Source organism: Hyphomonas oceanitis SCH89 (assembly GCF_000685295.1).
GTDB classification, from domain to species: Bacteria; Pseudomonadota; Alphaproteobacteria; order Caulobacterales; family Hyphomonadaceae; genus Hyphomonas; species Hyphomonas oceanitis.
The window spans coordinates 1-57671 of record NZ_ARYL01000004.1; the positions used below are offsets into that span (position 1 = coordinate 1).

General features: G+C 60.7%; 54 protein-coding genes (1 of these 54 running past the window's edge). 17 read left to right on the forward strand and 37 right to left on the reverse strand.

Annotated elements, in window-relative coordinates:
- Positions 1-80: 80 nt before the first annotated feature.
- Positions 81-458 (forward strand): hypothetical protein, encoded by a 378-nt coding sequence (locus tag HOC_RS03805; RefSeq protein WP_035535979.1) that lies wholly within the window; start codon positions 81-83, stop codon positions 456-458.
- Positions 459-528: 70 nt separating this feature from the next.
- On the opposite strand, the gene mnmA is transcribed toward HOC_RS03805, so the two are convergent.
- The 11 genes from mnmA to HOC_RS03860 form a co-directional block, all read right to left on the reverse strand.
- Positions 529-1713 (reverse strand): tRNA 2-thiouridine(34) synthase MnmA, encoded by a 1185-nt coding sequence (gene mnmA / locus HOC_RS03810; protein ID WP_035535980.1) that lies wholly within the window; start codon positions 1711-1713, stop codon positions 529-531.
- Between the two features lie 86 nt (positions 1714-1799).
- A complete protein-coding gene (locus tag HOC_RS03815; RefSeq protein ID WP_035535981.1) occupies positions 1800-2585 on the reverse strand; it encodes a copper resistance protein B in 786 nt (261 codons plus the stop codon).
- A complete protein-coding gene (locus HOC_RS03820; protein WP_035535982.1) occupies positions 2582-4525 on the reverse strand; it encodes a copper resistance system multicopper oxidase in 1944 nt (647 codons plus the stop codon). The genes HOC_RS03815 and HOC_RS03820 overlap by 4 nt, the downstream gene beginning before the upstream one ends.
- Before the next feature lie 103 nt (positions 4526-4628).
- Positions 4629-6281 carry a SulP family inorganic anion transporter gene (locus HOC_RS03825; RefSeq protein ID WP_035535983.1) on the reverse strand — a complete coding sequence of 551 codons (1653 nt, stop codon included), beginning with the start codon at positions 6279-6281 and terminating at the stop codon, positions 4629-4631.
- A gap of 91 nt (positions 6282-6372) precedes the next feature.
- Positions 6373-7215, reverse strand: coding sequence for a CheR family methyltransferase (locus HOC_RS03830; protein ID WP_035535984.1), 843 nt, complete (start codon positions 7213-7215; stop codon positions 6373-6375).
- Positions 7216-7286: 71 nt separating this feature from the next.
- Positions 7287-7652, reverse strand: coding sequence for a response regulator (locus HOC_RS03835; RefSeq protein WP_034738230.1), 366 nt, complete (start codon positions 7650-7652; stop codon positions 7287-7289).
- Positions 7653-7751: 99 nt separating this feature from the next.
- The gene (locus HOC_RS03840; protein WP_035535985.1) at positions 7752-8393 is read right to left on the reverse strand and encodes a histidine phosphotransferase family protein; all 642 of its coding nucleotides are present in this window, start codon (positions 8391-8393) and stop codon (positions 7752-7754) included.
- 100 nt (positions 8394-8493) lie between these two features.
- Positions 8494-8733: a hypothetical protein gene (locus HOC_RS03845; RefSeq protein WP_035535986.1), complete on the reverse strand. Its 240-nt coding sequence runs from the start codon at positions 8731-8733 to the stop codon at positions 8494-8496.
- 38 nt (positions 8734-8771) lie between these two features.
- A complete protein-coding gene (locus HOC_RS03850; protein ID WP_035535987.1) occupies positions 8772-9119 on the reverse strand; it encodes a YdbL family probable chaperone protein in 348 nt (115 codons plus the stop codon).
- 18 nt (positions 9120-9137) lie between these two features.
- On the reverse strand, positions 9138-9335 hold the full coding sequence (locus HOC_RS03855; protein WP_035535988.1) for a YnbE family lipoprotein: 198 nt from the start codon (positions 9333-9335) through the stop codon (positions 9138-9140).
- A 77-nt stretch (positions 9336-9412) separates the two neighbouring features.
- Positions 9413-12757, reverse strand: a complete 3345-nt coding sequence (locus HOC_RS03860; RefSeq protein WP_035535989.1) for an intermembrane phospholipid transport protein YdbH family protein — start codon at positions 12755-12757, stop codon at positions 9413-9415.
- Between the two features lie 264 nt (positions 12758-13021).
- Between HOC_RS03860 and HOC_RS03865 the strand changes: the two genes are divergently transcribed.
- Together HOC_RS03865 and HOC_RS03870 are read left to right on the forward strand one after the other, a co-directional pair.
- On the forward strand, positions 13022-14305 hold the full coding sequence (locus HOC_RS03865; protein ID WP_241766888.1) for a M23 family metallopeptidase: 1284 nt from the start codon (positions 13022-13024) through the stop codon (positions 14303-14305).
- Positions 14306-14420: 115 nt separating this feature from the next.
- Positions 14421-15791, forward strand: a complete 1371-nt coding sequence (locus HOC_RS03870) for a M23 family metallopeptidase (protein WP_084146122.1) — start codon at positions 14421-14423, stop codon at positions 15789-15791.
- Between the two features lie 57 nt (positions 15792-15848).
- On the opposite strand, the gene clpB is transcribed toward HOC_RS03870, so the two are convergent.
- From clpB to HOC_RS21015, 7 genes are all read right to left on the reverse strand, one after another.
- Positions 15849-18464, reverse strand: coding sequence for an ATP-dependent chaperone ClpB (gene clpB, locus HOC_RS03875; RefSeq protein WP_035535990.1), 2616 nt, complete (start codon positions 18462-18464; stop codon positions 15849-15851).
- 122 nt (positions 18465-18586) lie between these two features.
- Complete coding sequence (locus HOC_RS03880) at positions 18587-19093, reverse strand: GNAT family N-acetyltransferase (RefSeq protein ID WP_035535991.1); 507 nt, start codon at positions 19091-19093, stop codon at positions 18587-18589.
- Between the two features lie 35 nt (positions 19094-19128).
- Positions 19129-19860 (reverse strand): DUF4167 domain-containing protein, encoded by a 732-nt coding sequence (locus HOC_RS21010; protein WP_084146134.1) that lies wholly within the window; start codon positions 19858-19860, stop codon positions 19129-19131.
- 199 nt (positions 19861-20059) lie between these two features.
- Positions 20060-20893, reverse strand: a complete 834-nt coding sequence (prmC, locus tag HOC_RS03890) for a peptide chain release factor N(5)-glutamine methyltransferase (RefSeq protein ID WP_035535992.1) — start codon at positions 20891-20893, stop codon at positions 20060-20062.
- A gap of 23 nt (positions 20894-20916) precedes the next feature.
- On the reverse strand, positions 20917-21993 hold the full coding sequence (gene prfA / locus HOC_RS03895) for a peptide chain release factor 1 (RefSeq protein WP_035535993.1): 1077 nt from the start codon (positions 21991-21993) through the stop codon (positions 20917-20919).
- A 60-nt stretch (positions 21994-22053) separates the two neighbouring features.
- Positions 22054-22482, reverse strand: a complete 429-nt coding sequence (locus tag HOC_RS03900) for an MAPEG family protein (protein ID WP_035535994.1) — start codon at positions 22480-22482, stop codon at positions 22054-22056.
- A gap of 40 nt (positions 22483-22522) precedes the next feature.
- A complete protein-coding gene (locus tag HOC_RS21015; protein WP_051624504.1) occupies positions 22523-23803 on the reverse strand; it encodes an alpha/beta hydrolase family protein in 1281 nt (426 codons plus the stop codon).
- Positions 23804-23986: 183 nt separating this feature from the next.
- Here HOC_RS21015 and HOC_RS03910 point away from each other — a divergent pair, with 183 nt between their 5' ends.
- Positions 23987-24589 carry a DUF1214 domain-containing protein gene (locus HOC_RS03910; protein ID WP_035535996.1) on the forward strand — a complete coding sequence of 201 codons (603 nt, stop codon included), beginning with the start codon at positions 23987-23989 and terminating at the stop codon, positions 24587-24589.
- Positions 24589-25122 (forward strand): DUF1254 domain-containing protein, encoded by a 534-nt coding sequence (locus HOC_RS03915; RefSeq protein ID WP_035535999.1) that lies wholly within the window; start codon positions 24589-24591, stop codon positions 25120-25122. The genes HOC_RS03910 and HOC_RS03915 overlap by 1 nt, the downstream gene beginning before the upstream one ends.
- 3 nt (positions 25123-25125) lie before the next feature.
- On the opposite strand, the gene ispG is transcribed toward HOC_RS03915, so the two are convergent.
- The 4 genes from ispG to HOC_RS03935 form a co-directional block, all read right to left on the reverse strand.
- Positions 25126-26259 carry a flavodoxin-dependent (E)-4-hydroxy-3-methylbut-2-enyl-diphosphate synthase gene (gene ispG / locus HOC_RS03920; protein WP_035536000.1) on the reverse strand — a complete coding sequence of 378 codons (1134 nt, stop codon included), beginning with the start codon at positions 26257-26259 and terminating at the stop codon, positions 25126-25128.
- Between the two features lie 87 nt (positions 26260-26346).
- Positions 26347-27321, reverse strand: coding sequence for a helix-turn-helix domain-containing protein (locus HOC_RS03925; RefSeq protein ID WP_035536002.1), 975 nt, complete (start codon positions 27319-27321; stop codon positions 26347-26349).
- Positions 27322-27410: 89 nt separating this feature from the next.
- Positions 27411-29675: a phosphoenolpyruvate--protein phosphotransferase gene (ptsP, locus tag HOC_RS03930; RefSeq protein WP_035536004.1), complete on the reverse strand. Its 2265-nt coding sequence runs from the start codon at positions 29673-29675 to the stop codon at positions 27411-27413.
- Between the two features lie 26 nt (positions 29676-29701).
- The gene (locus tag HOC_RS03935; RefSeq protein WP_035536006.1) at positions 29702-30949 is read right to left on the reverse strand and encodes an aspartate kinase; all 1248 of its coding nucleotides are present in this window, start codon (positions 30947-30949) and stop codon (positions 29702-29704) included.
- 92 nt (positions 30950-31041) lie between these two features.
- On the opposite strand from HOC_RS03935, the gene ubiG reads away from it, so the two are divergent.
- Together ubiG and HOC_RS03945 are read left to right on the forward strand one after the other, a co-directional pair.
- A complete protein-coding gene (gene ubiG, locus HOC_RS03940) occupies positions 31042-31818 on the forward strand; it encodes a bifunctional 2-polyprenyl-6-hydroxyphenol methylase/3-demethylubiquinol 3-O-methyltransferase UbiG (RefSeq protein ID WP_035536007.1) in 777 nt (258 codons plus the stop codon).
- Positions 31815-32429: a DUF924 family protein gene (locus HOC_RS03945; RefSeq protein ID WP_035536008.1), complete on the forward strand. Its 615-nt coding sequence runs from the start codon at positions 31815-31817 to the stop codon at positions 32427-32429. The genes ubiG and HOC_RS03945 overlap by 4 nt, the downstream gene beginning before the upstream one ends.
- Here the strand turns inward: HOC_RS03945 and HOC_RS03950 are convergent.
- The gene (locus tag HOC_RS03950) at positions 32426-33796 is read right to left on the reverse strand and encodes an MFS transporter (protein ID WP_084146123.1); all 1371 of its coding nucleotides are present in this window, start codon (positions 33794-33796) and stop codon (positions 32426-32428) included. The genes HOC_RS03945 and HOC_RS03950 overlap by 4 nt on opposite strands.
- A 120-nt stretch (positions 33797-33916) precedes the next feature.
- On the opposite strand from HOC_RS03950, the gene HOC_RS03955 reads away from it, so the two are divergent.
- Entirely contained in the window at positions 33917-35410 is a 1494-nt protein-coding gene (locus tag HOC_RS03955; protein WP_035536011.1) for a M20 family peptidase, read from the forward strand.
- A 73-nt stretch (positions 35411-35483) separates the two neighbouring features.
- Here HOC_RS03955 and HOC_RS03960 read toward each other — a convergent pair whose 3' ends face one another.
- Entirely contained in the window at positions 35484-36416 is a 933-nt protein-coding gene (locus tag HOC_RS03960; RefSeq protein ID WP_035536012.1) for an Hsp33 family molecular chaperone HslO, read from the reverse strand.
- A 76-nt stretch (positions 36417-36492) separates the two neighbouring features.
- Positions 36493-37440, reverse strand: coding sequence for a radical SAM protein (locus HOC_RS03965; protein WP_035536013.1), 948 nt, complete (start codon positions 37438-37440; stop codon positions 36493-36495).
- Positions 37441-37556: 116 nt separating this feature from the next.
- Between HOC_RS03965 and HOC_RS03970 the strand changes: the two genes are divergently transcribed.
- The gene (locus tag HOC_RS03970; RefSeq protein ID WP_035536015.1) at positions 37557-38873 is read left to right on the forward strand and encodes an MFS transporter; all 1317 of its coding nucleotides are present in this window, start codon (positions 37557-37559) and stop codon (positions 38871-38873) included.
- A 3-nt stretch (positions 38874-38876) separates the two neighbouring features.
- On the opposite strand, the gene argF is transcribed toward HOC_RS03970, so the two are convergent.
- Complete coding sequence (argF, locus tag HOC_RS03975; protein ID WP_035536017.1) at positions 38877-39815, reverse strand: ornithine carbamoyltransferase; 939 nt, start codon at positions 39813-39815, stop codon at positions 38877-38879.
- Between the two features lie 283 nt (positions 39816-40098).
- On the opposite strand from argF, the gene HOC_RS03980 reads away from it, so the two are divergent.
- Positions 40099-40278 carry a hypothetical protein gene (locus HOC_RS03980; protein WP_035536019.1) on the forward strand — a complete coding sequence of 60 codons (180 nt, stop codon included), beginning with the start codon at positions 40099-40101 and terminating at the stop codon, positions 40276-40278.
- A gap of 87 nt (positions 40279-40365) precedes the next feature.
- On the opposite strand, the gene HOC_RS03985 is transcribed toward HOC_RS03980, so the two are convergent.
- Positions 40366-40620, reverse strand: a complete 255-nt coding sequence (locus tag HOC_RS03985) for a GlsB/YeaQ/YmgE family stress response membrane protein (RefSeq protein WP_035536021.1) — start codon at positions 40618-40620, stop codon at positions 40366-40368.
- A 225-nt stretch (positions 40621-40845) separates the two neighbouring features.
- On the opposite strand from HOC_RS03985, the gene HOC_RS03990 reads away from it, so the two are divergent.
- The gene (locus HOC_RS03990; RefSeq protein WP_035536022.1) at positions 40846-42060 is read left to right on the forward strand and encodes a saccharopine dehydrogenase family protein; all 1215 of its coding nucleotides are present in this window, start codon (positions 40846-40848) and stop codon (positions 42058-42060) included.
- A gap of 129 nt (positions 42061-42189) precedes the next feature.
- On the forward strand, positions 42190-43335 hold the full coding sequence (gene nspC, locus HOC_RS03995; RefSeq protein ID WP_035536225.1) for a carboxynorspermidine decarboxylase: 1146 nt from the start codon (positions 42190-42192) through the stop codon (positions 43333-43335).
- Here nspC and HOC_RS04000 read toward each other — a convergent pair.
- Positions 43332-44171, reverse strand: a complete 840-nt coding sequence (locus HOC_RS04000) for a thioesterase family protein (RefSeq protein WP_035536024.1) — start codon at positions 44169-44171, stop codon at positions 43332-43334. The two genes, nspC and HOC_RS04000, sit on opposite strands and share 4 nt — an antisense overlap.
- 254 nt (positions 44172-44425) lie before the next feature.
- Here HOC_RS04000 and HOC_RS04005 point away from each other — a divergent pair, with 254 nt between their 5' ends.
- A complete protein-coding gene (locus HOC_RS04005) occupies positions 44426-45208 on the forward strand; it encodes an SDR family oxidoreductase (protein WP_035536025.1) in 783 nt (260 codons plus the stop codon).
- 12 nt (positions 45209-45220) lie between these two features.
- Here the strand turns inward: HOC_RS04005 and HOC_RS04010 are convergent, their stop codons facing one another.
- Together HOC_RS04010 and HOC_RS04015 are read right to left on the reverse strand one after the other, a co-directional pair.
- Positions 45221-46039, reverse strand: coding sequence for a carbon-nitrogen hydrolase family protein (locus tag HOC_RS04010; protein WP_035536026.1), 819 nt, complete (start codon positions 46037-46039; stop codon positions 45221-45223).
- Between the two features lie 4 nt (positions 46040-46043).
- Positions 46044-47234, reverse strand: coding sequence for an aspartate aminotransferase family protein (locus tag HOC_RS04015; RefSeq protein WP_035536027.1), 1191 nt, complete (start codon positions 47232-47234; stop codon positions 46044-46046).
- Between the two features lie 164 nt (positions 47235-47398).
- Here HOC_RS04015 and HOC_RS04020 point away from each other — a divergent pair, with 164 nt between their 5' ends.
- On the forward strand, positions 47399-47818 hold the full coding sequence (locus tag HOC_RS04020) for a hypothetical protein (protein ID WP_156950371.1): 420 nt from the start codon (positions 47399-47401) through the stop codon (positions 47816-47818).
- Between the two features lie 290 nt (positions 47819-48108).
- On the opposite strand, the gene hisG is transcribed toward HOC_RS04020, so the two are convergent.
- The 7 genes from hisG to HOC_RS22375 all read right to left on the reverse strand — a co-directional run bounded on the left by hisG (position 48109) and on the right by HOC_RS22375 (position 54189).
- Positions 48109-48855, reverse strand: coding sequence for an ATP phosphoribosyltransferase (gene hisG / locus HOC_RS04030; RefSeq protein ID WP_051624505.1), 747 nt, complete (start codon positions 48853-48855; stop codon positions 48109-48111).
- Positions 48852-49982, reverse strand: coding sequence for an ATP phosphoribosyltransferase regulatory subunit (locus HOC_RS04035; RefSeq protein ID WP_035536030.1), 1131 nt, complete (start codon positions 49980-49982; stop codon positions 48852-48854). Before HOC_RS04035 ends, hisG begins: the two co-directional genes overlap by 4 nt.
- Positions 49979-51460 carry a histidine--tRNA ligase gene (gene hisS / locus HOC_RS04040; protein ID WP_035536031.1) on the reverse strand — a complete coding sequence of 494 codons (1482 nt, stop codon included), beginning with the start codon at positions 51458-51460 and terminating at the stop codon, positions 49979-49981. Before hisS ends, HOC_RS04035 begins: the two co-directional genes overlap by 4 nt.
- 249 nt (positions 51461-51709) lie before the next feature.
- Entirely contained in the window at positions 51710-52162 is a 453-nt protein-coding gene (locus HOC_RS04045) for a PaaI family thioesterase (RefSeq protein WP_035536032.1), read from the reverse strand.
- A 41-nt stretch (positions 52163-52203) separates the two neighbouring features.
- On the reverse strand, positions 52204-53562 hold the full coding sequence (locus HOC_RS04050) for an ABC1 kinase family protein (protein ID WP_035536033.1): 1359 nt from the start codon (positions 53560-53562) through the stop codon (positions 52204-52206).
- A 53-nt stretch (positions 53563-53615) separates the two neighbouring features.
- Positions 53616-53936 (reverse strand): BrnA antitoxin family protein, encoded by a 321-nt coding sequence (locus HOC_RS04055; protein WP_241766889.1) that lies wholly within the window; start codon positions 53934-53936, stop codon positions 53616-53618.
- Positions 53890-54189 carry a BrnT family toxin gene (locus HOC_RS22375; protein ID WP_162174800.1) on the reverse strand — a complete coding sequence of 100 codons (300 nt, stop codon included), beginning with the start codon at positions 54187-54189 and terminating at the stop codon, positions 53890-53892. Before HOC_RS22375 ends, HOC_RS04055 begins: the two co-directional genes overlap by 47 nt.
- A 171-nt stretch (positions 54190-54360) precedes the next feature.
- Between HOC_RS22375 and HOC_RS04065 the strand changes: the two genes are divergently transcribed.
- The 3 genes from HOC_RS04065 to HOC_RS04075 all read left to right on the forward strand — a co-directional run.
- The gene (locus HOC_RS04065) at positions 54361-55539 is read left to right on the forward strand and encodes a saccharopine dehydrogenase family protein (RefSeq protein WP_035536036.1); all 1179 of its coding nucleotides are present in this window, start codon (positions 54361-54363) and stop codon (positions 55537-55539) included.
- A gap of 216 nt (positions 55540-55755) precedes the next feature.
- Complete coding sequence (locus HOC_RS04070) at positions 55756-56538, forward strand: enoyl-CoA hydratase (RefSeq protein WP_035536037.1); 783 nt, start codon at positions 55756-55758, stop codon at positions 56536-56538.
- A 98-nt stretch (positions 56539-56636) separates the two neighbouring features.
- Positions 56637-57671, forward strand: the 5' portion of a protein-coding gene (locus tag HOC_RS04075; RefSeq protein ID WP_035536038.1) for an SPFH domain-containing protein. The gene runs 33 nt beyond the window's last position; 1035 of the gene's 1068 nt are visible here — the first part of the coding sequence; its start codon is at positions 56637-56639; its stop codon lies beyond the right edge, outside the window.

A 57671-nucleotide genomic window follows, 5' to 3' on the forward strand; every position in this document is an offset into this window, starting at 1 on the left:
GGGAGGTGGCTGGCCGCAAAGCGGCCAGACGAAGGGGCCCCTTATCCAACCCCAAACCACCCCGGCGTATAATACGCCCGATGTCGGACTACAGCCTCTTCCGCCCCATGCAGGGCTTGCCATGGTACCTCGTACTGATCTGGCCGGTGATCTATTTCAGAATCCAGCGCCTGATGGACTGGTTCCAAATCAATGGCGCCCCGGGCTCGCAAATGTTCTGGGGCCTCAGCAAAACAGGCCACGCCGTCCTGATCCGTGCATCCGACGATCTATCCGGGCATCGTTCGGGCTGTTTTCTGGCTCCGGTCTCGCCTCGGCTGAGACTCGCCCTAACCGACGAAACAATCAGCCCGTGTCCCCTGCGCAGGCAGGGGCGCGGGCGTGCGCCTGGCCGGAATTCGCCGCCCCTGCCTGCGCAGGGGACACGGGCTTACTTGCTGCCGCTGCCGCATACCTGACCCGGAACTAGCTCCCGAAAAACAGCCACCACCCCGCAAGCGCCCTCACAGGCGCCGCACGCGCAGCGACTTAAGCCGCCACGACCCGCTCATCTGCCGGTATGGCCTTCAGGATGAACCCGCCGCCGAGGATTTGTGTCCCGCCCGTCGGATCATAAAGAACCGCCGCCTGACCGCGCGCCACGCCTTCTTCCGGCTCATCAAACCAGATCACCGGAATATCGCCCTGCCAGCCAAGCCTGCCCATCACGGGCGGCCGCGTTGACCGCACACGCACCAATACGGGCGCGCCGGCATCTGCCGCAGATTCCAAGCTTCCGGCGCCAAGCCAGTTCAGTTCTTCCAGCAACAGGCCGGAGGTCATCAGCGCCTCGCGTGGCCCGACAACAACCCGCCGGTTCGGCGCATCAATCTTGACCACGAACAAGGGCTCACCCACGGCCACGTTCAGTCCGCGCCGCTGACCGATCGTGTAATGAATAACGCCCTCGTGCTGTCCAAGCACGCGGCCATCAAGGTGCACGATATCGCCGCCGCGTCCCGAGCCGGGCCGCAGCTTCTCCACCACTTTCGCGTAGGAGCCTTCCGGCACGAAACAAATGTCCTGGCTGTCGGGCTTGGCCGCGACCGGCAGGTTGAACGCGTCGGCCAGTTCGCGCACTTCCGTCTTCGGCAGGCCGCCGAGCGGGAAGCGGATATAGTCCAGCTGCTCGCGCGTCGTGGCGAACAGGAAGTATGACTGGTCACGGCTCGCGTCTGCTGCGCGGTGCAGCTCCGGCCCGGCTTCGCCATCCGTACGCCGAATATAGTGGCCCGTTGCAAGGCAATCAGCGCCAAGCTCCTTCGCGGTGCGAAGCAGGTCCGAGAACTTGACGGTCTGGTTACAACGGATGCACGGGATCGGCGTCGACCCGGCAAGATAGGTGTCGGCGAAATCTTCCATCACCTGCTCGCGGAAACGGCTTTCATAATCCAGCACATAGTGCGGAATACCGATCTGGTCGGCCACATTGCGCGCGTCATGGATATCCTGGCCCGCGCAGCAGGCGCCCTTCTTCTCTATGGCGGCGCCATGATCGTAGAGCTGTAGCGTGATACCGATCACGTCATAACCCTCGGCCTTCAGCATCGCAGCCACAACAGAGCTGTCGACCCCGCCCGACATGGCGGCGACAACCCGCGTATCAGCGGGGCTTTTCGCAAATCCGAGAGAGTTCACGCCGCCCGTCCAGGCAGCGGTTTTGGTATCTGTCATCTCATACTCCCACCGGGTTCAAGGCCCGGAGCAGCTTCAGGAACGGCGCATATAGCGCGGGATCGCGGAAATTGCGAGGGCTGACCTCAGAACCAGGCCCGGACACCCGCCACGAAGACTGCGCGATCAGTGTCCTCGCCTGCCGCCTCAAGATAGTCTGCCGTCCCGCCAAAGCTGCCCTGCCATTCAACGCCGACATAGGGCGCAAACTCGCGAATGAATTCATAGCGCAGGCGCAAACCCGCATTGAAGCTGGTCAGACCCGAGCCGGTTTCGAGTTCAGGAATTTCCTGAGCCGAAAGCTCCGCTTCCACGCGCGGCTGAAGGATCAGGCGCTGGGTGAGGCGGAATTCATACTCCGCCTCCATGCGCGCCGTCACGTCGCCCTCGCTGCTCAGGAAAGCTGCGGCATCCACTTCAAACCAGTAGGGCGCGAGACCCTGAATGCCGAGCACGGCATGCGTGCGCCCCTTCGGCTCAAGATCGTAACGCACGCCGCCCTGAAAATCGAAATAGGGTGAGATGGCCCGCGACCAGAGTGCCTGAACCTCAGCCTCTTCAAGCTCGTCACTCTCCAGAGAATAGTCGCCCTCACTCTTGATCCAGAGCTTGTTCACGTCGCCGCCATACCAGGCATTTCCTTCCCAGACGAGCGTGTCGCCTTCGTCAGATGATTGCACTTCCAGCCTGTCAGCCATGACATAGAACTGGCGCGTATCGCCATGATGGTCGAGCACATGATGGCGCGCGTGAGCCATTTCATCGGCATCGAAATACTGATCTGCCATGGACCAGGGCGGCGAGGACTCTTCAGCGAAGACAGGTGCCGACGCTGAAACAGCAAAGATAAAAAGCGCCAGAGTACGGATCATCGCTTCATGTCCTCTTCGCTCATGGCATCATGATCCATTTTGGAGTGGTCCATCTTCGAATGATCCACCTCACCCTGAGGCATGGATGAATGATCCATGGTGGAATGATCCACCATCTCATGCCCCTGATGATCCGCCATCGGCATCGCCTCTGCCGGCAGGATGGTCACGACCTGCATCATCCCCGCTGCCATGTGGTAAAGCAGGTGGCAGTGGAACGCCCAGTCGCCGACATGTTCGGCAGTGATATCCACAGACACCTTGTCCGCCGGCTTCACGATCACGGTATGCTTGCGTGGCAAGCGGCCGCTCGTTTCAGCGCCGGGTATGACGAGGTCGAAGAACATGCCGTGCAGGTGGATCGGGTGAGGCATCATCGTGTCATTGATCAGGGTCAGCCGCACACGCTCGCCCTCATGAAAGCGGATGGCCTCCGTCACTTCGGAAAACTTCACGCCGTCAAACGACCACATGTAGCGCTCCATATTGCTCGTGAGGTGCACGACAATCTCACGTCCCGGCGCGCGCGTATCGGGGTTCGGCTCAAGGCTGCGCAACTGGCTATAGGTCATCGTCCGGTGGCCGACATCGTCAAGGCCAATGCCGGGCTCGTCCAGCCGGCTCATGGGCATGGCCGCAATATTCGCAACGCCCGGACCCGTTTCGATATCGGCCTCCATCGACACCATCTGTACGGCGGGGCCGTGCGGGTCAGGCATCACGTGGCCCATCGCAGCGTGGTCCATCTTGCTGTGATCCATGGTGACATGATCCATCGCCGCGGGTTCTTCTGCGCCCATCTCCATCTGCCCATGGCCCATGGCCGCATGGTCCATGCCCATGTCCTTCATCGAGAGCGTTGGCACGGCACGCAGCTGAGGCACAGCGGCCCGCATGCCCGGCTTCGGCCCGAGTGTCGCAACCGCCTGCCCCGACCGGTCAATCGACTCGGCGACGAACGCGAAGGCCTCGGCGACCTGCGGCGTCACGATGACATCATAAGTCTCCGCCACGCCCATCTGGAACTCGTCCACTTCGAGCGGCTTCACGTGCTGGCCGTCTGCCTGAACGATTGTCATAGGCAGGCCCGGCATGCGCACATTGAACAGGGTCATGGCCGAGCCATTGATGATCCTCAGGCGCACGCGCTCCCCCGGATTGAATACCATGTTGAAATTGTCCGCCGTCGAGCGACCATTGATCAGGTAGGTATAGGTCGGCGCGCCAACGTCGGCGATATCGCGCGGCGACATGCGCATGGCGCCCCACATGGCCCGGTCGTCCAGCGCTTTGCCGAGCCCTTCTGCCGATACGTCGTGCAGGAAGTCACCCACGGTGCGCTGCTGGAAATTCTGGCTGTCCGAGTGCTTCTTCAGTTTGGCAAACAAGCGCTCCGGCGCGCCATAGGTCCAGTCGCCCAACACGAGTACGTACTCGCGGTCATAGTCGACGGGGTCCGCGCCCTTAGGGTCAATGATGATCGGCCCGTAATGGCCGCTCTGCTCCTGCAAGCCCGAATGGGAATGGTACCAATAGGTGCCGTTCTGCGGCACGGCATATTTATAGCTGAACGTCTCGCCCGGCCTGATGCCAGGGAAGGACACACCCGGTACACCGTCCATCTGGAAGGGCACGAGCAGGCCGTGCCAGTGGATTGATGTGTCCACATCCAGCGTGTTGGACACGTTGAGCTTAATCTCGTCGCCCTCACGGAAGCGCAACAGCGGTCCCGGCACAGAGCCGTTGACGCCGGTTGCTTCCGTCGCGCGCCCATTGATGCGGACAGGAAACTTGCCGACCGTCAGGTCGAACTGGTTGCCTCGCAGCATGGGAATGCCGAAATTGCCTTCACCGGACGTGCGCGCCCAGGCGGGGGCTGCAATGGCGCCAGTGGCCATTCCGGCAGCAGTGTATTGCAGAAAACGGCGTCGATTGAACATGGGCAGCCTCGAGCGGTCAGGAATCGGGATTCCCTCCCATATAGAGTGATTACCCGTGACCGGCAAAGATACCCTGCAGGGGTATTTGGTCACATAGCAGTGATCAGTGGCCGCCGCCAAAGACGCCGGTCCGGACATTGTAGTCCACCGCCAGCGCATAGTCCGGATCATCGTCTTCCTCGATCATCAGCTGGCCGGCCCGTTTTAGCAACTTGTGACAGTCATGGCTGAGGTGGCGCAGCCGCAGGGTCTTGCCCTCGGCCTGATAACGGGCTGCGAGATCCTCGATGGCCTGTAGGGCGGACTGGTCGACCACCCGGCTGCGCCGGAAGTCGACGATCACGACATCCGGGTCGGTTGCCGGGTGGAAGAGATCAGCGAAGCTGTCTGTCGAGCCGAAGAAGAGTGGGCCTTCGATCTCGTAGACATGTGCGCCGGGCGTCCGGACACTGTCGCGTTCGATGACATGGATGCGCCGGGCATTGTTCCAGGCATAAGCCAGTGCCGAGACGATGACGCCGACCACGACGGCTGTCGCGAGATCATAGGCAACGGTCACACCGGTCACGAGCACGATGACGAACGCATCCATCAGCGGGATACGCGTCATGATGCGAAGGCTCTGCCAGGCGAAGGTGCCGATCACGACCATGAACATCACGCCGACCAAGGCTGCGAGCGGGATGCGCTCGATCAGGCTGGAGCCGACCAGGATGAAGGCGAGCAGGAAGAGCGCAGCGGAAACACCCGATAGGCGCGTACGCCCACCAGATTTCACGTTGATCATCGACTGGCCGATCATCGCGCAGCCGCCCATCCCGCCGAAAAAGCCGGTGACGACATTGGCCGTGCCCTGCGCCAGGCATTCCTGCGAGGCGCCGCCGCGCTTGCCGGTAATCTCGCCGACAAGGTTTAGCGTCAGCAGGCTCTCGATCAGGCCGATGGCGGCGAGGATCAGCGCATACGGGAAGATAATTTCAAGTGTCTCGAACGTCAGCGGCACAGTGGGAACAGCAAAAGGCGGCAGGCCGCCCTGCACGGAGGCAAGGTCGCCTACGGTGGGCACATTGAGACCAAAGCCGATGACGATGCCCGCGACAATGCCGATACCGGCAAGCGGCGCCGGAATGATCTTGGTCAGTTTCGGCATGCCCCATATGATCGCCATGGTCAGTGCGGTGAGACCCAGCATGATAACCAGCGGCGCGCCGTTCATCCATTGTCCCCCGGCAAAGCCGTGACCCGCCGCCTCGCCCGTTCCCGGCACCTTGAACTGGCCAAGCTGGGCCAGGAAGATCACGATGGCGAGCCCGTTGACGAAACCAAGCATGACCGGATGCGGCACGAGGCGCATGAACTTGCCGAGCTTGAAGATGCCAGCGAGCAATTGAAGCACGCCCATCAGAACGACGGTCGCGAACAGGTATTGCGCACCCATGTCGCCCACGCGCGGATCGTGCACCAACCCGACCATGACGACCGCCAGTGCGCCGGTTGCGCCGGAGATCATCCCCGGACGACCGCCGAAAAGTGCCGTAATCAAGCCGACGATAAACGCAGCATACAGGCCAACCAGCGGCGCAACGCCTGCCACGAAGGCGAAGGCCACGGCCTCTGGCACGAGTGCCAAGGCGACGGTCAGGCCAGCCAGAAGTTCGGTCTTTACGCGCATGGGTGTCATGGCCGACAGGCCATTGCCTGCCCAGTCGGCACGCGAGATGCGATCGGCAAATGCCGCGAATGTCGATTTCACCATGTCTGGGGCCTGCCTGTGTGTTTCAGCCGTAAGGAGGTGTGCCCCTCATACAGGCATCATGTGGCATTGCAACGATGGGGCTGAGGGCAGTTCAGGCCGCTGAAGCGGCTGCGTTGGCTGTTCCCGCAGCGACCCAGGCGCCGCGGAAGTCCCTTGCCGGCTCAAGCTTTTCGGTCAAACCGATCAGGCCTTCGCCCTGCCCCAGCAGAATGAGACCGCCCGGCATGAGCTGGTGGGCGAGGTTGTCGATAACGGAAACCCGCGCCGAACGCGCCATCCCCGACAACACGTTACGGCAGATGATGACGTCGAACTTGCCGAGGCCGGCAGCACTTTCCAGCAGGTTGTGCTGGCGGAAGCTGACATGACCCCGGAGGGCTTCACTGGCTTCCCACTGCCCGGTCTCAAGACGGGTGAAATGCTTGGTCAGGCGGTGTATCGAGAGGCCCTTCTGGATGTCATAATGGCCGTAGCGGCTGATCCGGGCTTTCTCCGTCGAGACTTTGCAAATGTCAGTCGAGAGGATTTCGATCTTGGCGCCGCGAAGGGCCGCCGGCAGTTCGTCTTCCAGCAGGATGGACAGCGAATAGGCTTCCTGACCGGTCGAGCCGCCTGCAAACCAGATTTTCAGGCGTCCAGTGTTCGAGGCCTTCAGGCGCGCAGGCAGCACCTCGGCGAGTACACGCTGCAGCGTTTCGCGCTCGCGAAAGAAGCGCGTGTCCTTCGACACAAGGGCGGCGGCAATTTCAGAGATGAAGGCGGGATTGGCGCGGGATTTTATGCAATGGACCAGATCTTCCATCGATCCGAAGCCTTCGCGGCGCGCGATCGGCGCCAGACGGGCCTCGATAAGGTAGGCCTTGGATTTAGGAATCGACGTGCCGGCCCCCTTCAGGGCCAGATCCGCCAATTCGTTAAACACCTCGTCCTGCATATCCCGCTCCGCAACCGGGCTTTTCTAACCCTTAATCCTTACCAATATCGGCGCTTTTATTAAGAAATCTTTCAAATAAGGCCGACTTCTGCAAACTTGCTTTCAAGAATATCAGCGTCGAACGGCTTCATGATGAACTCATCTGCGCCCGACCGGATCGCTTCATTGATGTGTTCGGCGTCATTCTCAATAGAGCAAAACACCACGAGCGGTTTCTTGCCGCCCTCTTCCCGGCGCAGGGCACGCAGGAAATCAAGACCGTTCATGACCGGCATGTTCCAGTCCAGCAGCACGGCATCAGGCATGCTCTCGCGGCAGGCTTTCAGCGCCTCTGCGCCATCACCCGCTTCCCGAACATCGAATTTCAGGTCCTGGATGATACGGGCGGCGACTTTCCGGACGACGCGTGAGTCATCAACGATCAGGCAGGATTTCATGGTCTGTCTCCAAAGGCGGGCGAACGCGTCAGGTTAACAGGTGCCCCATGAGCGTTAATAAATCGCTGCCGGCGGCTGATAAACCCGGATATCCCGTATTCACCCCTCCGCCCGTATCTGTGTGGCCATGATGATCGCCACGTCGTCGCCTTGCTTGGCGGTGATTTCACCTTCCAGGCTGTCGCAGATCATCTTGGCAAAAAGTGGCTGGATATTGTCGGGCTTCCAACCGTCTTCCGGTTCAATGCCCTGAACAGACCGGGCAGCCTCATCCTTGAGCTTCACCCGTTCACCGCGGCTCGAAACCGTCATGGTCATGCCCGCAGCCTCGTTTCGCACGCGTGCGTTGATAACACCGCCCCGTGGCAGCGTGTCGATGGCCATCATGATCAGGTTCATCAGTAGCCGCGCATGGGAATAGCTGAGGTGGTCGGTCGCAATATCCCACTCAATGCTGGGCTTCAGGCCGTGGAGGAAGTTCTCCGTGATCTTCTTGAAGTCGTGCATGTCGGCTGTGCCGGCCTGGAGGCCGAGTGAACCATAGGCGTAGCGCAGGAACTGGATCGTCGCCGCCGCTTTTCTGGCACTGCTGCGGAGCAATTCCTCGAACTGCTCGTCCATTTCGGAATCGCCCGGTTCATCCAGCATCTCGAGGGCGCTGGTGACGCCTGAGACGGGAGACACGAGGTCATGGCAGATACGCGACGCGATGAAGGCTGAAAGCCGTGCAGGATCGATCATGGAAGGTCCAGCCCGTTGTTTGAATGCGAATGTCCGCAAAATCGAGTGAGCCGCGCCTCGTGTCAATCAATCGGGTATGAAAGTCTTGCAACAGGCTGCATCAATCCTCGGGCGTGTCAGGTCGATCGATATCGTCATAGCCATGCTTCGCACTGTGGAAAGATAACAGAAAGAGGCCCGCCGAGAGCGCCAGCGTGAACACACCGCCAGCGATATAGGCGCCCCAGCCAAGGCCAGTGACTTCGACGCCCATACCCTGCCAGAAAAAGGTCAGCCCCCACAGCACGGCTGCGAGGGCTGCAAAGGCTATGATGATAACCAAGACCAGCTTGCGGGACATCGGGTTTTCTCCTGTCCCGCCGCCGGGCAAGGGCTACACTATTTCTGTTTCCAGGCGCCGGATTCGTCCATGTAATACTGGCCAGCCGCCGTCTTGGCGATCTGCTTTTCGCCCGTCACACGGGCAACTTGAGCAACCGTTGTGCCCGTTTGCTGGGACAATTGCTCATACAAAGCGCGTCGCTTGTTGTTGATTTCCTGGACCTTACGGACCACGGCGGGGTCAGCCGAGCCAACAACACCCAGGTAGCCGTCAATACGCTCACCCACCTGGCCTGCGGAAATGGCGGCCTCAAGTTGGGGGTCAGCCGCGTGGGCCGCAGGCGCACTGACAATGGCCAGCGAGGCGATGCTCAATGCGATAAAGAGATTTTTGATCATGTTCATGACTATATCCTTCCGTCGCTATTCAGGAAACAGGTCAGGGTTATTGGAGATCAGGTCTTCGACTTCCTTGTCGAGCTTGATGCGCACTTCCTGATCGATCTTGACGTTAAGATTGATGGTAATCGGCTTGTCGGATGGTTCGATGCGGATCGTCGGCGTGCAGGCCGACGCAAGGGCTACGCATCCAACCAGAAGAATTGTCTTTGGCGGGGTCATCAGAAGGGGGACTCCTTTCATTCACGCGCGAACATGACACGGTTCGCCTTAACGTCAATCGATCAGACGGTTGCCTGTCATTCAGCTTCAGTCTCCGGCTTGGACTTGGCCAGATCGACAATGATGTCCACGAACTTGTCCTGCTGGGTCGCATAGGATCCGCTTTTCACAAGTTCTCCGAGCTGGGAATCCAGTGTGAGATTGAACTCGAATGCCTGACCCTTTGGCATGGTGAGCTTCTTCCCGAACGCCAGCGGGCGCGTATTCTTACCCAACAGATGAACGCTCGCCACGGTCCGGTCCATCAGGTTGCCGGTCAAGCCGACCTCGAGAACCGAGAATTGTAGGTCTTTGAGCGCGTCAAAGGCCAGTTTCGCATTTGGGTCGCTCGCAGCCGCAGAGTCCACCGCGTCGCCCGTATAGGCAATCCGGCCACCATTTGCGTCAGCGGACAGCCGCGCATCGCGCACCTGAACCTCATTATTGACGAAATCGACCGGGAAGCGACCACTGACCGTCCCCGTTGCCTGCACATCCGGAAGTTTGAGAACCGCAACGAGATCACTCAATTCAATGGCGTCGGCTGTGACCTCCACGCGCTGGTCGTCGCCCCCGAGCGTCCACTCAAGTGGCGAAAGCGCGACGCGTCCACCTGCGAAGGGGAAGTAGGCTTTCTCGATACCGATAATCTTGCCGTCGATCAGATGGAACTCGATATGCCCATCTGTCAGTGGGACGCCAATATTCATCGATCCAACCGTGACGACCTGTCCCCTGTCCGTCGTCAGCGCGAGAAGGTCGCTGAAGCGGATATGGCCATCGATTCCCGTAACCCGACCGAGGCGCGTCGTCTGGAAGCCGAAACTGCTAACCGTGACTTCCCCCGTTCCTGACAATTTCCCGGAATTGATGTCGATATCCGCTAGGGCAGACATGTCGCCTTCCGCGAAGGTGAACACGCCGCGCAGGCGCTCCGACAGCATGACGGGTTGCAGCCCGCCCGTGCGGAACTGGAGTGGTTTGGAACGGATCGCCGCCTTACCGGTCAGCTTTATGATGTCCATGTTCAGCGTCGTGTCCGCCACTGTTGCGCCACCTGCCTTGAGGCGTAGCGGGCCCGTCATCAAAAGCTGGCCGTCTGTAAGCGTAGCACTCAGATCCGATATAAGCGGCTGGTAGAGCGGATCATCGCGATAATCCTTGATCAGGACGCTATTGGCCTTCAGTGAACCAGAAAGACCGCCTTTCCCACTGTTCCCGTCAAAGGAAAAACTGTCAGCGGATACATTCGCGGGCACCAGCGTGCCGCCAAAACGAGTTGCCCCAAGACGCGCCGAAAGCTTTGGCGCGCCCTTTCCAGTCGCAATCCCCATGCGCAAGGCATCGCCTTCTATCGTCAACGTGCGATCACCTATCGTGAGCGGCAGGTCGAGCGCCTTCGCCAGGACTGTCATTGCAAGCCCGCCCTTGGCGGACCAGTCTACAGTGGCGCTTGAAAGCCCCAGCGTTCCGGACGTTGATCCGGTCGTGAACGGAAGATGCACATTTCCGAGCGTCACGGCGCCTTCGGGATCAGAGACGTTCTCGCGAATAAAGCCTTTGCCCTGCGGGCATATGTCGAGACTGACCGGATCGGCCTTGATACTGCCAAACACGAAGCCCTCGCTCGATGCCTTGACGCATTTCGTGCCCTCCGGGGTCACCTGCCAACCAGCCTCGCCACGTGTGACATGGATGCCCGCATTGATGTCCGTGTTTTTGAGATCAACGCCCGACACCAAGCCGGCGAGCGAGAGCCGCCCGCGCGTGCGCAGGTCAAATGCATCTGCCGCACTCGATAGGCTGAACGTCGAAAGGTCGGCTGACACGGTTTTACCGCCTGCCGCCCATGGCTTCAGCAGCAAGTCATGAGCCTTGATGTCGAAGCCAGCCGCGCCCTGCTGCAGCTCATCAAGGCCCAGCTGGATCGTCGGGGCACCGCCGCCTGCAAGGCTGATATCCCCGCTCACCAACACTTCCTGACCGCGCACCGAAAGCCACGGACCATCCGCCCCCGGCACAATACCCAGCCGCATGCCAGATTTTGTCGTCAGAACGGTCTCACCGCGGCTTGAGACAGATATGAGGTTGGCGCGGCGACCCGCGCTAAAATTCATTGTGAGATCGAAGTCGGCGAGAGCACGATCAATTGTCGACCGCAAAGCGGCGCCATGATCCGAGAAGACGCCCGGGAGAGTGACCGGCTTGGTGACCTTGCCGCGCGTTTCCGGCGAAAGCTGCGTCGCCTTTGTGGCGACGCTGCCTGTATATAGCAATGTACCCTCGGCAGACCGGCTAAGAACGCCGCTGGCAGAGACGTCTCCCGCCTTGCCTTGTGGCGCGACGGCCTGCCTGGCCTCGACAGCCACAGGGCCACCGATATTGCCGCCGTCACCTTTCAGGTCTGCTTCGATGCTGAGAGAGTCTGCCCCATAACCGCCGTAACTCGCCTTCTCGGATTCCACCACGATGCTCGCCCGCGTGAGGGCTGCCATGACAGCCTCAGCTGACAGGCTGGGGAGTTCCGTGAAAGCTGCAGCCCCATTCGTTTGCGTTGCGCGCAGCTCGCCACCTGGGAAGGCCGCCTCCGCGACAGAGCCCGTCCAGTTCATCTCCATCGGGCCTTCGCCGACATCAGCAGCGTCAATGGTCATTTCGAGAAGGGCATCCTTGACCGAGATGCCCTTTAGATTTGCCTGCTCCAGAGCGACATTCGCCCCGCCGGAAATCCGTCCCTTGTCAGCAGAAAGCGTCACCACGCCCTCAGACCACTGAAATTCGGAATCTCGCGTTTTCAACGACACCGGGTCCACGACAAGATCGAGCTTGCCGCTTTGCGGGAAAGTCCCACTCATCGATACGGAGGCCGAGAGCTCACCCGCGTCGGTGGCGAGAAAGATACGTCCGTCTGTTATGTCGATGGCGGGCAGCTTGAGTTCGCTATTTTCCTTTTCACCGGACGAACCGGCAAGTTTTTCGAGCCCGTAGAATTTCACGCCCTTGTCGTTCAAGATGCCGCGTACGATTGGGCGGTCTATGGTAACGCCTGTCAGCTCCGGGCTGAAAAGATGCGGCCAACCAAGCCGCGCGCTCGCTTCCTGCGCCTCAAGTGGAACGTTGCCGCCTGCGCCTATCTTCAGCGCGCGGATTGTCGCTCCGCCAAAGCCCAGCTGCGTGAATTTCCCTTCACACACGAGATTTCGGGCTTCGCACCAGCCGGCAAAGACTCTGTTAGCCATAGGCTTGCGCATCACCCATCCGGCCGCGAGCACGCCAACAAGCAGGACGATGACCGCCAGAACCGCCCAACGCCCCCACCGAACAGGCTCCAGCGGCGTTTCATCGACCGATTTGCCTACATTTTTGTCATCTGGTGTATTCACTGTGAGATCCGGCTTGCATCTTGCTAGTCCTGAAACCTAAAGTCCTAATAAGGCAAGAAGGCCAAATTTAGCGTGTTCTGGTTTCTTTAACACGCAAATGACAGAATGGATGCTTGTTCAGCCGCACCTGCTATAATGCGGGCGGAGGAACTCGGGAGAGACGGGACGTTACGCGTGGAAAAAAACACGGAAAATGAACCCCCAAAAGTACCGCATTCCAAGCGGAACTTGTCACAGGGGCTCAAAAGCCTGGCGGTCCTGTTTGTGCTGGGGTCTGCCTCAGCTGTCGCCGGGCTATTCATGGTCGATTCCTCGGGCCAGCCCACGCATGGCACTGCGGACGCCGCAACGCCCCTACCCCTGGCGGTTACGCTGCTCAGCGCGAGAGACCTGGCCCAACCGAAAATTCTTGAACACGAAACCGGCACCTTGAAGCCGCGGGAGACGCTGACAGAACTAGTCGTCAGCCTCGGCGCCAACCACCAAGACGCCAATGGCGCACTGCAGACATTGTATTCAGGTGACCTGCTTGATGCCCGTCGTCTCCGGCCAGGCCTGAAAGCCGAAACTTATCTCGATGGCGACAGACTGACGGCGCTTTCGATCCGCGCCGAATCTGACCGCAGCCTGCTGATCACGCGTGACCAGGACGGATCCTGGGAAGCCACCGCCCTCAATGCCCGCCTGACACCCAGCTACAAGCGCGTCGCCGCATCAATCAATACTTCGATCTATGAGACGGCCCGCAGTCTTGGCGCCGGTGACCAGCAGGTCGTCGATTTTGCTGATGCTTTCGCCTATGACGTGGACTTCCAGCGTGAAATACATCCTGGCGACAAGTTTGAGATTGTCTACGAGACCTATGTCGACGAGCGCGGCAATCCCGTGAAAACCGGCAATGTGGTCTTCGCCTCGCTCAATGGTAAGGCCCTGAGCCGCGACTTTTATCGCTTCACGCCCAGCGACGACCAGACGCCGGACTATTACGATAGCAATGGCGAAAGCGCGACCAAGTTCCTGATGAAGACGCCCATTAATGGCGCAAGGCTCTCATCCTCCTTTGGCACGCGTCGTCACCCGATTTCCGGCTACACGCGCCTCCACAAGGGCACCGACTTTGCGGCGCCTTCAGGCACCCCGGTTTTCGCCGCAGGCAATGGCGTCGTCGTCCGTGCCAATCGCTATGGCACCTACGGAAATTTCGTAAAAATCAAGCACGCAAACGGCTATGAAACGGCCTATGCGCACCTCTCCCGCTTTGGCAAAGGCATCAAGGCTGGCACCCGCGTGCGTCAGGGCGACATCATCGCCTATGTCGGCTCGACAGGCGCGTCGACTGGTCCGCATCTGCACTATGAAGTGTACATCAAGGGTACTGCGGTCAACGCCATGGCGCTGAAGCTGCCTACCGGCCGAAAACTCGCAGAATCCCCTGAAATTCTTGCGGAATTTGCCGAGAGGAAGGCCGACATAGACCATATCCGGGCTGAAAGCGGCGCTGAGTTCAATCAGGCCCTACTGGTATCGGCGACCACCCACCAACCCTGATTCCCCGTCAGATGCAGTTCCACCCCTGAAAACGCCGCGCATGGCGTATTTCTTGCTTTTTGTGACCTGAAAAACTTCGCGCGGCCCTCCTTAAGGCCCGTCAGGGATATCAGGCATGAAACATCAAATACAAAGACCGGCACACGTCGACCGGTCGCTCCGCCCACATTACGTGGCAGAATGGGTGGTTGCAGGCCTTGTCGTCCTGGGCATGCTGATGCTCTTCGTCTTCGTGCGGCCGCAACAGCCGGGAAGCCTGACCAGCGCAGATGCGGCGCAAGCCATGCTCGATTTCCGCGATAACATGCCATCAGGCTCGACAGCCGAACGTATCGGCCAAGTCACGTCCGGTGCTGCCGCGGCTGACGTGCTGGAAGTGCTGGGCGCCAGCGCGACAGATGCCGCTTCTGCCGTCTCAGCGCTCCGCCAGACAGGCCTGGTTGATCGTAAACGCATGCGCCCCGGCACGGCCCTAACCGCTTATTTCGACGAGAGTGCGATGGATGGCGAAACGAGCCGCCTGATTGCCGTATCGATCAAACCGAATGCCAAGAACACGTTGCTCGCGACGCGACAGGCCGATGACAGCTTTTTCGTGAGCGTCCTGACAGCCCGTCTGGTCACGTCGCACCGCCGGGCAGCCGGCATTATCGAAACAGACCTGCAGACAGCTCTCGTAGCAGGTGGCGGCACACCAGCACATGCGGCAAGCCTTGCCGCCCTTTTTCCCGATGACACCGTCCTGGCGACTGGCGGCGAGCCTGGAGACCGTTTTGATACTGTGTTCGAGGTCGCCGAAGACGAACGTGGAAATTTCATCGAGAACGGTGATCTCGTCTTTGCCGCCTTCAACGGCGAGACCAGTAGCGGAAGCTGGTACCGCTATACACCGGTAGACACAGGCCGAACCGAGTTCTTCGACGCGAATGGTGTCGCTGCGCAGCCATTCCTGACGCGCTATCCCATCGGGCGTGTGGCGATCAATTCAGGTTTCGGCCAGCGTTATCACCCTCTAACGGGACAGCTCCACCTGCACACCGGCATCGACTTTCGCGCCCCTGCCGGCACGCCAATACAAGTGGCCGGTGATGGCATAGTGGAATTCATGGGCTTCAGCGAAGGCTACGGTCGCCATATCCGGGTGCGTCACAAGCGCGGCTATGAAACGCTCTACGCCCATATGTCGGGCTTCGCTGGGGTGGCATTGGGTCAAATGGCCAAGGCGGGCGACGTTATCGGCTATGTCGGCGATTCAGGATCGGCAACAGGCCAACACCTTCACTATGAAATCCGGCGGGACGGCCGATGGGTCAACCCGATGACCCTTGAACTGCCCTCGGGCCGCAATCTGGCTTCAGATCCTGCCGAACTCGCCGCGTTCATGAAACAGAAGGGGGAGATCGACGTCCTCAGAGGCGCGACCGAAGGAGTGGCACTGGCAACCGCCTCCACCTTTTTGCCTGTCATCCAACCCAACAGCCCATAAAAAAAGCCGCCGCACCTGCCGGAGCAGATGCGGCGGCCATGATAAAATGCCAGGCGATCAGTTGAGGACGGCACGCCCCTTGGCGAAATCGTTCGGCACGCCATTGATCGAAAGCATGTCACCTTCAACCCCGACATGGATCGTCTCACCGTCGGCAATACGACCTTCGAGGAGCAGGCGCGCGAGCGGATCCTGCAACTCTTTCTGGATCACACGCTTCAATGGCCGGGCGCCGTACACAGGATCATAGCCGCGAGCGGCCAACCAGTTGCGGGCATCAAGGCTTAGGTCGAGTTTCATCTTGCGCGCCGACAGCAGCTTTTCGAGATGAACCATCTGGATGTCGACGATATGGTCGATCTCACCACGGCCGAGACGTTTGAAGAAGACGATCTCATCAATGCGGTTGATGAACTCCGGCCGGAAATGCATCCGGATAGCAGACATCACGCTCTCGCGCGCCGACTCCGACACCTCGCCTTCGTCGCCACTTGCAAGCGCATCAGCGCCGAGGTTCGACGTCATGATGATGATCGTATTCTTGAAGTCTACCGTGCGGCCCTGGCCATCGGTCAGACGACCGTCGTCCAGCACTTGCAGCAGCGTGTTGAAGAGGTCCGGGTGGGCCTTCTCGACTTCATCGAACAGGATGACCTGATAGGGACGCCGCCGGACAGCTTCCGTCAGAGCACCGCCTTCATCATAGCCGACATAGCCCGGAGGCGCGCCGATTAGGCGGGCCACCGAGTGCTTCTCGGAATATTCCGACATGTCGAGACGCAGGATCGCCGTGTCGTCGTCGAACATGAACTCGGCGAGCGCCTTGGTCAGCTCGGTCTTGCCGACGCCGGTGGGGCCGACAAACAGGAAGGAACCGATCGGACGGTTCGGATCCTGAAGCCCGGCGCGGGCGCGGCGGACGGCATTCGAGACCGCTTCAAGGGCCGCGTCCTGACCGACCACGCGGGCCCGCAGGGCATCCTCCATATGGAGCAACTTCTCGCGTTCGCCTTCCATCATCTTGTCGACAGGAATGCCGGTCCACTTGGAAACGACACCCGCAATATGCTCAGGACGAACGACTTCAGAGACGAGGCCATCTTCGTCATCCTCGGCGCCTTCGACATCCTTGATCTGCTTTTCAAGCGCAGGGATGGTTGAGAATTTCAGCTCCGAGGCACGCGTTAGGTCACCCGTCCGCTGCGCTTCCGCCATATCGGCATAGGCACGGTCAAGCAGGTCCTTGGCATTGGCCGTGCCCTTCAGCTTGTTCTTCTCAGCCGACCACGCGGAGGTCAGCTCGTCCGACTTGGCCTGCAGGTCAGCGATATCGCCTTCGATCGTTTTCAGACGATCAATCGATGCGGTATCCTTCTCCTTTTTCAGCGCTTCGGCTTCGATCTTCAGCTGTAGGAGTCGACGATCAATCTCGTCCAGCGCTTCCGGCTTGGAGTCGACCTGCATACGAAGGCGCGAGGCAGCTTCGTCCATCAGGTCGATGGCCTTGTCTGGCAGGAAGCGGTCTGTAATGTAACGGTTGGACAGCGTCGCCGCTGACACAATCGCCGCATCCGAAACACGCACACCATGGTGCGCCTCGTACCGGGCTTTCAGCCCACGGAGAATGGAGATCGTATCATCGACAGTTGGCTCATCGACAAATACAGCCATGAAGCGACGGGCCAGAGCCGGATCGCCTTCCACATATTTGCGATACTCATCCAGCGTCGTCGCGCCGATACAGTGGAGCTCACCGCGCGCAAGGGCCGGCTTCAACAGGTTTGAAGCATCCATTGCGCCGTCGGATTTTCCGGCGCCAACAAGCGTGTGCATCTCGTCAATGAACAAGATGACGCCGCCAGCTGCCTGCTGAACCTCGTTGAGCACGGCCTTCAGCCGCTCTTCGAATTCGCCGCGAAATTTAGCGCCGGCAATCAGCGCGCCCATGTCGAGCGCAAGCAGGCGCTTACCCTTCAGGCTTTCGGGCACATCGCCATTGATTATGCGCAGCGCAAGGCCTTCGGCAATCGCCGTCTTGCCAACGCCGGGCTCACCGATGAGAACGGGATTGTTCTTCGACCGGCGGGACAGGACCTGCATTGTACGGCGTATTTCCTCGTCACGGCCAATCACCGGGTCGAGCTTTCCATCGCGCGCATCCTTAGTCAGGTCACGCGCATATTTCTTGAGTGCCTCATAGCCTTCTTCGGCATTGGCGCTATCCGCCGTGCGCCCCTGGCGCAATTCGGTGATGGCAGCGTCCAATGATTTCGTCGTTACGCCGGAGCTTTTCAGGACTTCAGCTGCAGGGTCACCAGCCAAGCCGGCGATAGCGAGCAACAGACGCTCGGTTGTGACAAAGGAATCGCCCGTCTTCTTTGCGCTGGCTTCAGCGTCCTGGAACAGTTTGGCAGACGCCTGCTCAAGCCGCAGGCCATTATTGGCGCCAGTCACCTTGGGCAGCTTGCCCAACGCCGCGTCGACACCTTGAACAACCAGTTCGGGGCGGCCACCGGCCGCACGAATCAGGTTCACGGCCAACTGGTCGCGATCCTCCATCATGGTCTTCAGGATATGCGCTGGCGTCAGCGTCTGGTGCCCGCTCGCCAAAGCGGAAGTCTGGGCGCTCTGAACAATCGCGCGAGCGCGTTCGGTATATTGTTCAATATTCATTGTTATCCCCTCTCAAAGGCAGATTCGGTTTGGTTGAGGCCCCGCTCAGCAGCGGCCTGCAGTGATGAATTGGATTTGGGGAGTGATGCCGGGCCATACAAGACGCGCGACATACGACAGGATCAATCGCGTCTCAGGATATATTCCCGGTCCACTTGTTCGCCGACGGGAAAGTTATATTCGCCCACTTTGCGAAATCCGTAACGGGCGTAGAATCGCTGCGCGCCCTCATTGCCGGACCATACGCCGAGATACAGGGGTGGTCGGCCGGATATGTCCACCCATTCGAGCACGCGCGTCATCAGCGCGCCGCCTATGCCGGAGGACAGCGTTCCCGGACGCACATAGAGCCGATGCAATTGGAGGGCCCCTTCAGGGATAGGATCGACGGGCAACTCGCAAGGACTGGCCTGCGCATAGCCAGCCAAATGACCGTCCGGCGCCTCAGCCAACCAGATCGGGCGACCTGGCGCACCAATCTGGCACTTCCAGCTTTGGAGCGCATAGTTTTCGGCCAGATAGATCTGCAGATCGACCGCGCTATAGAGATGCCCGAAAGCCGCAACGAATGAGGAGATGCCGAGGTCCCTGAGGGCCTCTGCATCCTTCAGTGTTGCAAGACGTATCAATGTCTCAGAGCCGCATGAGGGCGATCCCGCCCATCTCAGTCTGCAGTTGTCTCGGCCGAATCGTCTGCGCGCGCTTGCTCATCCGTTTCGGACGATGCTGATTTGCGGCGACCACGCGACAAGGTCTTCATCACGCCATCCGTCACGGCTTCAGGCTCTTCAGACGCATCCTTGGCGCGATAAGGCTTCCGGCGAGACTTCGGGCGATCGCCGTCGGCCTTGGGCTTCGAACGGCTCTCTTTGGGTGCCTCTGCCTTGCTGGAATCTGAATCGTCGCTGGCGTCGATGACCTTCAGCGAATCCGGCTTGCCATTGTCATTGTCCGTATCGCGGGCATTGTCACGATCATCCTGGTTATCGTCCGGACGCGAACGCGATGTCACCTGAACGGTGGCTTCCTCGTTGCTGTCGTCGGAGTTTGAATCATCGTCTGACGAATCATTACGATTATCGCGGTCATCACGGCGATTGTCGCGATCATCTCGGCCGTTGCGCTGTTGCGGCTGCTGGCGATCCTTGGCTTCCATCTGTTTCGCAACGATGCGTTGGTAATGCTCGGCGAACTGGAAATAGGCCTCAGACAATACGCGGTCGCCGCTCGTTTGGGCGTCCCGGGCATATTGCTGGTACTTTTCCAGCACCTGCTGAGCAGATCCACGGATCTTCACGTCCGGACCAACACTTTCATAGTGCCGGTTCGGATTGTTGTGATTGTTGTTATTATTGTTACCGCCTGAGCGACGATTGCGCCCGCGTGAGCGTTTCATGAATGTATATCCCGTTTCATGCGCCTGCTTTTTGTCCTGCAGGCAGTTCCCAGCGCAATTGCCGAAGGAAGTGCTGTGGCCGAGCCCCGTTTTGCGAGAGTCTGGCGAGGGTGGAGCAGACTTGCCATACGCGGCTTCCAGCACCTCACGCATAGCTTCTAGCCTGTATTATTCACTCCGCCAAGCAAAAATATGCGTATTAACCTATGGGCTGCCGGGCCCATACAACCCGGTCATTCCCGCCTAGATCCTTTGCACTGCCGATGTCGGTCAACCCGGCGGCCGCCAGAATCGCCCGCACATCCCCCTGCTGATCATAACCGATCTCGAAAACAACCGGCGTTCCGGGCTTCAGGCGGGCCTGGGAAAGCCCTGCCAGTTCCCGATAGGCATCCAGACCATCCGCCCCACCGTCGAGGGCCGCGTCCGGGTCGTAAAGGCGCACTTCCGGGTCGAGAGAGGCAACGACCTCGGTACGAATATAAGGCGGGTTGGAGATGAGAAGGTCCACTGATCCCCAGCCGGACCATTCGGACCATGGCTGAACCGCAAGCTTTGCACGGATTTCCAGCCCATGCTGCGCGATATTCTCTGCCGCCAGCGAGGCCGCCGCCCCATCTGCCTCAACGCCTGTTCCTGATATATCCGGCCGCGTCACGAGCAGCGCTATCAGAAGGCACCCGGAACCGGTTCCAAGGTCAGCAATTTCCAGCCCGGGACTATCCGGCAAAAGGCGGAGCGCCGCCTCAACCACAGCCTCGCTATCGGCGCGCGGCACCAAAGCCCGCGCATCCGAAATGAAGTCCAGGCCAAAAAAGGAAGTTGTTCCGGCAATATGCTGGAAGGGCACGCGTGCCTCGCGCTGGCCGACCATGCGATCGAATGTCTCCCTCACATCGTCTGGCGTCGCCATATGGCCCCTGAGGATGAGCTGGGATGTCGTCAGGCCAGACGCCAGCGACATTAGCAGGCGGGCTTCCCGTTGCGGGGATTCGATGCCAGCCTGCCGGAAGCATCCGGCGGCCCCAGCCATCAGATCCGTATAGGTCGGGCGGCTCAGTTCTCGTTCTCCATGGCCGCCAGCTTGCGGGCCTGGTCTTCCGTGATGAGGGCTTCGACCACATCATTCAGCTTGTCGCCCGTAATGATCCGGTCGAGCGAATAGAGTGTCAGGCCGATACGGTGATCGGTCATCCGATTTTCCGGGAAGTTATAGGTCCGCACCTTCTGGCTGCGGTCGCCTGAGCCGATCTGGCTTGCCCGCGCTTCGGCGCGTTCGGCATCCTTGGCCGACCGCTCGCGCTCATAGAGGCGGATCTTCAGCTGATCCATCGCCTTTTCGCGGTTCACGTGCTGGGATTTTTCGGAGCTGGTCGCAACTAGGCCGGTGGGCAAGTGCGTGATGCGAACGGCCGAGTCGGTCGTGTTGACGTGCTGGCCGCCTGCGCCAGACGACCGCATCGTATCGATGCGGATATCTTCAGGACGAATATCGATCTCGACATTCTCCGGCGCCGGGAGGACGGCTACAGTGGCCGCAGACGTATGGATACGCCCTTGCGTTTCCGTCGCCGGGACGCGCTGCACCCGATGCACGCCGCTTTCCCATTTCATGTGTCCGAACACACCGTCACCAGACACGTTGGCAATCAGTTCCTTGTAGCCGCCCGCATCACCTTCTGAGGCATCAACGATATCGACCTTCCAGCCCATGATCTGGAAATAGCGCGAATACATGCGGAACAGGTCGCCTGCGAACAGGGCCGCCTCATCGCCGCCGGTGCCGGCGCGCAATTCGATCACGATATCGGCCTTGTCATCGACATCCTTGGGCAGGAGCAGGACCTGAACTTCCTGCTCAAGGGCCGGCAAACGGTCCTTGAGTTCCTCGACTTCATCGCGCGCGAGTTCCGCCATGTCCGCGTCGCCGCTGGCGACAAGCGCTTCAGCTTCTTTGAGCTCCTTGCGGGCCGACATCAGCTCGCGCGCCTTGTCGACCACCGGCTTCAGGTCGGAGTGTTCTTTGGACAGGGCGATGATTTCAGCGGTTTCGGTGGTCGCGCCCATGCGGGCTTCGACCTGTTCGAACCGGTCGATCACCTGCTGTAGTCTGGAAGGAGAAATAGTGGCCATAGCGGCCCTTTAGAGCGGTTTTGAGGGCGCGTGAAGCGCCCTCGCTGCCACATCTGCAAGCTAGAGCAGAATTCGCACGACCTCATGCCCGGCGATAATGAACAATGTGATCGAGGCCAGGGCGAAGACCATGAACCGCACCGCCACTTTGGGCGACAGGATCTGGACGAAGGAATGGACAATCCGCAGGCCCACATAGATCCAAGCCATCAACTCCATGAAGTTGCCCTGCCCGCCCGTCAGCGCAGCGAAGAACATCAAAGCGTAGAAGATGGTCGGCTGCTCATGCAGGTGGTTGTAGTTGTCGGCCACGGAACGGACATTGGCGGGCATACGATCCCCATAAGTGCCCGGATGGCGGGCCGCATCGGGATCGATCTGGGCCTTCTGCATCGCCGGAATGCGTGTGGCATACATCCAGAGCCACATTACGAGCGTCCAGCAGATCAGCGCGAGCACGGGCAATAGAAGTTCAACAATTACAGACATTTATAGCTCCCTCAGCTTTTCTTTTACGGGAGATTAGGGATCAATTCGCCATTTGAACAGCAGTTTCAGGAGGCGCAGCCTTATCTAAATGCGCTGCCAGAAAGGCCGTGAAGGCATCAATATCCCTGGGCACGATGCTATGCCCGCCGGGGCGCAGCCAATAGGCGAGATTCGATTCAGGGTCGAATGCCTGCATGCCCGCGTCCGAAAGCCCCTCCGCCGCATCCGCCGCGTAAACGGCAGAGGCAGCCTCAGCGGCGCGATACGTGGAATTGGGATCAGACCAGACATCCCTCCGGCCATTGCCCAGAAGCACGGGCGTTGGCGCTAACAGGGCCAGCAATTCGTGCTGATCCACTGGCAGACTGGGAAGATCCGTCAGATAGGCCTGCACACGTGGCGACAGCCAGTGCGGATAGGATTTGGCCATGCGCGCAAGGCCCTCGCCCGTTTCAGACCGCGACAGCGCCGCCCCTGCAAAACCGGACTGATGGGCGATCACAGCCGCGATACGGCGATCCCACACGCCCGCCATCAAGGCAGATTTGCCATGCCGCGAATGCCCCATCACCGCCATGCGTTTGCTATCAATGCGGGGGTCTGCTTCCAACACGTCCAGCGCCGCCGAGAAGCCATAGGACCATGCCATCAGCGCACTCGTCGGACTGATCGGGCCGCCCATTCTGGCCATCACGGCCTGCGCCTCGCCATTCTTGTCCGGCACGAGTTCACTGGCGTAGAAGCTGGCATAGGCCAGGCCCGCATCGAAATAGCGCGAGACCGGCACCTCAGCTATGTAGCGGCCGAAAATCTGGGTCACCACCTTTCCCATGATGCCATCCATTTCCGATCCGTCACAGAAAGACATGTCAGCGGCGGTGACGGGCTCCCCGGGAAATGAGGCGCAGTTGGTCGAGAATGTCTGGCTGACGACGACAGGCAAGGACCGATCTGACTTTGGAAAGGCCGCAACGAGATGGAAGAGGCGCGCGCCCTCGCCTGAGCCTATCGTAACTGCCGATTCCTCAAGCGTGCCCCGGCCATCCAGATAATCAGGATCGACAACACGCCACGGGCTGAAGGCGACAGCCATGCCTGTTGGCCAGGGGCCATAAAGCGTGTCCTCGAATGCCTGCTTTAGGTCCTCACGCACCGCTGGATTGCCAGTGATTGCCTGCACATCAAGGGGCGGTTGGGGAAGCGCCTTGTTACTTGTTTCGAGGCTCGCATAATTCATGCCGAGCATGGTGCAATTGGACATCACCAGAACCGTTATCCCTAACGCGATCAGCAGCGGCATCCGCTTCAGAAACCAGATCATGCGGGCAAACCTCTTTGCTTGGGACACGTAGCACCCAACTCATACCGCCATTTGTCGATTTGGGCAGGCCCTTCACGAAAACGTGGCTGTCCCATGGTCTTCTTTAAAACAAGGCCTCTGTGCTGATCAGTCCGCAACAAATTTCGCACTTGCAGGGTCAATCTCGGTCTGCACTATGATCTGATGAAATGGATCGCCCTTGTTATTGGTTGTGTCTTCGGCCTCGCTGCTGGCACAGCGTCTGCGCTTGCTGCGGCAGGTATAGTTGGCCCCGGCATGCGTTTGGGCGGCGTCATCGACGCTAATGGTTGGCTGAGCGACTGGACCGTCGGATCCCCAAGCGCCAATCCTTGGACACGGGCATATATTGCCCGCCGCGGCCTCCTCGCCCTTACCAAGGAAGAAGCCGTCTACTTCACCCGCGCAAAAGACGATACCGGCCGGCCCCTCACAGAGGATTGCACCTATCGCGTCAGCGGCGAGACGATGCCCGCCCTTTGGTGGTCGGTTACGCTGTACGACGCGAAGAACTACCTGCCCCCCAACACTGATCGGGCGCTCGCCTACGATCTGACCAAAGCCACTAATGCCGGTCAGGCCGAGAATTGGTCTTTCCTCGTTGCGCCTGTGCGACCGGCAGAAGGCAATTGGGTGTCCAGCCGTTCTGCCGACAACTTTGACCTGACCTTGCGCCTCTACAAACCCGATGCCGCGCTGCTCGACGATCCGGAATCAGTTCTGACCCCGCCGTCGATTGAACGCCTGTCGTGCGGAGGCCAATCCTGATGCGCAGCTTCCTGACAGGTCTCGTCGCGTTTCTCGTTACCTTTGCCTTGGCGCATTTTATTGTGCTGAACGCCGTGCCTGGCAAGATCATGTCCAAGGTGCGTGAGCGGATGATGGCTGGCGGCCTGCCCACACAACACTGGCAGATGACACCTCGCGTCTCCCCGGAGAACCAGCGGGTCGTTCGCCCCGCGCCAGATCTTGCCTACGCCATCTGCGTGATAGACTTGGCGGACGGCCCTGTCGAACTCGATGTTCCGGCCTGGAACGCCTATGGTTCACTATCGGTATTTTCTGCGCGGACAGACAACGTATATGCAGGCTCGCTAGACGCCCGTGCGGCCGGAACGCCGCATATGCGACGCATCGTTGTGGCGACAAGCAAGCAGGACGTACCGGCGGCAGGGGACGCTGAAGTCGTGCGGGTTGAGAAACCGGAAGCGCTGGCCCTCATTCGCCGCCTCGCTCCGACGCAGGAGGCTTATGAAGCAGCCGCCGCCCTCATTCCTGAAAGCCAGTGCAAGCCGCTCTAGCGCCTATTCCGCAGCCACTTCCGCCTGTTCGCGTTCAGCACGAAGACGTTCAGCCTTCTGCTCGACGAGACCGACGATATGCTCGATCATGTCGGCGTTCGACACGTTGTGATCGGCACGGCCAGCCACAAACATCTTGCCACTTTCCTTGCCGCCGCCCGTAAAGCCAAGATCCGTCATCGCCGCTTCACCGGGGCCGTTGACGACACAGCCGATGATGGACAGCGAGATCGGTTCTGAAATGTGGGCAAGGCGCTTCTCGAGCGTCTCGACAGTTGTGATCACGTCAAAGCCCTGCCGCGCGCAGGACGGGCACGCAATGATGTTGACGCCGCGCGTGCGCAGGCCGAGCGACTTCAGCATCTCGAAGCCGACTTTCACTTCCTCAACCGGGTCTGCCGAAAGCGACACGCGGATCGTGTCGCCAATACCGGCCCAGAGCAGGTTGCCCATGCCGATGGACGACTTCACCGTGCCGGTGCGCAGGCCGCCCGCTTCGGTGATGCCGAGATGGAGGGGCGCGTCCGTGGCTTCGGCAAGCTGGTGGTAGGCAGCAGCCGTCATGAACATGTCAGACGCTTTCACGCTGATCTTGTACTCATGGAAGCCGAGATCATCGAGAATGCGCGCATGATCCAGCGCGCTCTCAACCATCGCATCAGGGCAAGGTTCACCGTATTTCTCGAGCAGGTGTCGCTCCAGCGAGCCGCCATTGACGCCGATCCGGATGGAGCAGCCATTGGCCCGCGCGGCATTCACGACTTCCTTCACACGCGCCTGAGACCCGATATTGCCCGGATTGATGCGCAGGCAGGCAGCGCCAGCTTCTGCGGCCTCTATGGCGCGCTTGTAGTGAAAATGGATGTCCGCAACGATCGGAACAGGGGAGGCCTTGCAGATCGCCTTCATGGCCGCTGTTGAATCTTCTGTCGGGCAGGAGACGCGCACGATATCGGCGCCGGCCTCAGCTGCACGCTCAATTTGCGCAATGGTGGCGGCAGCGTCTTCAGTCGGCGTGTTGGTCATTGTCTGGACAGCAATCGGTGCATCACCGCCAATTTCGACAGACCCAACGCGGATCTTGCGCGAGACGCGCCGGTCAATATTGCGCCAAGGCCGGATCGGATTGTGGCTCATGAGACGTGGGTCTCCCTGCGGCTGATTGCTGGGCCTGATGTGGCGCTTGCAGGCCCTTGCGTAAAGGCCTCACCGCACATTGTCGCGCTATCGTGTAGCTTTGCCGGCGCCGTTCGCGGCGACGGTGGGCGCAGCCATTTCGGCGGCTTCAGCGAGTTTCTGGTCGACACTTACCGAGAATACAGCCGCACCCTCAGGACCAAGCGGACCAATCACCACGTCACCGACACGCCATTGGAAAGCACCGCCGTCCTTGGCTGACACGGTCCAGCCTGCATCAAGACGCGGGAAATAGTTCTCGCCGGCTGCCATCACGCGGCTACGGAAAATCGTGCCGTCGGCGCCGCGAATTTCCAGCCAGCCCTGGCGAACCGCCACGAGTTCTAGCTGTAGGTTCGTCGGCAATGGCCGCTCAGCTTCGCTCGCATCCTCAAACAGGCTGTGACGCGCGCCGTTGACTGCAACAATGGCAGGGGCCGGTGCCAGCTCAGGCGCGGGTTTCACGATCTGCGTCACGCCAATGGCAACACCGGCAAAGAGGGTCATCACTGCAGCTGTGGCCACCATTAGGGGCCATTTCGGCTTGGGCGGCGCGATATCACCAATTTTCGGCACAGGCGCAGAGTGTCTGACTTCCGACACGGCACCGCACTCAAGCGTATATTGAGCGATGACTTCACTGTCAGGCAGGCCCAGTTCAACGCAGTAGGCGCGCAGGTAGGGTGTAAGGTAGCCTTTGGGGATCTGGCCGATCTCCATGCGCTCAATCCACATCAGGAAATCCTGACGCAGCAGCGACTTGCGCGACACATCTGCGATTTCAAGGCCGAGCGTCTCGCGTACACGGCGCAGGACCTGCCCCATGCGCAGGCTCTCTCCATTAAACTTGCGGCTTTTGAAAATATCCATCGCCCGCTCGCGCGGGGTCATTTCCAGGATTGGCTCGGAGACGGATTCAGACACATGCGAATCCTCAACGGAACGGTCCGTTCCGCCATCAGCGGAGCGCACATCGTCCAGAGACTCAGGGCCTTGTGTGTTGAAGGTTTCGTCGTGTCCCATATTCTTCCAATCCAGCCGTCCGTCGGGATGTTCGCCAAAAGACGAGCAAGTTCTGGTCCAGAAACATGGTGATTTTTGGACCAGCGACCTTAACCGTCGGACAATTCCACCCCATGATCGGCCGCCAAGGCTAATACTTGGTTACGGAACGCATCGTCCGGCGCATCCAGCACCTTGAGAAAGTCCTCCCGAAATGCCCCAAGGTTAACAGATCTTACCATGCGTTTGACCGGACCGATAGCGCCGGCGGGCATGGAAAGGGCGTGGAATCCCAATGACAGAAAGCAAAGGGCCGAGAGGGGAGAGGCCGTCGCCTCGCCGCAAGCCGACATGCGGATCGAATGGTCGGCGCAGGTCTCCGACACCTGCTTGAGGAACCTCAGGGCCGCAGGGCTCACCAGATCATATCGATCTGATACAGATGGCGTCATACGGTCCGCCGCAAAGAAGAATTGCATCAGGTCATTTGTGCCGACAGACAGGAAGTCCGCTTGGCCTGCAAGCTCCGACAGGCTGAAAGCAAGCGCTGGAGTCTCCAGCATCACGCCCACCTCAAGCTTGGATGGCTTCTTGCCCGTCTGGTCCTCGCTCCAGGCCACTTCCTTCATCAGCAGATCGCGTGCCTCGAAGAATTCACTGGGAACGGTGACCATGGGAAACATGACGGTTAGCGGACCTGTACCGGCCGCGCGGACAAGCGCCCTCAACTGGCGCCGGAAGAGGCCTTTGTGATCGAGTGCGAAACGGATCGAGCGCCAGCCAAGCGCGGGATTTTCTTCCCGCTTCAGGTTCAGGGCAGGTAACACCTTGTCCCCGCCAAGATCGACCGTGCGGAAGATAACGCGCTTGCCATCGGCCTTTTCCAGCACGCGCTTGTAGAGCGCGACCTGGTCATTGAGGCGGGGAAGCGTTTCCGAAACAAGGAACTGGAATTCGGTGCGGAAGAGGCCCACGCCGTCGGCGCCCGCCTGATCCAGCATGTCGAGATCAAGATCCAGACCGGCATTCAGATACAGCGATACGTGCGTTCCATCCTTGGTTTTCGCTGGCAGGCCGCGCAAGGCCGCATAAGTCGCCTGGCGCTCGGACCGCAGCGCCACCCGGCCCTTGTACGCATCGTAGAGCGTATCATCCGGGCGGATGTGGAGGACGCCCTTTTCAGCATCCACGATCACCCAGTCGCCTTGGTCGACGCGGGTGGTCAGCCCCTCAATACCGCCCAGCGTGGGAATGCCCAACGCCCGCGCAACAATTGCCGCGTGCGAAGATACAGCAGCCTCTTCCATCAGGATCGCCCGAAGCCCCGCATTCGCATAGTCGAGCAGTTCCGCCGGACCCAAGCGGCGCGCAACCAGTACGCTGCGTTCTTCACTGATCTGCGGCTTGCCATCGTCACCCGCCAGAACGCGCAGCAGGCGGTTGTCCAGGTCTTCAAGATCATTCAGCCGTTCGCGCAGATAGGGGTCGCGCGCGCTTTGCAGCCGGGCCCTGTGTTCTCGGCGCGCACGGTCAACGGAGGCTTCGGCGGAGAGGCCTGACCGGACACCCTCGCGTAGCTTCTCCGCCCATGACGGATCATGCGCGAGGAGGCGATAGGTCTCCATCACGTCCCGCGGGTCATCGCCCAGCGCAGCGCCATCCAGCGCCATCATCTGGTCGATGGAATCCTTCAGGCCACGCAGGGCGTCTTTCAGGCGCTGAGCTTCAAGATTCTGGTCCGCCGCAAAGAATTTCGCCGCCGGAACGACAGGATCGTGCAGCACGGCGCGGCCGTAGCCAAGGCCTTCACACAGGACGCGGCCACTAAGGGAGGCAAGGTTGCGCTCCTTCTTTGTGCCGTCGCCATTGGACATGTGCTCCGGATCCATCCGATCAACAATCTCGGCCAGCACCATGGCAATGGTCTGCAGCGTATCGATCTCATCGTCGCCATAGGCCCGCTCGGTCCGGTTCTGGACCGTCAGGACACCCAGAACGCGGCCGCCACGCAGGATGGGCATGCCGAGGAAGGCGTGGAACGGGTCCTCGCCGGTTTCCGGGCGATACGAGAAGGAGGGATGGCGCGGTGCATCCTGGATGGCCATCGGCTCTGCCCGCCGGGCAACGAGGCCGACAAGGCCCTCATTTGAGCCAAGCCGCGTGGCCGAAACGGCTTCCGGCTTCAGGCCTTCCGTTGCGATTAGCAGCAAGGCCCCATCTGTCAGGCGCAGATAGATCGAGCAGACGTCCGCCACCATGGTGGACGCAATGATGCGCACCACCTGATCCAACCGGAAACGCGTATCGCCGTCTTCCGCCATCACCTGGCGGAGGCGGTTCATCAGGAGACGCGTGGCCGGCAGATTATAAGGCATGGTTCTCCTGAGTTTCGCAGTCGGGTTTACACTGCGTCAAGTCCGAACGCCGTGTGGAGCGCACGAACGGCCAATTCGGTATAAGGCGCAGCAATCAGAACCGAGATCTTGATCTCGGAGGTAGAAATGACGTCAATGTTGATGCCTTTCTCATAGAGCGCCGTGAACATGGTTTCGGCAACACCGGTATGGCTTTTCATGCCGACGCCGATGATCGAGATCTTGGACACATCGCGCGTCACTTCAAGTTGCTCGTACCCAATATCTGCCGCCATGCTCTCAAGCGTCTGCTTGGCGATCGGGCTGTCCCGGTCGGTACAGGTGAAGACCATGTTGGCCCGCTCCGGGCCACGTGCGTTGGCCTGCACGATCATGTCGACATTCACACCCGCACGCGCTAGCGCCGAGAAGATCTTGGCGGAAACGCCGGGCTTGTCGGCCACGCCATACAATGTGACTTTTGCTTCGTCCCGCGAATATGCAACACCGCTGACAACCTGTTTTTCCACGATTTCTTCCTCTGAGCAGACAAGGGTTCCGGGGTTCGGCTCACCTGGTTTCAGGAAGCTGGAGAGCACGCGCACCGGCACATTATGGTTCATTGCGAGTTCTACAGACCGCGTCTGCAGGACTTTCGCGCCGAGGGACGCCATTTCAAGCATCTCCTCATACGAGATTTTGGGGATCCTCCGGGCCTTGGGCACCATGCGCGGATCGGTCGTGTAGACGCCATCGACGTCGGTATAGATGTCACAGACGGTGGCGTTGAGGGCCGCTGCCACAGCGACGGCGCTGGTATCGGAACCGCCGCGCCCAAGCGTGGCAACCCGGTCGTCATCTGTCACGCCCTGGAAACCCGCAACAACGGCAATCTCGCCGCTGTCCACCGAGTCCGGCAGGCCGCTGTTCTCAAAGCCAAGAATACGGGCCCGGCCATGAGCCTCATCCGTCTTCAGGCGCAATTGCCAGCCCAGCCAGCTGCGGGCCTTGAGCCCGCGTCGTCGCAGCGCCAATGCCAGGAGGCCAGCGGTCACCTGCTCGCCGGACGCCACAATCACGTCATACTCGTCATGGAACAGGTCGCGCCCCAGATCCTGCCCTGCAGCACCCTCGGCAAGCGCAACCAGCTTGTTGGTTTCGCCTGCCATGGCCGACACCACGACTGCCATCAATTCGCCGCGCGCTGCACGGTCCGCTACGATATCCGCCACATTGGCGATCCGTTCGAGGTCGCCAACTGACGTCCCGCCGAATTTGAGAACTGTACGCGCCATTTCGCCCCATATCCTGTGAAGTGAAGGGTTTGCCCTTTATATGCGCCCTCATAGGGTTAAGTTCGACGCTGATCAAACGGGAACGCCACAAGATGGTAAAAACAATCGAAGGTTCGCGCGCTGCGCCCCGTACGCCCAGCATCGATGCCGATGAGGTGGCCAAGTTTTCGGCCATGGCAGCCGACTGGTGGAACCCCACCGGCAAGTTCAAACCGCTGCACCGGTTCAACCCTGTCCGCCTGAAATTCATTCGTGAAACAGCCGAACGCCATTTTGACATCGCGGCAGGCGCCGTGAAGCCGCTCGACGGCCTGCGCCTCCTCGACATCGGGTGCGGCGGCGGCCTTGTCAGCGAGCCCATGTGCCGCCTCGGTGCCAGTGTCACAGGCGTGGATGCCTCTGAAGCCAACATCAAGACAGCCCTGACCCATGCCTCTGAACAGGGGCTCGACATCGACTATCGCGCCGGAACCGCTGAAGGCCTGATCGACGCTGGCGAAGCGCCGTTCGACATTGTGCTGAACCTGGAAGTGGTGGAGCATGTTGCAGATGCCCACCAGTTCCTGAAGGATACGGCCAGCCTCGTGCGGCCCGGCGGCCTGATGATCGTCGCCAGCCTCAACCGCACAGCCAAGGCCCTCGCAACCGCCGTGATCGGCGCCGAATACGTGCTCGGCTGGCTGCCGCGCGGGACGCATGATTGGTCGAAATTTGTGACGCCGAACGAGGTCCGCACGGCTTTGCTGGCGGCCGGCATGACGCCTGAGCCCGCAACCGGCGTGGTCTTCAAGCCACTATCAGGCGCATGGATCCTCTCAGACGATACCGCCGTCAATTTCATGGTCGTTGCCCGGAGACCTGAAGCATGAGCGCACTGCCCACCCCAAAAGACATTCTCGACTTCTGGATCGGCGATGCCAGCCAGTCAGGCAAAGCAGCAGGCGAGAAGAACAAGATGTGGTTCGCCAAGTCGCCTGAACTCGATACCGAGATAAGCGAGCGCTTCCTGCCCTTGCTGGAGACCCTCGCCGCTGGACCGCTGGCGCAGGAATGGGCCGCGCAGGGCGCGTGCGACCGACTGGCTGCCATTATCGTACTGGATCAGTTCAGCCGAAATATATTCCGCGGCAGCCCGCGCTCCTTCTCACAGGATATGCTGGCGCTGCGCCTCTGCAAGGAAGGCCTCGCCCTGCGCGAAGACCTCTCCCTCAGCGAAGCGGAGAGGATCTTCTTCTACCTGCCACTCGAGCATTCCGAAGACGCGGGCGACCAGTCGCGCTCGGTTGAAATGTTCACCGCCCTGCGCCGCGACGCACGCGAAGAATTCGGGAAACTGACCGAAAGCGTGCTTGAATATGCCTATGCGCACCAATCGGTGATCGACCGGTTCGGCCATTTCCCGCATCGCAATGACGTCGTCGCCCGTAAATCCACGCCCGAGGAAGAAGCCTATCTCGCCAAACCCGGCAGCGGCTTCTAGTCGAGCGTCTGAGGTCCGCGTGGATCAAGGCTGCGCGCAACATCCTGCTGCATCGCCCGCGAGAGGGGATAGGTCCAGGAAGCAATCGACGCCGCGAGGTATAGTCCTGCGGGAAGCAGGCAAAAGATCATGAGTAGCCCATTGATCGCCTCTGGCGAATTGTCCTGCCCGGGGCGGAAGCCCGCCAGCTGTGCCACCATCAGATAGCCCACTCCGAAAGCCAGGCTTGATCCGACCTTGTAGGCGCTTGTAAGCAGCGCGTAGTAGATTCCAGCCCTGTTCTCGCCACTGCGGGCCGCCTGCCATTCAACGACATCCGCCGTCATTGATCGCGTCAGAACGATGGGCGCGCTGAAGGCGACGCCATTGATGATTGCTCCGATGAACAAGGGCCAGAAGCCGCCAACCTGTCCCATGAAAAAGTACAGGAGATAGCTCACCGCCGCGAACAGTGTGGCCGTGCGAAAGGCAATGTTCTTCTCCGTACGACGCGCCAGCAGGAACCAGAGCGGCATCGCCGATACCGACACGATGAAAAAGACCATCAGGATCAGGCTGGCTTGCGTATTATTGAGCTTGAAAACGTATTCGGCGACGAAAAGATAGTTGGAAGCCGTCACCGCGATGGCTGTACCCGCGAAGAGTTCCATGGCCAGAACGCGCCCCAGCATCTGGTTTTTTACGGCAGCCAGAAGTGGCTTCAGCTCGAATTTCAGGGCGTTTCCGGCGTCGCCCGGGATGGGCGGGTCAGGCACGAAGAACACCGCCAGCGCGCCAGACAGGGGCAGCGAGACCAGTAGAACGGCGCCCATGACGGCCACCTGGCCAAATCGGTCAAGTTCGAATCCGAGCACTGGCAAAATCGCCGGCAGGGCGAGGAGCGTCAACATCGCCACGATACTCACGACCTCGGGCCATACGAAGAGGCGCGAGCGTTCATCATATGTCGTGGCAATCGCTGGCACCCAGGCCGAGCGCGATGTCTGAAGCAGGGTGAAGCCCACATAGAACAGCAGCATCCATCCGACAAAATAGCCCGGGCCGACGCCCGTTCGCGGCGGCATGTAGACGAAATAGGTGGCAACCGCGAGGAGCGGCACACTTAACAGTATCCAGTGCCTGACGCGTCCGAGTGGACTGCGATACCGGTCCACCAGATACCCCATCACCGGATCGGTGAAGATGTCCCAAAACCTCAGCAGCATGAAAAGAAGACCGGTCAACTCCAGCCCCAGTCCCACTTCGTGGGCATAGAGCGGCGAGAGGTATACGGCCAATGGAAGGCCCACCCCCGCGAGCGGAATACTCAGCGTCGAGAATGCGAGAACGCGCGGTAGGGAAAGGCGTTGAGCGGGCGTTGATGTCATATCCACAGACTGCGCATGCAATTCGTGACGGCCAAGTCATTTTTATGCTGCACTGCGGCTTGACGGCTGGGCCTTTAGTCGTGAGTTTCCGGCCAAATTCAAAGTAAGGGCTGACTGATAATGCTGAAAAAACTGATGCTTGGCGTGCTTGGACTTGTCGTCCTGGTGGTCGGAATCATACTCGTGCGAACCTTCACTTATGGCGGCTCACCCGTCGGTGGCCGCGTTGAGCTGCCTGCCGCACCCGAGATTTCCGCAGAATCAGCCGCAGAGCATCTCGCCGAAGCCATCCGGTTCAAAACCGTCACGCTGTCCGGCGGAGACCCGCGCCCCGGTCAGGAAGGGGCATGGTTGTCCCTGCAGGACTGGCTGGTGGACACCTATCCTGCCGCGCACGCCGCGATGACTCGCGAGACCGTGCCCGGCACGCTTACCTTGCTCTACACGTGGAAGGGCAGCGACCCGTCGCTGAAACCGCTCCTCCTCATGGCCCACCAGGATGTTGTGCCAGTGAACATCGGCACCGAGGACGACTGGACTGGCGCGCCTTTTGCCGGAGAGATCATCGACGGCTACGTCTACGGACGCGGCGCGATTGACGACAAGGGCAACCTGATTGGCCTTATGGAAGCTGCCGAAGGGCTCGCAGCTTCAGGCTACCAGCCCAAGCGGACCGTGATGTTCATGTTCGGCCATGACGAGGAAGTACTCGGGTCGGGTGCACAGGCTGGCATAGCCCTGCTGAAGTCACGCGGCGTTGAACCGGAAATGGCCCTCGACGAAGGCTTCATGGTGATCGATCCGTCGCCGATCACGGGCAAGTCGATGGCCTTTGTCGGCGTCTCCGAGAAAGGCTATATCACGCTCAAGCTGACCGTCGTCGCCGCTGGCGGACATTCGTCGCAACCGCCGCGCAACTCGGCCGACGTGGCCCTTTCGCGCGCCATTGTCGCTCTCGATGAAAACCAGATGCCGGCCGATTTCTCCAAGCCCCCGGTTTCCGAACTCTTCCTGGCTTCTGGCCAGGACATGCCTTTCATGCAGCGCATGGCTCTAGCGAACCTCTGGCTGTTCCAGGGCGCTGTAGAATCCTCGATGGCCAAAGTACCGGCAGGCAATGCCATGATCCGTACCACGACTGCACCGACCATGCTGAGCGGTTCGGCCAAGGAAAACGTTCTGCCGCAGCGGGCAATGGCCATGGTCAATTTCCGGATCCACCCGAATGACACGCCAGAATCTGTCATGGCGCACGTCAAGGAAGTCACGAAGGATATTGAAGGCCTCGAGATCGAAATCGGAGGCGACGGTATCAGCAGCCCGGCATCGCCGGTCTCACCGACTGACAACCGCGCCTATGCAGTACTCGCAAGCGTGGCCGCTGAAGTCGGCAATGGAGCCCCAGTTGCGCCAGCGCTCGTTATCGGCGCGACAGACTCCCGCTACGCAGCGGCGATCACGCAGAACATCTACCGCTTTGCGCCCGCCCTGATGTCCCCGGAAGACCTCACAGGCTTTCACGGCACGAATGAGCGGATCTCGGTGGAAAACATGGCGCGCCTGTCGAAAGGCTATGCACAAGTCATTCTCGGCATGGACGGCCCGGATTCCTGAGGCCTTATCTCCCAAACCACAACCCTGACGTCCCGGCCGTTCCCCTAAAGGAGCGGCCGGGCTTGTTTCAGGCCTAGCTGACCGGGTCGGTCACCTTTTCAATCGGGATCGTGTAGTGCCGGGCGCAGAACTGGCAATCGATGGCCAGCGTGCCATCGGGCTCGACCATTTCGCGCAGGGCATTGTCCGGCATGCCCTTCAGCGTATCGACAAGCCGCTCTTCATTGCAGGTACAGCTGTCCAGCAGGCCAACCCGGTCTTCCATCCGCACGCCCTGTTCATGGAACAGGCGGAACAGGAGATCGGGCACGGCAAGGTCGGGATCGACCAACTCAGCATCGCTCAGCGTGCCAAACAGGGCCTCGGCCTCACGCCAGACTTCTATCGTGTCGCCGCGATTTTCGTCGCCCGCGATGCGCTGAACCATCATGCCGCCTGACACCCAGATCGGCTTCTCGCCCTTGCGGTCGAGTTCGGCCACGGCAAGCTTGATACGGCTCGGCACCTGCTCGGACTGGGCGAAATACTCTTCCGCACATTCCGACAGCGTACCCTTCTCGAGCGGCACGATGCCCTGATAGGGCGCAATCGAGGGATCGTCCTGAATAAGGATAAGGGCGAGACGTCCGGTCGGGCCGAAGAGTTGTGGCATATGCGGGGCAGCGCCCTTATTCACTTTCTCAAGATGGGCCCAACGGTCGGCGTCAAACTTGGCATAACCGCGCACGCCGCCATCGGTGCGGTATTCACCAACCAGCATGGAGACGGGCCCGTCACCCTCGGCCTGGACCAGGATACGGCCTTCGAACTTCAAGGAAGCGCCGACCATTGCAGCCAGCGTCACAGCCTCGCCCAGAATGCGGGCCAGGTTGCGTGGATAGTCATGGCGCTGCAGGATCGGCGACAGGCTGTCAGCGCCCATGCGGACGGCACGGCCGCGCACGGGGCGCTGGTCGATCTGGAAATTGACGACAAAGTCACTGTCAGGACGGGCAATATCGGTCATGGGGCACGCTTTCAGGCGGGGCGGATGGATGCCCCCATGTGGCAGCGCGAACCTTCTGCGGCAAGGGGGCGCCCCGTCAGGCTGAGCAGCTGCCCCCACCGAGCACACAGAAACTGGCGCACCAGGCGTGATTCAGGCGCACGGGTTCGGCCGTTGCTTCGCCCAGCGTGGCACCCAGCTCAAAGGCCGGATCGTCGACCAGCAGCGTGCACGCCGTAACCGTCGCGCGGCCCGCTCCCTTGCGGCGGATGACCATGCGCTGGTTGGCGCACATGATGTCAGCCGGGTCCTTCGACAGGATCTGCCAGCAGGCAGTGGTGATTTCCGGCGGATCGTCCCGAGCGATCATTTCGGGAAAGAGGACGAGCTGCGATGTGTTCGCGGGATCAAGCTTCAGCCCAAGGCGCGCAGCCAGTTCGCCATAGGCGGCGCGCGCTGAGGCATCGTCCTCATTGAGCGTCTGACGCCCGGCGAGTGCCACATGAATGCCCTGCCCGGCCAGCCATTCGAGCCCCCTGCAGGCCTCGGCAAAAGCGCCTTCGCCGCGCTCGGCATTGTGGGCGGCCTCATCATGGGAATCCAGCGACACGCGCAAGGTCAGCCGGTCACCATAGCGGGCGTGCAGGTCCTGCAGACCTGCCTGAATGCGCGGGCGCATCATCGGGCGCATGGCATTGGTCAGCAGCAGAAGGCGGTGTCCGCGCTGCAATGCGCTTTCCATAATCGGCAGTATCTCAGGGCACATGAAAGGCTCGCCGCCCGTAATGCCGATCTCTTTAGGCCCCCCGCCAAGCGCATCAATCTCGTCAAGGAATGGCGCGACGTCAGCGAGGCTAAGATAGACCAGCCGGTCATTGGTGGGTGAACTCAGGATATAGCAATTGGCGCACTCGATATTGCAGAGCGTGCCGGTATTCAGCCACAGGGTCTTCAGGCCACGCCAGTCAACGCTGGCGCGGGTTTCGCCCTTGGCGGTCATGTGCGGATTCGAGAATTTCTCGCGCGGAAAAACAGTGTGAGCCATGGCGTATGTCTAACAAGATGCGCCCGCCGGGCGCCAGCGCCTTCTCGCAGACGTGATGGCGCGTGAAGGAAGCGGCAGGCATTGCCGCTCGGCGTGACTCGTATAGATCGTTCTCTATGGCACGCGAAACACATGACCTGATTTTCCAGATGCTGACATCGGGCGACGATGGCCGCGTGTGCAAGGATATTCCCGAAGACGCATGCCATATGGAAGCGCGCAGCTTCACGACGCATGTCATGGCCCTGTCGACCAGCAAGATTGCCGATGGGCTGATCGATCCAAAGCTGGTGCTGAGCTGGCTGCTGGCGACGCTCGGCGCACCCACACTCTTCATCGGCCTGCTGGTGCCGGTGCGCGAGGCAGGCTCACTGCTGCCCCAGCTGTTCACGGCGGGCGCACTGCGCCTGCTGCCGCAGCGCAAATGGGCGTGGGCCGCCGGGTCGCTGGTGCAGGGCCTCGCGGCCTTGGCAATCGCAGTCAGCGCCTTCACGCTTGAAGGCGAAGCAGCGGGCATCGCCATCACCGGCGCGCTCGCCGTTCTGGCTGTGGCGCGCTCTGTCTGCTCGGTGACGTACAAGGATGTGCTCGGCAAGACCGTGTCCAAGTCGCGGCGCGGCTCGGCAACAGGCGCAGCCACGACCGTCGGCGCGGCGGCCGTGCTGGCATATGGCGCCCTACTGACGTCTGGCCTCTTGCCGCGCATGGACATTGTCGAGGCCGGCCTGATCGGCGCAGGCGTGTTCTGGATCGCGGGTGCCGCAGTTTTCCTGCAGTTGCGGGAAGTGCCGGGCGCAACCGAGGGCGGGGCCAGCCCGATCAGCGCGGTCATGGAGAATTTCGGTCTGCTGCGTAGCGACGCTCAACTGCGCCGGTTTATCGCGGTACGGGGCCTGCTCGTTTCGACCGCCCTCGCACCACCCTTCATGGTGGCACTAGCATCGCGCGAGCATGGACCGGACGGCAGCGACGGCTTTGGCGGTCTCGGCCTGCTCGTGATCGCTTCGGCTGGCGCAGGCCTCCTCAGTTCTTATGTCTGGGGACGACTGGCCGACAAATCGAGTCGGAAGGTGCTCGTCCTGACATCCGCCTCCGCGACGCTCGCCCTCTGCGCCACGCTTGCCTTCAATACGGCAGGCCTGCTGGGCGCGGTCTGGGCCCTGCCCCTCGTTCTGTTTGCACTTATGATCGCTTATCAGGGTGTACGGCTTGGCCGCTCGACCCATCTTGTCGACATGGCAACACAGGAAACGCGCGCCGCCTATACGGCGCTTTCCAACACGATCATCGGCGCGCTGCTGTTGCTCGGTGGCGGGTTCAGCCTTATCGCGCAATTTGCGGGCGAGGCTGTCGTCCTCGGCTTACTCGCCGTCATGAGCGCGCTGGCGCTGCCGGTCGCCCTAGGTCTGGAAGAAGTTCAGACGAAAGCCTGATCCCTATTTATCGAGGCACCAGCGCAGAATGGCTTTCTGGGCATGCAGACGGTTCTCGGCTTCGTCCCAGATCAGGGAATTTGGCCCGTCGATGACTTCGGCGTCCACTTCCTCACCCCTATGGGCCGGCAGGCAGTGAAGGAACTTCGCGCCACCGGCCGCCAGTTCCATCAGTTCTTCGGTCACCGCATAAGGCTCGAGGATTTCAAGACGCCGCTCGGCATCCTTGTCACCCATGGAAACGAACGTATCGGCAATCACCACATCGGCGCCAGCGACGGCCTCCTCAGCGGTCTCATAGAGATCAATACGACCCTGCATTTCGCGGGCGATCTCGACATCTTCATCATCAGGCGCAAACCGGTGCGGTGTGCCAACCGCCAGCGAGAAGCCGAACTTGGCAGCTGCATGCATGAAGCTCGCGCAGACATTGTTGCCATCGCCAACCCAGGCGAGGCGCGCGCCGCGCAGCGTAAGGCCGCTCTCTTCAAGCGTCTGCAGGTCGGCCATGATCTGGCACGGATGCGACCGGTCCGTCAGGCCGTTGATCACCGGCACGCTGGAGAACTCGGCGAAGGTTTCGACATCGCTATGGTCATTCGCGCGGATCATTACCGCGTCGACATAACGGCTAAGCACACGGGCCGTGTCATCGACGGTCTCGCCACGTCCGAGCTGCATGTCATTGCTGGTCGCGGTGATCGAGCTGCCGCCGAGCTGGCGCATGCCCATGTCGAAGGAAAACCGTGTCCGCGTAGACGATTTCTCGAAGATCATCGCGAGCGTGTGGCCTTCCAGCGGCGCGCCCGTATCGACGCGGCCCTTGGGCCAGCCTTGGCGCGCATTCTTGGCGCGGTGGGCCTCATCCAGGATTGCACGCAGGTCAGCCGACTCAAGATGCCAGATGTCGAGGAAGTGGCGCGGGGCTGAAGGCGTTGTCATGGTCGGGCGCTCCCGTTCAAAAAGGAAGCGCGGGGGATAGCGCGTTTCACGCTACGGCGCCAGTCGTGCGATAAAAGCAATCCGGCATACCTGTACGCCCGGATCAAGGCGCTGGAGAAGGCCTTGGCAGCCGCATTGGCGAGATAATCCCGTGAATTCCAAATATCTGGCCAAAAAGTAATTGAGAATGACTTGCAAATAGCGTGCGAGCGTGGCACATTTTGAGAATGGTTCGCAATATGGTGAGCCACCGAAACGGAGGTCCTTCCCGATGTGCTTACCCATGGATGATGTAGCGATGGTCTGCTGGCTGAGACAGCAAGTCCGCGTGCTTGAAGTCTGGCGCGAAGAGCTCGCCTGCCGCCCCGAAATTGAAATCGCAATGGTGACGCGTCTTGAGCGTCACTATGCGTGGCTGACATCGGAGATCATGCGGCTCGAAGCGCCTCGTCGCGCTGCATGATGTCAGCCCGTGTCGCGGCGCGGGACCGGGACGTACGTTTCCTCCCAGACGCCTTGCCCCGCGCTGCGGCACCTTTAGGCTATTATGTCAGGCGCGCTTCAGCACCCTGACCACCAGTAGCAGGATCACGGCGCCGATCGTGGCGTGGATAATCGCGCCGACGATGCCCGCGCCCAGGCTCACATTCAGTGCGGGGAAGAGGAATCCGGCAATAAAGGCACCGACAATGCCGACCACGATATTGCCGACGATGCCGAAGCCGAACCCCTTGACGATGAGTCCGGCGAGCCAGCCAGCGACAGCGCCGATCAGCAGAAAAATAATAAGGCTTTCAAGGGTCATTTGCGTTTCCTCGTTTTTGTCAGGCCGCACATGCGGCCCTCTTCTTATGGAACCACTGACTCTAGGCGCGTTTGGACCCGGACGCCAACACGCCAGCTTAAAGTCCGCATTCTCGCTACCGCCACTCCAGCGCCACCCACATCTCTCCGCTGGCGAAGGCCCGCGCTTTGCCCTATGTGACGGGCAAGCCCACCGGCCCCTCTAATCTCAGGAGAGACAGGACTAATGGACACCGTACTCATCATCGGCGCTGGCGCCGCCGGCTCAGTGGTCGCGCAGAAATGCGCCATGGACCGTGACACGTTCAAGCACATCACGCTGGCCTCGCGCCGCATCGAAAGCTGCAAGAAAGTCGCCAAGATGTGCAAGACGCCGATCGAGATCGCACAGGTCGACGCCGACAATGTCGCCGAGGTCGTCGCGCTCATTAACAAGGTGAAGCCGGACCTCCTGATCAACATGGCCCTGCCCTATCAGGACCTTCCGATCATGGACGCCTGCGTCGAGACCGGCACCAACTACATGGACACCGCAAACTACGAACCGCGCGAAATCGCCAAGTTCGAATATAGCTGGCAGTGGGCCTATCAGGACAAGTTCGTCGAGAAAGGCATCACCGCCATTCTCGGCTGCGGCTTTGATCCGGGCGTGTCGAACATCTGGTGCGCCTATGCGCAGGAACACCTGTTCGACGAGATCGAATATATAGACATTGTCGACTGCAATGCCGGCGATCACGGCAAGACCTTCGCCACGAACTTCAACCCGGAAATCAACATCCGCGAAGTGACGCAGGACGGGAAATACTGGAAAGACGGCGAGTGGATCGAGATCCCTGCCCTCTCCATCCGCTGCGATATCGACTATCCGGAAGTCGGCCCGAAAGCCTCTTACCTCATCTATCACGAGGAAGAGGAAAGCCTCGTGAAGAACATCAAGGGCCTGAAGCAGATCCGCTTCTGGATGACCTTTGGCGAGCAGTACATCAAGCACCTCGAAGTGTTCAAATCCATCGGCCTGATCGGCCTCGAACCGATCAAGCACAAGGGTATGGACATCGTGCCCATGGAATTCCTGAAAGATCTGCTGCCCGTGCCGTCGTCCCTTGCGGAAGGCTACACCGGCAAGACGTCGATCGGCGTGATCGTCCGTGGCAAGAAGGATGGCAAGCCGCTCACCAAGATGCTCTACAACGTCTCCGACCATGCCGAGACGAACAAGGAAGTCTCCGCGCAGGCCGTCTCCTACACAACCGGCGTGCCACCCGTTTCCGGCGCGGCCATGTTCTTCAAGGGCATCTGGAGCGGCAAGGGCGTGTTCAACGTCGAGCAGTTCCCGTCAGCACCCTTCCTCGAAGACGTCGCCAAGCGCGGCCTTCCGACGACGATTGTTGACCTCGCGCCCGGCGCCCAGGACGAACTGTTTTCTGTAAAGACCTGATCTTCAACAAGGGGCTCATCCTGAGCGCAGTCGAAGGACGAGCCTCGTGCGACGCGCAACCTTATTACTCCCGCGCCCGCCCTTCGACTGCGCTCAGGGTGAGCGCTCCTTTTGCATGAGTTCCAGAACATGACCGCTGAATTGCTGCCAGAGAACATCAACACTCCTTGCTTCGTCCTCGACGTTGCCCGCCTCCGGGCCAACCTGGAGACAGCCACGCGTGTGCGCGAGAAAGCCGATTGCAAGGTCCTGCTCGCCACCAAGGCCTTCGCCATGCCCGCCGTGTTCCCGATGATGCGCGACTATCTCGATGGCACGACCGCCAGCGGCGAGCACGAGGCCATCATGGGCGCCGAGGAATTCGGCAAGGAAGTGCACGTCTATTCCCCCGCCTATACCGAGGATGAAGTGCAGCGCCTCACCAAGGTCGCCCAGCACATCTATTTCAACTCGGCTGAACAGCTGGCCCGCTTCGGCGCCATCGCGCGCGACGCTGGCTGCAAGGTCGGCCTGCGGGTGAACCCCGGCTATTCCAACGCCACACTTGGCGGCGACCTCTACAACCCCACAGCCCCCGGCAGCCGTTTCGGCGAAGTGCCCGGCATGCTGGACAGTGTCGACTGGTCCGGCGTCGACATCTTCCACGTCCACGCCCTCTGCGAGAGCCTCGCTGAAGGTTCCGTCGGCCTCATCGAATTCGTCGCCGACAATTTCGGGAAATACATTGAGCAGGTCTCCGCCGTGAATTTTGGCGGCGGCCATTTCCTCAACAAGCCGGGCTATGATGTCGATGCCCTGATCGCGGCCATCAAGGCCTTCAAGGCGAAGTTTGATGTGGAAGTCGTGCTGGAGCCCGGCGCAGGCCTCGTGGTCAACACTGGCGAACTCTACGCAACCGTCCTCGCGCTTCACAAGAATGAGCTGGACCTCGCCATCCTCGACGCCTCCGCCTCCACCCATATGCCCGACGTGCTCGAAGTGCCCTACCGGCCCGACATTATCGGCGCGGGCGACCCCGGCGAACTCGCGCACACCTATCGTCTCGGCGGCAAGACCTGCATGACCGGCGACGTGCTCGGCGACTATTCCTTCCCGGAACCGCTCGTGCCCGGCCAGCAACTGATCTTCACCGACCAGATGCACTACAGCTTCGTCAAGACGAACACGTTCAACGGGACACCGCTCGCCAACCTCGCCGTGCGCTGGGAAGACGGCGTCGTCGAACCGCTGACTGATTTCGGATACGAAGAATTCCGGCGGCGTCTCGGCCGCTAGGCGCCAGGCCTTGGCAGGCACATCAATTGCGATGTGCCACTGACAAGCAACCGGCCTTCAAGGTCATGAATCTCACCGTCCGTTGACATGAGACCGCCCTCGGCGATCCCTGCCCGAATGCGCATATGCAGCCACTCCGCTTCGGTGGTCGGGCGGTGGAAGCGATAATGGTAATCCATGTTCGGTGCGATCCAGGGCGACGGGTCATCTTCCGGGTGCGCCGGGTATTGCGCCATCCAGCCATAGGTATCGAGCAGGATCATTGCCCGCGCCGCATCAACGAACGTATTCTCCGCGCGCGCCCTTGGCCGGAACTTGTAGAGCCCCGTCAACTCCGGATCGCGCGCGCCATCCCCGGCCTCCGGCATGCCCTTGATCGGGCGCTCCTCGAAGCGTTGCAGGAATAGAGGCGCCGGCCTGTCCGGGTGCAGCTCTTCATAACTCTTGAGCGACTGCGGGGTCGGCACGTTCTGAAGGCGTGACGAATCATGCGCCAGCCCCGGCGCCTCATCCTGCACAGCCCAGACATGGCACATCAAAAGAATATTGCCCTCCTGAACCAGTTCCATCCTGACAAGTTCACTGCGACGGCCCGACTTCAGAATTTCCGCGCGCAATTCGGCCGGGCCATACTTGCCCATGCGCAGAAAGTGGCACGTCATGCTGGCCGGGCGCGGCAACCGCGTCGCTTCTCCCGACGCCCGCAAGGCCAGCGCAGAGATGAACCCGCCCGCCGGGCTCCACAGCCCCCAGTCCGCACGAAGGTCAACCGCCCAGCTCTGGTCACGCAGACGCAAAAGCCGCGTCGCCTCCTCAAAGTCATCAACGCGGTCCATCGCATCCCCCTCCATGAACAGTCAGATTTTTAGGCTCGGACACTAGCAACCCATGCGGGAAACGAAAGTGATGGAATCGCGAAACTCAACCATGGCACTCGGGCGACGTTTGACACGCCCTATCAGCGATCCTAAATCGGAAAGGCAAAAAAGGACTTCCAGAACGATGAACTAGTGGCACCGGACCTTCCGGAAACGATCCCAGCCAACGGGCGCATTGCGCCTGCCGTTCACAACAATTGGAACCCCACATCATGCAACGACTACAGAACAAGACCGCCCTCATCACAGGCGCGGCCAGTGGCATTGGTAAAGCCATCGCCGAGGCCTTCGCAAAAGAAGCCGCCCAGGTCATCATCACCGACATTGACGACGCGCAAGGCAAGGAAACCGCTGAGGCCATCGGCGCGCGCTACGAACATCTCGATGTCTCAAACGAAGCCGACTGGCTGCGCATTGCGGAAGCCATCCCTGCCCTTGACGTGCTCGTCAACAATGCCGGCATCACCGGCTTCGAAAACGGCGAGATGGTCCACGACCCGGAAAACGCTTCACTGTCAGCCTGGCGCGCGGTCCATTCCGTCAATCTCGACGGCACATTCATGGGCTGCCGCTATGCCATCGGCGCCATGAAGCAGAAGGGCGCGGGCAGCATCATCAACATCTCTTCGCGCTCCGGCCTCGTCGGCATTCCCGGCGCAGCCGCCTACGCCTCGTCGAAGGCAGCGATCCGGAATCATTCCAAATCGGTCGCCCTCTATTGCGCGCAGAATGGCTGGAACATCCGCTGCAACTCGGTTCACCCCGCCGCCATCCTGACACCGATCTGGGAACCGATGCTGGGCGACGGCCCGGACCGGGACGCCCGCATGAAGGCGCTGGTCGCAGACACGCCGATGAAGCGGTTCGGTCAGCCGGAAGAAGTGGCCGCCATCTGTGTCATGCTGGCAAGCGATGAGGCCGCCTACATGACGGGCGCCGAACTCACGCTGGATGGCGGACTGCTCGCAGGCTCTGCCGCAGCGCCCGGCGGCTAGACCTGAACGGTCCTAGAATACCTGATTATTACCCAGCGACGGGATACGGGCGCGCGCCTTGTCGACCTCATCAAGATCAAGGTCCGCCCAGATCACGCCCGGCTCATCGCCGTCCGCTTCCGCGAGAATCTCGCCCCAAGGCGAGATGATCAGCGAGTGGCCATAAGTCTCGCGACCGTCTTCGTGCTTGCCACCCTGCGCTGGCGCGACGACGAAACAGCCGGTCTCGATGGCGCGGGCGCGCAAGAGCACATGCCAGTGCGCTTCGCCCGTCACACGCGTGAAGGCGGCTGGCACGGTGAGTATCTGCGCCCCGGCCTGCGCCAGCGACCGGTAAAGCGCAGCAAAGCGCAGATCATAGCAGATGGTCATGCCAACGCGCCCGATGCCGGCATTGGCAAGCACCGTGGATGTGCCTGGCCTGTAGGAGCGCGATTCCCGATAGGTCTGGCCGTCGCCCACCTCGACGTCGAACATGTGGATCTTGTCGTAATGCGCGACCACGTCGCCATCCGGCGCGATCAGGAAAGATCGGTTCGCCAGTCGATCGTCGCCTTCCGCCGTCACCGCAATCGAGCCGAGCAAGAGCCAGACGCCCAGCTCAACTGCCAGCGCCCGGAACGCGACAAGCGTCGCATCATCTTCCTGCGCGACAATCTTTGGCCGCGCCATGCCGGGGCGGATGTCCAAAAGATTGGTCATCTCCGGCGTCGCTATGAACACCGCACCGGCTTCCGCCGCCTGCCGCACCAGCGCGCTGGCCGCCGCAATATTCTCCGCCACCGCTGTTGTAGAGCGCATCTGCACACAGGCGGCGCGGATCACGGTCATAGCCTCAGACCGGTTCCCATTCCGTCAGCGCGGCATCAATGATGCCCGTCGCTTCGCGAACGTTCTCGTCCGTGATGATCAGTGGCGGCGCAAGGCGCAGCACATTGGCACCAGCTACGCCGACCAACAGGTTCTTGTCGCGGCAAAGGCCCTGCAGGCTTTTCGGATCGGCTTTCATCTTGAGGCCGGTCAGCAGGCCCTTGCCGGTCACACCCTCCACCTTGTCCGGGTGGCTATCAGCAAGGCTCTTCAGGCCCTGCGCCAGCGTGCCGGAAACCCGGCGCACTTCGGCAAGGAAGTCATCATTCGCAATCATGTCCCAGATCACGTTACCCACGGCCATGGCCAGCGGGTTGCCGCCATAGGTCGAGCCGTGGCTACCGGGCTGCATGTGCTCGCCGCACGCCTCGGTTGTCAGACAGGCGCCAAACGGGAAGCCGCCGCCAATGCCCTTGGCCGCGCACAGGATGTCAGGCTCGGCGCCCGCCACCCAGTCATGCGCGAACAGCTTGCCGGTCCGGCCCATGCCGCATTGCACTTCGTCAAAGATCAGCACGAGGCCATGTTCGTCGCACAGCTTGCGCAGGCCGATCAGGCATTGGTCCGGCATGGCGCGCACGCCGCCTTCGCCCTGCACCGGCTCAACGAGAACAGCCGCCGCAGTTGGCCGCGCCGCCGCTTCCTTCAGCGCGTCATGGTCACCCCATTCCAGATGCACGAAGCCGGGCAGCGCCGGGCCAAAGCCTTCAAGGTATTTCGGATTGCCGCCGGCATTGATCGCGCCCAGCGAGCGGCCATGGAAGGCGCCGGTGAACGTGATGATGTCGATGCGCTCTTCGCGGCCATTCGCCCAGTGATACTTGCGCGCGGATTTGATCGCGCACTCAATGGCCTCAGTGCCGGAGTTCGTGAAGAACACCCGGTCAGCAAACGTGTCACGGCAGATCTTGTCGGCCAGTTCCTCGGCGCCGCGCACGCGGAACATGTTGGACGTGTGCCACAGCTTGCCTGCCTGATCGCGCAGTGCGTCGACCATGGCCGGGTGCGCATGACCCAGCGCATTCACCGCAATGCCGGCGATGAAGTCGAGATAACGTGTGCCATCTTCGGTGAAGAGGTACGGGCCCTGGCCCTCGACGAAGACCTCTTCCGGTGGCCGGTAGACGGGCATGATGTGCTGGCGCGGATCGCTCATGATTTCTCCTGCGATTAGCAAGTGTGATGAAGTTGCCCGTACGCTTGGCGAGACGCTGACCGTAAGTCAACAGCTTGGCCACTCCCGGCCCGCATGTCGGCGTCACACGGTTGCAATGCTGTGACTTTACAACATTGGTTTTGTCACATGCGATGGAGGCCGAGATGATCAGAATATGCCTTTTGGGAGCCTTGCTGCTCGTCGCCTCTCCGGCCGTCTTCGCACAAGGCATAAACGGCTCCGGAGAGGTCGTCACGGCCACAACCGACACCACTTCTGTTACCGCTACCAATCAGCCCGTCATCAGCAGACGCATCGTCCGCACAGGTCGTGATGGGCGCAAGACAGAGACGGAATCCCTGACATCTCCCTTGGATGCAGCAAACGAATCCGAGCCCCGCCCCGCAGTGTCCACGCTTAGAACGATCGTTCATAATCGCGATGCAGAGCTGGACCTTTTGGAGATTGTCGCACGCGCGCATACGATCACGGAAACCGCTACACCTGATGGCACCACACGGATCATCCGGATTATTCCGGAAGGCGGGCACGGCGCCACGCTCATCACAATTACAAAAGATTAATCGAAAAACGATAATAATGATTGACGTTTATCGATAATACGATATTGCTAATCAGGAAGACGAGGCGGATCGGAAGCGATGTCCAAAACGCCCCCTACCTCACCTGAGCCGTCGTTACGGTTCGTCTCGGCCTTCTCTAATCTGCTTGCTCCCCTGGCATGCGGAGGACTTCAATACCTCAACACATCTCCAAAACGGAAAGAGGCGCAAGACCTGAAACCGGGTCTCGCGCCTCTCCACCGTTTGCAGCGTTTCCTCCCAGAAACTTGCCTGCTCATAGGTCACCAGTTTCACACATGTGTCAAGAATGTGTTCAACAAATTTTTTGCGCCCGCACTTGCATCTGGCTGGATCCGTTCCAGCAGCTTCAAGCAGGACGCCTGCGCCTCGTCGCTCCAGTCCGCCGCTGGAGACAAGGCAAGCGAGGCTTGGCTCTTAAGAATGATTCCATCGTCAAGAATCTTCAGGCCATTGGCTTTCAGGGTCGCCCCGGTCGAAGTGATGTCGACAATCACGTCCGCTGCGCCCGTGGTCGGCGCGGCTTCAGTTGCCCCGGCACTCTCGACAAGCCTGTATTCGCCCACTGACTTGGCTGCAAAAAACCGCCGCGTCAGACGCATGTACTTGGTCGCCACGCGCAGACGGCGATGATGCAGCTTGCGGAAGGCGGCGCCTGCCGCCTCAAGGTCGGCCATTGTATCCACGTCGAGCCAGGCCTGCGGCACGGCCACGATCACATCCGCGCCCCCAAAGCCGAGCTGGCGTACAATGCGAAATTCGGATGCGCCATCAGGCGCGAAATCGTGCAGCAGGTCTTCACCCGTCACGCCGATATGCAGGCTGCCCTCGATCAGGCCGCGCGCAATCTCGCTCGCTGACAGCAGCCGCATTTCCACGTCGCCCAGCCCGGCAATTTCTGCCTGATAGCCACGCTCGCCGCCAATCTGGCTGACAGGAAACCCGAGCTCGGCCAGCCACTGCTCGGTCTGCTCCTTGAGCCGTCCCTTGGACGGTATCGCGAAAGACAGCTTGCTCATGCCACACTCTCCCGTGCACGGATGACCCGGTCAGGACGCACCACACCGCCAATACCCGACGCCCGTGCACGACCGCCGGAGAGGCCCGCGATCAGCCCGTCATAGCGCCCGCCGGTCGCGATCGGCTGGCGTTCGCCGAGGCCACCGGCATAGGTCTCGAAGACGAAGCCATCATAATAGGTGAACCGCCGGCCAAATCCCGAGCGGAACCTTCCGGCCTCTGCAACACGGGGAACAGCGTCGATGATCGCCTCTACCCGGCGTGTCACGCGTTCGATCACGCTATCCAGGCCGCGCAAGCCATGAGCCCGCGCAATGCCGGAGAGCGCCTCTGCCGTTTCCGGCGCGCTGCAATTGACGCCGGCAAGAGCGCCAAGCACCTTTCGGGCATCTTCCGGCACACCGCCGGCATCCGCCGCCGCAGCCTTGGCCTTCAGGCCCTCGATGATCTCCGTAACGGAGCGTGTCCCGATCATGGGGATGGACCGCTCACGCAGGGCATCGAGAAAGGCAAGTGCAGCCGCCTCCGGCGCAGATGCCGACAATTGATGCGCGAGATCTACCTCAGGCGCAGACGGTGCCCCGGCCAGCAACTCAGCCACGCCACCTTCCTGACGAAAGGCGCGTTTCAGCAGGCTGGCAGTAACGCCGTGCAGGCCAAGCGCATCGACGAAAGCCGGAAACACGGAGAGGTCGCCCATCACCATGCGCCAGTTATCAATACCGCAAGCCGCGACAGCCGCCTGCACAAGGGCGAATGCATCCGCATCCTCGTCCGGGCTGGACTCGCGGCCAAACCGTTCAAACCCAACTTGCGTGAATTCCATCGGATCGTCCGGCGATGCCGGCAGTCGGAAAGCGCGCGCCGCGTAGGTATAGGCCTCTGGCCCATTTCGGCCTGATGCAAGCCTCTCGGCTTCCATCCCTGCGACAGGCAGGGTCAGGTCCGGCCGCATGACCATCTCGTTGCCGCGATGATCGGTGAACACGCAGAGCCGCGCCCGCACAGCTTCGCCCGACAATTCCAGCGGAATGTCCGAGGCCAGCACATAGGCCGGGTCCACCGGCCGCGCGCCGGTCTGCGCGAAGACCGCGCTCGCCGCTTCGACAATCTGTTCCGGGGTCATCCCTGCGCCTCGACGATCCGCCGTACAGCTTCCACCATCTCGCCGCGCGGCACTTCAATCTGTCCTGGGCGCGCTTCGCGGTATTCCTCGTTGGACTGGATCGCCTTGGCTTTCAGGGCGCCCATTTCGAGATCCTTGATCGTCACGGTTCCCGCTTCGATTTCATTGCTGCCAACCATGACCACGGCAGGCGCGCCGCGACGGTCAGCATATTTCATCTGACCCTTCATGCCGGAGCCGCCCATATAGGCTTCCGCCCTCAGGCCTGCCCGGCGCAGAAGCGTCGCAATCTCAAGCGCCACAGCCGGGCTGTCCTTGTCGAGGTTGAGCACGACAACCGGACCATCCAGCTTCACCGTCTCGCCCATGATCGCCAGCGCAGAGGCCAGACGCGAGATGCCAACCGAGAAACCCGTCGCAGGCACCGTCTCGCCAGTGAACCGAGCCACAAGATCATCATAACGCCCGCCGCCACCGATCGAGCCGATACGATAGGTCTTGCCATCCTCGCCCGTCACTTCGCGCAACAGCTCCGCCTCGTAAACCGGCCCGGTATAATATTCGAGCCCGCGCACAACCGACGGATCGATCACGACATCACCTTCCGGCGCGCCGAGCGCTTCCAGCGCCACGGCAATCGCCTCCAGCTCAGCGAGGCCAGCCTTGCCTTCCTCACTATTGCCGGCCGCTTTCGAAAGGTTCGCCAGCGTCTCGGCCCGCGTTTTCGCGCCCGCTTCGGCAAATGCCAGAACAGCCTTCACCTCCGCATCACCAAGCCCGGCGCCTTTGGTAAAGTCGCCGCTGTCATCCAACCGGCCCTTGCCAAGCAGGTCGGCGACACCGGATGCGCCCAACCGGTCCAGCTTGTCCAGCGCCCTCAGGATGGCGAGGCGCGTATCCGCCGATGCCGCCCCAACACTCTCGAGAACGCCATTCAGTAGCCGCCGCGTGTTCACGCGGATCACGAACTCGCCCGTCTCCATGCCAACCGCACGCAGGGCTTCGGCGCCCATGGCGATCATCTCGGCATCGGCATGAAAACCGGGCGCGCCAACCGTATCAGCATCACACTGCCAGAATTCACGAAAGCGGCCGGGGCCAGGCTTCTCATTGCGCCACACAGGGCCCGCAGCATACCTGCGGAATGGTCTGCCAACGGTCTGGCCTGCCTCGGCGATGAACCGCGCAAGGGGCGCCGTAAGATCATAACGCAGCGACATCCACTGCTCGTCATCGTCCTGAATGGCGAACACACCTGCATTGGGCCGATCATCATCCGGCAGGAATTTGCCGAGCGCATCGGCATATTCGAACGCGCCCGTCTCCAGCGCCTCAAAGCCCCATTTGCGATAGACGCCAGTGACCGTCTCCACCAGTTTCGCCTGTGCATGGATGAGGCCCTCGCGCTTGTCGGGAAAGCCGCGTGGCTTGCGGGCAAGATCCTTGCCGGTGAGAGGCTGGGTGTCCTTGTCGCTCATATCTATCAGGTCCTGTTTACCGCCGCGCTCCGCATAGACGGAGACGGTCTGGATGGGAAGGCAACACGTTGCAGAAGCGCGACCCTGCCGCAGCTTGCCTCATCTGGTCTGGTTCTGGGAGATGAACACTTGCAGGAGGCGCAGCCGAACCGGTTCGCGCCTCAGTGGCGCGTCACGCGTGGTGGTGGTGGTGCAGTGCAGTGTTCATTGGGGAGGCGGATACTGACGGCCCGGCCGAAAGTCAACCTGTCAGCCACGCCCGGGCGCGCCGTCCCGACGCGGGATCAGCTTGAAAATACCCGTGCCCCGCATCAGCAGCTTGTCGCCCGTCCAGATGCGGCCCTCGACCGTGATGATGTCGTCGGCAACGCCAACAACCTCGCCCTTACCCTCAATAAAGCTGCCGAGGTTGGCGCCAGACAGGAAATCGCACATCAGGCGAATGGTCACCCACCACGTGTCTTCGTCCTTCTCGACAGCCCCGCCCCACGCCATGTCGGCAAAGGTCATGAGCATCCCGCCATGGGCATTCATCATGCCATTCGTATGATGTTCCTCGACACGGAAAGCCCGCGTCAGGCCGCCGGCATCCCGCTTCTCGAATAAAGGCCCAACCTGGCGGCCAAAGCCCCGGTGCCAGGGCAGCTCATTATAGCCGGCCGGAATGTCGAATGTCTGGCTTCTGGTAAAATCGTCGGTCATGAATGCGGGATAGCGCCGTCCGGTCGCCAGCGCTAGCCCGTTTACAGGCCGACCGCCTTCAGCGCCGCCGCCTGCCGCTCCGCAACGGCTTTAACGTCAAAGCCTTCAAGGCTCTCCTCGAACAGGCGGTGGTAGTTCACTTCCGCCTTGAGGCGCAGATAGGCCGCGCCAAGCCCGATGGCTGCGCGGTCCATGAAGACGAACTCACGCGGGATTTTCACCGGCCCTTTTTCCTTCAGCAGCTTGCGCACCTGAAAGGCTTCCTTGCGGCCATACTCGCCCGCCGTGACGCCGTCCGCCACGGTGCGCACCCGGTCGTCGAGCAGCGGTCCATAGATGAAGCGCGCCCAGATATTCAGCACTTCGACCAATTCCCGCGACAGGTTCTGGAAGCCCCATTTCTCATAGGCGGCATAGGCCGCGTCGAAATCGTCGCGCAACATGGCTCTGTAAAGGTCCACCACGCCCTCCACGAAGGTCGGCGGGAATATGCGGATGCAGCCGAAGTCCAGCAGGTTGATGCCCGTTCCGCCACCGGTCACTTGGTAGTTCCCTAGATGCGGATCGCCATGGATCACGGCATGGCTGTTGAACGGGCCCCACCAGGTCCAGAACAGCATCTCGGCGATATGGTTACGTGTCTCTTGCGGCGCGTCTTCAAAGGCGCCGAGCCTCTCACCATCCAGCCATGTCATCGTAAGCAGGCGATCCGTCGACAGGTCCGGCACAGGCTCCGGCACCTGTACGAAATCCTTGTCCGCCAACATGCGCGCATAGAGCGACATATGCTTGGCCTCACGGGCATAATCGAGTTCCTCACGCAAGCGGTCGGTCACTTCGCCCACCATCTCTGTCAGGTCGATCGAGCCATCCATCCGCTTGAACAGGCCCAGCATGGCCTTCAGCTGGCCGACATCCGATTCCACGGCGCTCGACATGTCCGGATATTGCAGCTTGCAGGCAACCCGGCGGCCATCATGCAGCGTCGCCTGATGCACTTGGCCCAGCGAGGCCGCATGCGAGGCCTCTTTCTCGAACGCCGCAAATCGATCGTCCCAGCCGGGCCCAAGTTCGCCGCGCATCCGGCGTTTCACGAAGGGCCAGCCCATGGCGGGCGCCTCGGCCTGCAACTGGCTGAGTTCGGCGGCATATTCGGCCGGCAGGAAATCCGGAATGGTCGACACCATCTGGGCGACCTTCATGAGGGGTCCTTTGGACTTGCCCAGCGCCGCGGCAAGCGCCTTGGCGATCCGCTCATCGCTCTGATCGCCCCCAAACAGGGAATTGGCGGCAAAGCTGATGCCAGCGCCGGAAAGGTTTGCGCCCACGCGCGCAGTGCGGACAAGGCGCCCGCTCAATCGGTTGCGTTCCGGATCGGGCGCGTCAGGCGTATCGGTCATGCGACTGATATAGGCGGTTTTGCCGGGATTGGCAGAGGTATTGATGCCGCGCCTCAGCCCGTCTTCTGCTGGTGCTCCATATAGGAGCGCAAAATCTGGTTGATCCGCGTCTGGTATCCCTTGCCGGCATCCTTGAAGAAATCGATCACATCACTGTCGAGGCGAATGGATACAGGTTTTTTCACGACCGGTTCGACAAGCTGGACATCCGCCTCAGCCCAGTCGATTTCCGGAAAGTGCGGATCGTCGCCGCGACGCGCGCGGATCTCGGCATCCGTCATGGCGCCAAGCTTCTTGAAATCCGTCTTGCCCGCAGAAGCGCGGTCTTTAATCGGATTGAGATAAAGTTTTGTAGAATGTGGTTTTGGCATCATGTGTTGCAACGTCCACAGCGAAAATGATGAGATGAAGATCAAACCTGCACCGGGCTTCGAAGACAACTCCCTGTACTTCTATCAGGGAGATGAAATCTTCAGGCCCATGCAGCTCCAGCCGAACATGCGGCTTGGCAAAGCCAGACTGGATATCCTCAAATGCTATCCTGTATTTTCGTCTGTTTTTCTCGTTGTCCTTTTCATCCCAATCTATGTTTCCGTGATGGGGTTCCGATGGGAACGAACCTTTCATATCCAGGATTCCTATTTTGAATGGACGCGTAATTTAAAATGCGCACGGTTGCTCTCCTGGGTTTTTCTTGGAAATACATATGTATATACAAATGCTTGATTTGTCAACTAGCCCTGTCAATCTCGCCTCGATTCGTTAGACCATAAGAAACAGGAAGCTGGAGGCCGCCCCATGAACCCATCCGCAGAGTTCGATGTCGTCATCTATGGCGCGACGGGTTTCACCGGTCGCCTTGTCGCCGAATACATGAATGACACCTATGGCGTCGGCAATGACGTCACCTGGGCCATGGCCGGACGCTCACTCGAGAAGCTCAAGACCGTGCGCGACGAAATGGGCATCCCGAAGTCAGTCGAGCTGATCGTCGCGGACGCTTCCGACCCGAAATCCCTCGAGGACATGGTGAAATCCACCAAATGCGTCCTCACCACGGTCGGCCCCTACCAGCTCTATGGCACACCCCTCGTCGAAGCCTGCGCCGCCAATGGCACCGATTATGTCGACCTCTCAGGCGAAGTCGCCTGGATGCACGACATGATCGCCGCCTATCAGGACAAGGCGAAGAAGAGCGGGGCGCGCATCGTCTTCTCCTGCGGCTTTGACTCCATCCCCTTCGACCTCGGCGTCCTGTTCCTGCAGAACGAGTCCATGCGCAAGTTCGGCAAACCGGCCGTTCGCGTGAAGGGACGCATGCGCAAGATGAAGGGCACCTTCTCGGGCGGAACGGCGGCGTCGGGCCGCGAGACCATGGCCCGCGCCATGCGCGAGCCGGAAGTCATGGCCGTTCTGCGTAATCCCTTCTCGCTGACAGGCGGCTTTGTCGGCCCTGACCAGCCCCACGGTATGAAAGTGCTGGAAGACGAAGATTTCGGCGCCTGGGCCGCCCCCTTCATCATGGCGCCTATCAATACGAAAAACATCCACCGCTCAAACGCGCTGATGGGACACCCCTATGGCGAAGACTTCGTTTATGACGAGATGATGCTCACCGGCCCCGGCGAAACCGGCAAAGCGGCCGCTGAAGCGGTCGCCAGCAGCGATTCCATGGGCGGCGAAGACGGCCCCAAGCCCGGCGAAGGCCCTTCGAAGGAAGAACGCGAGGCCGGACTCTATGATTTTGCCCTCCTCGGCATCACAAGCGACGGCGATCGCCTGCGCGCCACAGTGACCGGCGATAAGGATCCGGGCTACGGCTCGACCTCCAAGATTATCTCCGAGGCCGCGCTCTGCCTCGTGAAGGATTGCGCAGACCTTTCGGGCGGTATTTACACCCCCGCCGCCGCCATGGGCCTCAGCCTTGTCGGCCGCCTGCAGTCCCATGCCGGAATGACCTTCGACATCGACAATTGAGGCAAAAGGGTGACAAGCCCCCTTTTTTCAGGCTATAGCGCCCGCGTCCGCTCCTGATCGCGGTCGCAACACGAGAGTCGTTAGTCGCCTCAACCCCAGCCGGACATGATGATCCGGGCATGTTACGTACCCCCAAATAAACCAAACCGGCCGCTGCGAGCAAAACGCCAGCGCCGATGGTCGGATCATCCGGCCGCAAGAAGGACCTGTCGCCCTATGTCGTACAAGACCCTGCTGACCGAGTTTGATGCCGAAACAGGCGTCGCCGTCATTACACTTAACCGCCCGGACCACCTCAACGCCCTGAACGATGAGATGATGACCGAGCTAACCCACGCGATTAACCGCGTCGAAGCCGACAAGGATATTGGCTGCATCGTGCTGACCGGATCGCGCAAAGCCTTTTCCGGTGGTGCCGACGTCCGTGAAATCATGGAACAGGACTATCCGGCCGCCTATTATGAAGACCTGATCACCCGTAACTGGGAACGCACCTCCAGCGCCCGCAAGCCAATTATTGCGGCCGTCAGCGGCTATGCCGTCGGCGGCGGCTGCGAGCTGGCCATGATGTGCGACATCGTGATTGCGGCCGACACAGCCCGCTTTGGGCAGCCCGAGATTCGCCTTGGCGTCATGCCCGGCGCCGGCGGCACGCAGCGACTTGCACGTTTTATAGGCAAGTCCAAAGCCATGGAACTCTGCCTCACCGGCCGGATGATGGAAGCCGCCGAGGCTGAACGCTGTGGTCTGGTGGCGCGCATTGTCCCGGCTGACGACCTGATGGACACCGTCAAAGAGATGGCCCGCACGATTGCCGCAATGCCGCGTGCTGCAGCAATGATGACGAAAGAGGCCATCAACGCCGCCTACGAAACGCCCATGTCGCAGGGCATCCGTTTCGAACGCCGCCTGTTCCAGTCCCTCTTCGCAACCGAGGACCAGAAGGAAGGCATGGCCGCTTATGTCGAAAAGCGCTCTGCCCACTTCAAGGACCGGTAAACGGGCTTACTGAGCCCAACTATTCTCTATTCGGACAGGATTGTGTTACCGTGTGGGTGCCCAGGGGACGGGGCGGCTCTACAGCGGGGGACAAACCTATGGCTGATGTGGATGCAGTATCAACGGGACTGATCATCAGTGTACTGGTGGCCCTGCTTGTCGTCGGCAGTGTCGTGGCCGCCTTCCTCTACAGGACGCGTGTACCGAGCCTGGTTCCCGGCGATGACGAAACCTATCTAATCCGAAACACTGACGGGCGCATCCAGGCCCTGACGGCCGACATGAAGATCAAGCCTGAAGATCCGCGCATCGTGCAGTTCCAGAACCGCAAGCAATTGCGCTTCCCGGTTTACGACCCACGGTTCAACGCGCTCTCACACGACCGGCTGGTCACTGATAGCGGCGCCATTTCCCTTCGCATCCACACAACCACGCCCTTCCCTTTCACCGCCATCACCAATGACGGGCACACTGTGACCGTCACCCCCTCCGTCAGCTTCGGCGTCGCCCCCGCCCGCGTGACAGATCTCGCCCGGCTTGGCGACTTCGGCGACCAGTTCGAACGGCGCATCCGGTCCGCCTTTTCCGGCGCCATCGGCCGACGCAAGGATGAGCAGCTGCGCGAAAGCCATCACAAGATTGAAAGCGAGGTCACGGAAGAACTGGCCGGCATCGAAACAGGCACCGACGCTTTGGGCGTTCCGCTGGGCATTACGGTGTTTGAAGCCCGTTTCTCCTACCGTGATGGCGCAGCGCTCCCCAGTGAAGTCGTCATCGCGCCTGATATGGGGGCGACCGCCGCCATGCCCGTCACGTCCGCAGACGGTGCTGATACCGCCCCCGACTCTCCCCAGCGCGTCGCCCTCGCCGCCTCTCGGGGCGAAAGCCCCGCCCACACCAGTGAAACACCCGGCGCCATGCAATTCCTTGGCACTGACCTCGATAAATTGCTCGACCAGTTCCGCGACCGCAGTCCTGAGCAGATCGCAACCCTGCTTAGCCTCATGGAAATGCAGACGCGGCAAAACATTGTCTCGATGCTCAGTAAATCCGGGGGCCTCGTGGTGTTTTCAGCCCGGGAACTGGGCTTGGAAGGCAACCCTGTGCTACAGGATCGCCTCAGCGCCGCCAGC

Bases quoted from the DNA above. Each gene is read 5' to 3' on its own strand.
- nspC (WP_035536225.1), top strand. From the start codon at position 42,190: ATGACCGCTGAATTGCTGCCAGAGAACATCAACACTCCTTGCTTCGTC.
- HOC_RS03830 (WP_035535984.1), bottom strand. From the start codon at position 7,215: ATGCAGGACGAGGTGTTTAACGAATTGGCGGATCTGGCCCTGAAGGGG.
- HOC_RS03835 (WP_034738230.1), bottom strand. From the start codon at position 7,652: ATGAAATCCTGCCTGATCGTTGATGACTCACGCGTCGTCCGGAAAGTC.
- HOC_RS21010 (WP_084146134.1), bottom strand. From the start codon at position 19,860: ATGAAACGCTCACGCGGGCGCAATCGTCGCTCAGGCGGTAACAATAAT.
- HOC_RS04045 (WP_035536032.1), bottom strand. From the start codon at position 52,162: ATGACCGACGATTTTACCAGAAGCCAGACATTCGACATTCCGGCCGGC.
- HOC_RS03825 (WP_035535983.1), bottom strand. From the start codon at position 6,281: ATGGTGAAATCGACATTCGCGGCATTTGCCGATCGCATCTCGCGTGCC.
- HOC_RS03925 (WP_035536002.1), bottom strand. From the start codon at position 27,321: ATGGGACACGACGAAACCTTCAACACACAAGGCCCTGAGTCTCTGGAC.
- HOC_RS03870 (WP_084146122.1), top strand. From the start codon at position 14,421: ATGAAACATCAAATACAAAGACCGGCACACGTCGACCGGTCGCTCCGC.
- HOC_RS03910 (WP_035535996.1), top strand. From the start codon at position 23,987: ATGAAATGGATCGCCCTTGTTATTGGTTGTGTCTTCGGCCTCGCTGCT.
- HOC_RS04065 (WP_035536036.1), top strand. From the start codon at position 54,361: ATGAACCCATCCGCAGAGTTCGATGTCGTCATCTATGGCGCGACGGGT.
- HOC_RS04070 (WP_035536037.1), top strand. From the start codon at position 55,756: ATGTCGTACAAGACCCTGCTGACCGAGTTTGATGCCGAAACAGGCGTC.
- HOC_RS03980 (WP_035536019.1), top strand. From the start codon at position 40,099: ATGGATGATGTAGCGATGGTCTGCTGGCTGAGACAGCAAGTCCGCGTG.
- HOC_RS04050 (WP_035536033.1), bottom strand. From the start codon at position 53,562: ATGACCGATACGCCTGACGCGCCCGATCCGGAACGCAACCGATTGAGC.
- HOC_RS03840 (WP_035535985.1), bottom strand. From the start codon at position 8,393: ATGATCGATCCTGCACGGCTTTCAGCCTTCATCGCGTCGCGTATCTGC.
- HOC_RS04010 (WP_035536026.1), bottom strand. From the start codon at position 46,039: ATGACCGTGATCCGCGCCGCCTGTGTGCAGATGCGCTCTACAACAGCG.
- argF (WP_035536017.1), bottom strand. From the start codon at position 39,815: ATGACAACGCCTTCAGCCCCGCGCCACTTCCTCGACATCTGGCATCTT.
- HOC_RS03815 (WP_035535981.1), bottom strand. From the start codon at position 2,585: ATGATCCGTACTCTGGCGCTTTTTATCTTTGCTGTTTCAGCGTCGGCA.
- HOC_RS03960 (WP_035536012.1), bottom strand. From the start codon at position 36,416: ATGACCGATATTGCCCGTCCTGACAGTGACTTTGTCGTCAATTTCCAG.
- HOC_RS03845 (WP_035535986.1), bottom strand. From the start codon at position 8,733: ATGTCCCGCAAGCTGGTCTTGGTTATCATCATAGCCTTTGCAGCCCTC.
- HOC_RS03945 (WP_035536008.1), top strand. From the start codon at position 31,815: ATGAGCGCACTGCCCACCCCAAAAGACATTCTCGACTTCTGGATCGGC.
- HOC_RS03950 (WP_084146123.1), bottom strand. From the start codon at position 33,796: ATGACATCAACGCCCGCTCAACGCCTTTCCCTACCGCGCGTTCTCGCA.
- hisG (WP_051624505.1), bottom strand. From the start codon at position 48,855: ATGAGCAAGCTGTCTTTCGCGATACCGTCCAAGGGACGGCTCAAGGAG.
- HOC_RS22375 (WP_162174800.1), bottom strand. From the start codon at position 54,189: ATGAAAGGTTCGTTCCCATCGGAACCCCATCACGGAAACATAGATTGG.
- HOC_RS03965 (WP_035536013.1), bottom strand. From the start codon at position 37,440: ATGGCTCACACTGTTTTTCCGCGCGAGAAATTCTCGAATCCGCACATG.
- HOC_RS04035 (WP_035536030.1), bottom strand. From the start codon at position 49,982: ATGACCCCGGAACAGATTGTCGAAGCGGCGAGCGCGGTCTTCGCGCAG.
- HOC_RS03990 (WP_035536022.1), top strand. From the start codon at position 40,846: ATGGACACCGTACTCATCATCGGCGCTGGCGCCGCCGGCTCAGTGGTC.
- HOC_RS04055 (WP_241766889.1), bottom strand. From the start codon at position 53,936: ATGATGCCAAAACCACATTCTACAAAACTTTATCTCAATCCGATTAAA.
- HOC_RS03955 (WP_035536011.1), top strand. From the start codon at position 33,917: ATGCTGAAAAAACTGATGCTTGGCGTGCTTGGACTTGTCGTCCTGGTG.
- HOC_RS04005 (WP_035536025.1), top strand. From the start codon at position 44,426: ATGCAACGACTACAGAACAAGACCGCCCTCATCACAGGCGCGGCCAGT.
- HOC_RS03985 (WP_035536021.1), bottom strand. From the start codon at position 40,620: ATGACCCTTGAAAGCCTTATTATTTTTCTGCTGATCGGCGCTGTCGCT.
- ptsP (WP_035536004.1), bottom strand. From the start codon at position 29,675: ATGCCTTATAATCTGCCGGCCACGCGTCTCCTGATGAACCGCCTCCGC.
- HOC_RS03850 (WP_035535987.1), bottom strand. From the start codon at position 9,119: ATGAACATGATCAAAAATCTCTTTATCGCATTGAGCATCGCCTCGCTG.
- prmC (WP_035535992.1), bottom strand. From the start codon at position 20,893: ATGGCTGGGGCCGCCGGATGCTTCCGGCAGGCTGGCATCGAATCCCCG.
- clpB (WP_035535990.1), bottom strand. From the start codon at position 18,464: ATGAATATTGAACAATATACCGAACGCGCTCGCGCGATTGTTCAGAGC.
- mnmA (WP_035535980.1), bottom strand. From the start codon at position 1,713: ATGACAGATACCAAAACCGCTGCCTGGACGGGCGGCGTGAACTCTCTC.
- prfA (WP_035535993.1), bottom strand. From the start codon at position 21,993: ATGGCCACTATTTCTCCTTCCAGACTACAGCAGGTGATCGACCGGTTC.
- HOC_RS03820 (WP_035535982.1), bottom strand. From the start codon at position 4,525: ATGTTCAATCGACGCCGTTTTCTGCAATACACTGCTGCCGGAATGGCC.
- HOC_RS03915 (WP_035535999.1), top strand. From the start codon at position 24,589: ATGCGCAGCTTCCTGACAGGTCTCGTCGCGTTTCTCGTTACCTTTGCC.
- HOC_RS03805 (WP_035535979.1), top strand. From the start codon at position 81: ATGTCGGACTACAGCCTCTTCCGCCCCATGCAGGGCTTGCCATGGTAC.
- ispG (WP_035536000.1), bottom strand. From the start codon at position 26,259: ATGAGCCACAATCCGATCCGGCCTTGGCGCAATATTGACCGGCGCGTC.
- HOC_RS03935 (WP_035536006.1), bottom strand. From the start codon at position 30,949: ATGGCGCGTACAGTTCTCAAATTCGGCGGGACGTCAGTTGGCGACCTC.
- HOC_RS04000 (WP_035536024.1), bottom strand. From the start codon at position 44,171: ATGGACCGCGTTGATGACTTTGAGGAGGCGACGCGGCTTTTGCGTCTG.
- HOC_RS04020 (WP_156950371.1), top strand. From the start codon at position 47,399: ATGATCAGAATATGCCTTTTGGGAGCCTTGCTGCTCGTCGCCTCTCCG.
- HOC_RS03855 (WP_035535988.1), bottom strand. From the start codon at position 9,335: ATGACCCCGCCAAAGACAATTCTTCTGGTTGGATGCGTAGCCCTTGCG.
- HOC_RS21015 (WP_051624504.1), bottom strand. From the start codon at position 23,803: ATGATCTGGTTTCTGAAGCGGATGCCGCTGCTGATCGCGTTAGGGATA.
- ubiG (WP_035536007.1), top strand. From the start codon at position 31,042: ATGGTAAAAACAATCGAAGGTTCGCGCGCTGCGCCCCGTACGCCCAGC.
- hisS (WP_035536031.1), bottom strand. From the start codon at position 51,460: ATGAGCGACAAGGACACCCAGCCTCTCACCGGCAAGGATCTTGCCCGC.
- HOC_RS03900 (WP_035535994.1), bottom strand. From the start codon at position 22,482: ATGTCTGTAATTGTTGAACTTCTATTGCCCGTGCTCGCGCTGATCTGC.
- HOC_RS04015 (WP_035536027.1), bottom strand. From the start codon at position 47,234: ATGAGCGATCCGCGCCAGCACATCATGCCCGTCTACCGGCCACCGGAA.
- HOC_RS03970 (WP_035536015.1), top strand. From the start codon at position 37,557: ATGGCACGCGAAACACATGACCTGATTTTCCAGATGCTGACATCGGGC.